Annotated in this window: 59 protein-coding genes (2 of these 59 cut by a window edge); 37 read left to right on the top strand and 22 right to left on the bottom strand. The window is 33.7% G+C overall.

The genetic code is table 11. The features are described from left to right. On the bottom strand, window positions 1–396 hold the 5' portion of the coding sequence (locus tag Q9Q97_RS02745) for an NAD(P)/FAD-dependent oxidoreductase (RefSeq protein ID WP_306154160.1). Its footprint begins 855 nt before the window's first position; only the first 396 of its 1,251 coding nucleotides appear in the window; it begins with the start codon at window positions 394–396; its stop codon lies beyond the left edge, outside the window. A gap of 101 nt (window positions 397–497) precedes the next feature. Here Q9Q97_RS02745 and hutH point away from each other — a divergent pair, with 101 nt between their 5' ends. From hutH to dusB, 36 genes are all read left to right on the top strand, one after another. After that, window positions 498–2,018: a histidine ammonia-lyase gene (gene hutH / locus Q9Q97_RS02740; protein WP_306154158.1), complete on the top strand. Its 1,521-nt coding sequence runs from the start codon at window positions 498–500 to the stop codon at window positions 2,016–2,018. Between the two features lie 82 nt (window positions 2,019–2,100). Continuing rightward, window positions 2,101–3,324 (top strand): WG repeat-containing protein, encoded by a 1,224-nt coding sequence (locus tag Q9Q97_RS02735; RefSeq protein ID WP_306154156.1) that lies wholly within the window; start codon window positions 2,101–2,103, stop codon window positions 3,322–3,324. Between the two features lie 87 nt (window positions 3,325–3,411). Further along, window positions 3,412–4,143 (top strand): 3-oxoacyl-ACP reductase FabG, encoded by a 732-nt coding sequence (gene fabG, locus Q9Q97_RS02730; protein ID WP_306154154.1) that lies wholly within the window; start codon window positions 3,412–3,414, stop codon window positions 4,141–4,143. Between the two features lie 287 nt (window positions 4,144–4,430). Continuing rightward, complete coding sequence (locus Q9Q97_RS02725) at window positions 4,431–5,666, top strand: beta-ketoacyl synthase (RefSeq protein ID WP_306154152.1); 1,236 nt, start codon at window positions 4,431–4,433, stop codon at window positions 5,664–5,666. Further along, the gene (locus Q9Q97_RS02720) at window positions 5,659–5,913 is read left to right on the top strand and encodes an acyl carrier protein (protein WP_306154150.1); all 255 of its coding nucleotides are present in this window, start codon (window positions 5,659–5,661) and stop codon (window positions 5,911–5,913) included. Before Q9Q97_RS02725 ends, Q9Q97_RS02720 begins: the two co-directional genes overlap by 8 nt. Further along, complete coding sequence (locus tag Q9Q97_RS02715; RefSeq protein ID WP_306154148.1) at window positions 5,914–6,798, top strand: lipid A biosynthesis acyltransferase; 885 nt, start codon at window positions 5,914–5,916, stop codon at window positions 6,796–6,798. 509 nt (window positions 6,799–7,307) lie between these two features. Beyond that, a complete protein-coding gene (locus Q9Q97_RS02710) occupies window positions 7,308–8,210 on the top strand; it encodes a dialkylrecorsinol condensing enzyme DarA (RefSeq protein WP_306154146.1) in 903 nt (300 codons plus the stop codon). Window positions 8,211–8,227: 17 nt separating this feature from the next. Next, window positions 8,228–9,361 (top strand): beta-ketoacyl-ACP synthase III, encoded by a 1,134-nt coding sequence (locus Q9Q97_RS02705; protein ID WP_306154144.1) that lies wholly within the window; start codon window positions 8,228–8,230, stop codon window positions 9,359–9,361. Next, window positions 9,361–9,792 (top strand): hypothetical protein, encoded by a 432-nt coding sequence (locus Q9Q97_RS02700; RefSeq protein ID WP_306154142.1) that lies wholly within the window; start codon window positions 9,361–9,363, stop codon window positions 9,790–9,792. Before Q9Q97_RS02705 ends, Q9Q97_RS02700 begins: the two co-directional genes overlap by 1 nt. An 8-nt stretch (window positions 9,793–9,800) precedes the next feature. Beyond that, the gene (locus Q9Q97_RS02695; RefSeq protein WP_306154140.1) at window positions 9,801–10,268 is read left to right on the top strand and encodes an ABC transporter permease; all 468 of its coding nucleotides are present in this window, start codon (window positions 9,801–9,803) and stop codon (window positions 10,266–10,268) included. A 29-nt stretch (window positions 10,269–10,297) separates the two neighbouring features. Further along, complete coding sequence (locus Q9Q97_RS02690) at window positions 10,298–10,702, top strand: hypothetical protein (protein WP_306154138.1); 405 nt, start codon at window positions 10,298–10,300, stop codon at window positions 10,700–10,702. Beyond that, complete coding sequence (locus Q9Q97_RS02685; protein ID WP_306154136.1) at window positions 10,702–11,700, top strand: BtrH N-terminal domain-containing protein; 999 nt, start codon at window positions 10,702–10,704, stop codon at window positions 11,698–11,700. The genes Q9Q97_RS02690 and Q9Q97_RS02685 overlap by 1 nt, the downstream gene beginning before the upstream one ends. 90 nt (window positions 11,701–11,790) lie before the next feature. Next, window positions 11,791–12,378 carry a DUF4433 domain-containing protein gene (locus Q9Q97_RS02680; RefSeq protein WP_306154134.1) on the top strand — a complete coding sequence of 196 codons (588 nt, stop codon included), beginning with the start codon at window positions 11,791–11,793 and terminating at the stop codon, window positions 12,376–12,378. 3 nt (window positions 12,379–12,381) lie between these two features. After that, the gene (locus tag Q9Q97_RS02675) at window positions 12,382–13,416 is read left to right on the top strand and encodes a macro domain-containing protein (RefSeq protein ID WP_306154133.1); all 1,035 of its coding nucleotides are present in this window, start codon (window positions 12,382–12,384) and stop codon (window positions 13,414–13,416) included. Between the two features lie 7 nt (window positions 13,417–13,423). Then, window positions 13,424–14,179 carry an ABC transporter ATP-binding protein gene (locus Q9Q97_RS02670; protein WP_306154131.1) on the top strand — a complete coding sequence of 252 codons (756 nt, stop codon included), beginning with the start codon at window positions 13,424–13,426 and terminating at the stop codon, window positions 14,177–14,179. Beyond that, window positions 14,169–15,452 carry an ABC transporter permease gene (locus tag Q9Q97_RS02665; protein WP_306154129.1) on the top strand — a complete coding sequence of 428 codons (1,284 nt, stop codon included), beginning with the start codon at window positions 14,169–14,171 and terminating at the stop codon, window positions 15,450–15,452. Before Q9Q97_RS02670 ends, Q9Q97_RS02665 begins: the two co-directional genes overlap by 11 nt. Beyond that, a complete protein-coding gene (locus tag Q9Q97_RS02660) occupies window positions 15,427–15,876 on the top strand; it encodes a thioesterase family protein (RefSeq protein WP_306154127.1) in 450 nt (149 codons plus the stop codon). The genes Q9Q97_RS02665 and Q9Q97_RS02660 overlap by 26 nt, the downstream gene beginning before the upstream one ends. Window positions 15,877–16,134: 258 nt before the next feature. Continuing rightward, window positions 16,135–17,286: a beta-ketoacyl synthase N-terminal-like domain-containing protein gene (locus tag Q9Q97_RS02655; RefSeq protein WP_306154125.1), complete on the top strand. Its 1,152-nt coding sequence runs from the start codon at window positions 16,135–16,137 to the stop codon at window positions 17,284–17,286. A gap of 205 nt (window positions 17,287–17,491) precedes the next feature. Then, window positions 17,492–18,037, top strand: coding sequence for a hypothetical protein (locus tag Q9Q97_RS02650; RefSeq protein ID WP_306154124.1), 546 nt, complete (start codon window positions 17,492–17,494; stop codon window positions 18,035–18,037). A gap of 104 nt (window positions 18,038–18,141) precedes the next feature. Continuing rightward, on the top strand, window positions 18,142–18,756 hold the full coding sequence (locus Q9Q97_RS02645) for a 3-oxoacyl-ACP synthase (protein ID WP_306154123.1): 615 nt from the start codon (window positions 18,142–18,144) through the stop codon (window positions 18,754–18,756). Between the two features lie 2 nt (window positions 18,757–18,758). Further along, complete coding sequence (locus tag Q9Q97_RS02640; protein WP_306154122.1) at window positions 18,759–19,016, top strand: phosphopantetheine-binding protein; 258 nt, start codon at window positions 18,759–18,761, stop codon at window positions 19,014–19,016. A 140-nt stretch (window positions 19,017–19,156) separates the two neighbouring features. Further along, on the top strand, window positions 19,157–20,356 hold the full coding sequence (locus tag Q9Q97_RS02635) for a beta-ketoacyl-[acyl-carrier-protein] synthase family protein (protein ID WP_306154120.1): 1,200 nt from the start codon (window positions 19,157–19,159) through the stop codon (window positions 20,354–20,356). Further along, window positions 20,356–21,420, top strand: coding sequence for a beta-ketoacyl synthase N-terminal-like domain-containing protein (locus tag Q9Q97_RS02630; RefSeq protein ID WP_306154117.1), 1,065 nt, complete (start codon window positions 20,356–20,358; stop codon window positions 21,418–21,420). Before Q9Q97_RS02635 ends, Q9Q97_RS02630 begins: the two co-directional genes overlap by 1 nt. After that, complete coding sequence (locus Q9Q97_RS02625; protein WP_306154116.1) at window positions 21,417–22,193, top strand: polysaccharide deacetylase family protein; 777 nt, start codon at window positions 21,417–21,419, stop codon at window positions 22,191–22,193. Before Q9Q97_RS02630 ends, Q9Q97_RS02625 begins: the two co-directional genes overlap by 4 nt. A gap of 291 nt (window positions 22,194–22,484) precedes the next feature. Then, on the top strand, window positions 22,485–23,111 hold the full coding sequence (locus Q9Q97_RS02620) for an outer membrane lipoprotein carrier protein LolA (RefSeq protein WP_306154114.1): 627 nt from the start codon (window positions 22,485–22,487) through the stop codon (window positions 23,109–23,111). Continuing rightward, window positions 23,077–23,712 carry a hypothetical protein gene (locus tag Q9Q97_RS02615; RefSeq protein ID WP_306154112.1) on the top strand — a complete coding sequence of 212 codons (636 nt, stop codon included), beginning with the start codon at window positions 23,077–23,079 and terminating at the stop codon, window positions 23,710–23,712. Before Q9Q97_RS02620 ends, Q9Q97_RS02615 begins: the two co-directional genes overlap by 35 nt. A 37-nt stretch (window positions 23,713–23,749) precedes the next feature. Then, window positions 23,750–24,337: a porin family protein gene (locus Q9Q97_RS02610; protein ID WP_306154111.1), complete on the top strand. Its 588-nt coding sequence runs from the start codon at window positions 23,750–23,752 to the stop codon at window positions 24,335–24,337. 1 nt (window position 24,338) lies between these two features. Next, window positions 24,339–24,950 carry an outer membrane beta-barrel protein gene (locus Q9Q97_RS02605; protein ID WP_306154109.1) on the top strand — a complete coding sequence of 204 codons (612 nt, stop codon included), beginning with the start codon at window positions 24,339–24,341 and terminating at the stop codon, window positions 24,948–24,950. 5 nt (window positions 24,951–24,955) lie between these two features. Continuing rightward, entirely contained in the window at window positions 24,956–25,327 is a 372-nt protein-coding gene (locus Q9Q97_RS02600; protein ID WP_306154107.1) for a 3-hydroxyacyl-ACP dehydratase, read from the top strand. A 2-nt stretch (window positions 25,328–25,329) separates the two neighbouring features. Then, the gene (locus tag Q9Q97_RS02595) at window positions 25,330–25,815 is read left to right on the top strand and encodes a hypothetical protein (RefSeq protein ID WP_306154105.1); all 486 of its coding nucleotides are present in this window, start codon (window positions 25,330–25,332) and stop codon (window positions 25,813–25,815) included. Between the two features lie 16 nt (window positions 25,816–25,831). Beyond that, window positions 25,832–26,995 (top strand): DUF2062 domain-containing protein, encoded by a 1,164-nt coding sequence (locus Q9Q97_RS02590; RefSeq protein ID WP_306154103.1) that lies wholly within the window; start codon window positions 25,832–25,834, stop codon window positions 26,993–26,995. 99 nt (window positions 26,996–27,094) lie between these two features. Continuing rightward, entirely contained in the window at window positions 27,095–30,769 is a 3,675-nt protein-coding gene (locus Q9Q97_RS02585; RefSeq protein WP_306154101.1) for a 1-acyl-sn-glycerol-3-phosphate acyltransferase, read from the top strand. Continuing rightward, window positions 30,769–32,286, top strand: a complete 1,518-nt coding sequence (locus tag Q9Q97_RS02580; protein ID WP_306154099.1) for an NAD(P)/FAD-dependent oxidoreductase — start codon at window positions 30,769–30,771, stop codon at window positions 32,284–32,286. The genes Q9Q97_RS02585 and Q9Q97_RS02580 overlap by 1 nt, the downstream gene beginning before the upstream one ends. Window positions 32,287–32,342: 56 nt before the next feature. Then, window positions 32,343–34,007: a C45 family peptidase gene (locus Q9Q97_RS02575; protein ID WP_306154097.1), complete on the top strand. Its 1,665-nt coding sequence runs from the start codon at window positions 32,343–32,345 to the stop codon at window positions 34,005–34,007. Then, a complete protein-coding gene (locus tag Q9Q97_RS02570; protein ID WP_306154095.1) occupies window positions 34,004–35,290 on the top strand; it encodes a phenylacetate--CoA ligase family protein in 1,287 nt (428 codons plus the stop codon). Before Q9Q97_RS02575 ends, Q9Q97_RS02570 begins: the two co-directional genes overlap by 4 nt. A gap of 221 nt (window positions 35,291–35,511) precedes the next feature. Further along, on the top strand, window positions 35,512–36,504 hold the full coding sequence (dusB, locus tag Q9Q97_RS02565; protein WP_306154850.1) for a tRNA dihydrouridine synthase DusB: 993 nt from the start codon (window positions 35,512–35,514) through the stop codon (window positions 36,502–36,504). Between the two features lie 98 nt (window positions 36,505–36,602). On the opposite strand, the gene Q9Q97_RS02560 is transcribed toward dusB, so the two are convergent. The 3 genes from Q9Q97_RS02560 to rbfA all read right to left on the bottom strand — a co-directional run bounded on the left by Q9Q97_RS02560 (window position 36,603) and on the right by rbfA (window position 39,796). Further along, the gene (locus tag Q9Q97_RS02560; protein ID WP_306154093.1) at window positions 36,603–38,030 is read right to left on the bottom strand and encodes an MATE family efflux transporter; all 1,428 of its coding nucleotides are present in this window, start codon (window positions 38,028–38,030) and stop codon (window positions 36,603–36,605) included. 172 nt (window positions 38,031–38,202) lie between these two features. Further along, entirely contained in the window at window positions 38,203–39,402 is a 1,200-nt protein-coding gene (locus tag Q9Q97_RS02555) for an FtsX-like permease family protein (protein WP_306154091.1), read from the bottom strand. A gap of 1 nt (window position 39,403) precedes the next feature. Then, complete coding sequence (gene rbfA / locus Q9Q97_RS02550) at window positions 39,404–39,796, bottom strand: 30S ribosome-binding factor RbfA (RefSeq protein WP_095930618.1); 393 nt, start codon at window positions 39,794–39,796, stop codon at window positions 39,404–39,406. A gap of 228 nt (window positions 39,797–40,024) precedes the next feature. Here rbfA and Q9Q97_RS02545 point away from each other — a divergent pair, with 228 nt between their 5' ends. Next, window positions 40,025–40,444, top strand: a complete 420-nt coding sequence (locus tag Q9Q97_RS02545; protein ID WP_306154089.1) for a CBS domain-containing protein — start codon at window positions 40,025–40,027, stop codon at window positions 40,442–40,444. Window positions 40,445–40,479: 35 nt separating this feature from the next. Here Q9Q97_RS02545 and Q9Q97_RS02540 read toward each other — a convergent pair whose 3' ends face one another. From Q9Q97_RS02540 to Q9Q97_RS02455, 18 genes are all read right to left on the bottom strand, one after another. After that, a complete protein-coding gene (locus tag Q9Q97_RS02540; protein WP_306154087.1) occupies window positions 40,480–41,730 on the bottom strand; it encodes a murein hydrolase activator EnvC in 1,251 nt (416 codons plus the stop codon). Window positions 41,731–41,753: 23 nt separating this feature from the next. Next, window positions 41,754–42,533, bottom strand: a complete 780-nt coding sequence (locus Q9Q97_RS02535; RefSeq protein ID WP_306154085.1) for a DUF4292 domain-containing protein — start codon at window positions 42,531–42,533, stop codon at window positions 41,754–41,756. A 14-nt stretch (window positions 42,534–42,547) separates the two neighbouring features. After that, window positions 42,548–43,897, bottom strand: coding sequence for a lipopolysaccharide assembly protein LapB (locus Q9Q97_RS02530; RefSeq protein WP_306154083.1), 1,350 nt, complete (start codon window positions 43,895–43,897; stop codon window positions 42,548–42,550). A gap of 49 nt (window positions 43,898–43,946) precedes the next feature. Continuing rightward, complete coding sequence (locus Q9Q97_RS02525) at window positions 43,947–44,963, bottom strand: sugar phosphate nucleotidyltransferase (protein ID WP_306154081.1); 1,017 nt, start codon at window positions 44,961–44,963, stop codon at window positions 43,947–43,949. A gap of 60 nt (window positions 44,964–45,023) precedes the next feature. Then, the gene (gene dut / locus Q9Q97_RS02520; protein WP_008465845.1) at window positions 45,024–45,458 is read right to left on the bottom strand and encodes a dUTP diphosphatase; all 435 of its coding nucleotides are present in this window, start codon (window positions 45,456–45,458) and stop codon (window positions 45,024–45,026) included. A 27-nt stretch (window positions 45,459–45,485) separates the two neighbouring features. Further along, complete coding sequence (locus tag Q9Q97_RS02515) at window positions 45,486–46,946, bottom strand: lipopolysaccharide biosynthesis protein (RefSeq protein WP_306154079.1); 1,461 nt, start codon at window positions 46,944–46,946, stop codon at window positions 45,486–45,488. A gap of 95 nt (window positions 46,947–47,041) precedes the next feature. Then, a complete protein-coding gene (locus Q9Q97_RS02510) occupies window positions 47,042–47,482 on the bottom strand; it encodes a GNAT family N-acetyltransferase (protein ID WP_306154077.1) in 441 nt (146 codons plus the stop codon). Between the two features lie 729 nt (window positions 47,483–48,211). Next, window positions 48,212–49,072, bottom strand: coding sequence for an ATP synthase F1 subunit gamma (gene atpG / locus Q9Q97_RS02505; protein ID WP_306154075.1), 861 nt, complete (start codon window positions 49,070–49,072; stop codon window positions 48,212–48,214). Window positions 49,073–49,162: 90 nt separating this feature from the next. After that, a complete protein-coding gene (atpA, locus tag Q9Q97_RS02500) occupies window positions 49,163–50,740 on the bottom strand; it encodes a F0F1 ATP synthase subunit alpha (protein ID WP_306154073.1) in 1,578 nt (525 codons plus the stop codon). A 37-nt stretch (window positions 50,741–50,777) separates the two neighbouring features. After that, the gene (atpH, locus tag Q9Q97_RS02495; RefSeq protein ID WP_306154071.1) at window positions 50,778–51,311 is read right to left on the bottom strand and encodes an ATP synthase F1 subunit delta; all 534 of its coding nucleotides are present in this window, start codon (window positions 51,309–51,311) and stop codon (window positions 50,778–50,780) included. Window positions 51,312–51,315: 4 nt separating this feature from the next. Beyond that, window positions 51,316–51,816: a F0F1 ATP synthase subunit B gene (locus tag Q9Q97_RS02490; RefSeq protein WP_012023142.1), complete on the bottom strand. Its 501-nt coding sequence runs from the start codon at window positions 51,814–51,816 to the stop codon at window positions 51,316–51,318. A 91-nt stretch (window positions 51,817–51,907) separates the two neighbouring features. Further along, window positions 51,908–52,105 carry an ATP synthase F0 subunit C gene (gene atpE, locus Q9Q97_RS02485; RefSeq protein WP_008465835.1) on the bottom strand — a complete coding sequence of 66 codons (198 nt, stop codon included), beginning with the start codon at window positions 52,103–52,105 and terminating at the stop codon, window positions 51,908–51,910. A gap of 32 nt (window positions 52,106–52,137) precedes the next feature. Continuing rightward, window positions 52,138–53,322: a F0F1 ATP synthase subunit A gene (atpB, locus tag Q9Q97_RS02480; RefSeq protein WP_306154065.1), complete on the bottom strand. Its 1,185-nt coding sequence runs from the start codon at window positions 53,320–53,322 to the stop codon at window positions 52,138–52,140. A gap of 118 nt (window positions 53,323–53,440) precedes the next feature. Next, window positions 53,441–53,833, bottom strand: coding sequence for a hypothetical protein (locus Q9Q97_RS02475; protein WP_306154063.1), 393 nt, complete (start codon window positions 53,831–53,833; stop codon window positions 53,441–53,443). Window positions 53,834–53,890: 57 nt separating this feature from the next. Next, window positions 53,891–54,118: an AtpZ/AtpI family protein gene (locus Q9Q97_RS02470; RefSeq protein ID WP_095930601.1), complete on the bottom strand. Its 228-nt coding sequence runs from the start codon at window positions 54,116–54,118 to the stop codon at window positions 53,891–53,893. Further along, the gene (locus Q9Q97_RS02465; protein WP_198855036.1) at window positions 54,096–54,497 is read right to left on the bottom strand and encodes a polymer-forming cytoskeletal protein; all 402 of its coding nucleotides are present in this window, start codon (window positions 54,495–54,497) and stop codon (window positions 54,096–54,098) included. Before Q9Q97_RS02465 ends, Q9Q97_RS02470 begins: the two co-directional genes overlap by 23 nt. A 13-nt stretch (window positions 54,498–54,510) precedes the next feature. Next, window positions 54,511–57,123 carry a tetratricopeptide repeat protein gene (locus Q9Q97_RS02460; RefSeq protein ID WP_306154058.1) on the bottom strand — a complete coding sequence of 871 codons (2,613 nt, stop codon included), beginning with the start codon at window positions 57,121–57,123 and terminating at the stop codon, window positions 54,511–54,513. Between the two features lie 90 nt (window positions 57,124–57,213). Continuing rightward, window positions 57,214–57,671, bottom strand: the 3' portion of a protein-coding gene (locus Q9Q97_RS02455) for an ABC transporter ATP-binding protein (protein WP_306154056.1). The gene runs 238 nt beyond the window's last position; the window shows 458 of its 696 coding nt (coding positions 239–696); its start codon lies beyond the right edge, outside the window — the gene reads right to left on this strand; its stop codon occupies window positions 57,214–57,216.

The raw sequence follows: 57,671 nt of genomic DNA, 5'->3' as shown, positions 1-57,671 counted from the left end.
AACTTCCAAAACTTCAGTTTCAAATTCTAGATCAATTCCTTTTCTAACAATTTCCTGCGCCATCGTATTGTCAAAATCAGCTCTTGGAACCTGCCAAGTCCAATCCCAGCCTTCGCCAAATTTTTTGCTAAAATCAAAATTGCAAATTTCTTCGCCTCTAATAAAACGAGCTCCTAATTTCTTTTCGAAATTCATTGCATCAAGCGCATCAAACAATTCTGCCTCAGCAAAATGGTCCATTACACGCGGAATAAGGCTTTCACCAACAACAAGTCTCGGAAACTTTGTTTTCTCAACAACTTTAACCTTAACATTGTTCTTAAAAAGATAAGATGCCGAAACACATCCTGATGGTCCTGCACCAATCACTAAAACATCAACAAACTCCTTTGTCATATTAGAATTATTATCATTAATTAACCTACATTTGCCATCATCAAAATAACTACATTTATTTTGATAAATAAAATTAAATTAGCACAACCAAAATCGATTTGATGAATACAATAAATGAATATTTAAGTTTAGCTGAATTTGAAGCCATAATCTTTGGAAAAAACAAAGTTGCGATAAGTGATGTGGTTCTAAATCGAGTAAACGAAAGTTTTAATTTCTTAAAAGAATTCTCAGGAAATAAAGTAATCTACGGCGTAAATACTGGCTTTGGTCCAATGGCTCAATATAGAATTAAAGAGTCAGATCAAATTCAGCTGCAATATAATTTAATTAGAAGCCACTCTTCTGGAACTGGAAAACCATTGAACGCGGAATGTGCAAAAGCAGCTATTTTGGCTCGTATGAATACGCTTTCTTTAGGAAATTCTGGTGTTCATCCTTCTGTTATTCATTTAATGGCAGAATTAATCAATAGAGATATCACGCCTTTAATTTTCGAACATGGCGGTGTAGGTGCAAGTGGAGATTTAGTTCAGCTTTCTCATTTAGCGTTAGTTTTAATTGGCGAAGGCGAAGTTTTTTATAAAGGTGAAAGACGTCCAACCGCAGAAGTTTTTGAAATTGAAGGTTTAAAACCAATTCAAGTAGAAATTAGAGAAGGTCTTGCGTTGATCAACGGAACTTCTGTAATGACAGGAATTGGAGTTGTAAATGTGCATTATGCGAATAAATTATTAGACTGGTCGTTAAAAGCTTCTTGTGCAATTAACGAATTAGTTCAGGCGTATGACGATCACTTTTCGGCAGAATTAAACCAAACCAAACGTCATAAAGGACAGCAGGAAGTGGCAGAAAGAATGCGAAAAAATCTTTCTGACAGTACTTTGATCCGTAAAAGAGAAGATCATTTATATTCTGGCGAAAACACCGAAGAAATCTTCAAAGAAAAAGTTCAGGAATATTATTCATTAAGATGTGTTCCTCAAATTTTGGGGCCTGTTTTAGAAACCATCAATAATGTGGCTTCTATTTTAGAAGACGAATTCAATTCGGCAAACGACAACCCAATTATAGACGTAAAAAACAAACACGTTTACCACGGCGGAAATTTCCACGGAGATTATATTTCGCTTGAAATGGATAAACTGAAAATCGTTATTACCAAATTAACGATGTTGGCAGAACGTCAATTGAATTATTTATTGAATTCTAAAATCAACGAAATCCTTCCTCCATTCGTAAACTTAGGAACTTTAGGTTTCAATTTCGGAATGCAGGGCGTTCAGTTCGTAGCGACTTCAACAACGGCAGAAAGTCAGATGCTTTCAAACCCGATGTACGTACACAGTATCCCGAATAACAATGACAATCAAGACATTGTGAGTATGGGAACCAATTCGGCTGTTATTACCTCTAAAGTGATCGAAAATTCATTTGAAGTTTTAGCTATTGAATTGATTACAATCGTTCAGGCTATCGATTATTTAGATCAGAAAAATAAAATTTCATCGGTTACTAAAAAATGGTACGATGACATTAGAACTATAATTCCAACATTTAAGGAAGATCAGGTAATGTATCCTTTTGTACAGAAAGTAAAAGATTATTTGATCAACAGTTAATCTAAACCGATTTGTGTTTTAAAAAATAATGCCCCAAAAAGAGTTTTAACTTTTTAATCATTAAAATTGAATTTTAAAAATCATGAAAAAGACATTTATTTTTTTACTGCTAGTATGTATTCAAGTTGTTAATAGTCAAGAACTGGCATTAGTTAAGAAAAATTCGAAAATTGGATATATTACCAAAGACGGATCTTTTAAAATAGAACCTCAATACAAATCTGCTAAAAGCTTTTCTGAAGGTTTAGCCGCTGTAGAAAATGGCGGAAAATGGGGATTTATTGATTCAAAAGGAACCTTTGTAATTCCCGCAGATTTTAAAGATGCCAAAGAGTTTAACAGCGGAATTGCTGTTGTACAAAAAGATAAAGACTGGGTTTATATTAATACAAAAGGAGAAATTCAAAAAGCTCCTGCAACAGAAAAAGTATTTGATTTTAATGACGGCGTTGCTTTTATCAGACAAAACAATAAAGTTGGACTGATCAATAACAAAATGACGGTTGTTCTAGAACCAAAATACGATCAGATCAAACCTTTTGAAAATGGTTACGCAAGAGTGGAACTAAACAAAAACTGGGGAATTATTGATACTAATGGAAAAGAATTAGTTGAACCTGTTTATAGCGAAATCGGAAATTATTTTAAAGGCACAACTTGGGCAAGAAAAGATAAAACGTTTGGTTTGGTAAGCGGCGGAAAATTTATTCCAGTTGATGGCGCAGAAAAAATATGGGACTTTGAAACTCAAGATTTGACTTTCGCCAAAAAGAATGGAAAAATCGGGTACATCGATTTAAAAGGAAATTGGGCCATTCTTCCTATTTATGATAAAGGAAAAGCATTCTCAAAAAATTTAGCTCCTGTTTTGGTTGGAAAAAAATGGGGATTCATTAATCCTGAAGGAAAATTTGTTATTGAACCAACTTATAATGATGCAGAAGTTTTCAGCACAAATGGTTTGGCTCCAGTAAAAGAAAGCAACTGGGGATTTATTAATGAAGCTGGAAAATTGGTAATTCCAACTCAATATGGCATCACTACAAATGCTATTATCGCGATGTTTACACAGCAAGATAAAGGATTTATTGGCGGTGTTGCGAGAGTAAAAAATGAAGGGAAATGGGGATTTCTAAAACCAGACGGAACTGTTCTTGCCAACCAATGGTTTGAAAATGCTGAATTGTTTTCTAAAAGTGCAGAAAAACCTCAACCAGCTGCAGCTCCTGCCGAAAAACCAAAAGAGGAAACTAAACCTACTGCAAAAAAACCTGCTGCAAAACCAGCACCGAAAAAGAAGAAATAGTATTTATCTCCAATAAATTATAAAATTTGCATCATGAAATCGCTCTTATTACAAAAGCGATTTCATGATAAATAAAACCTACATTAAATGAAATGTGTATTAGTAACAGGCGGTTCGAGAGGAATTGGAAGTGCGATTTGCAAAAAACTTGCCGTAGAATCCAATTATCATATTCTGATTAATTATCATTCGAATAAAACAGCTGCCGAAGAAACATTACAAGAAGTGCAAAAATTAGGCGCGACGGGAGAAATCTTAGGTTTTGATGTTTCTAATTTTGAAGAAGTTCAAAACGTTTTAAACAAATGGCAGGAAGAAAATCCTGAAAAATTGGTTGAAGCAATTGTAAACAATGCCGGAATTACAAAAGATGGTCTTTTTATGTGGATGACTCCCGAAGACTGGAATGGTGTTTTGAATACTAGTGTAAACGGTTTCTTTAATGTAACTCAGTTTTTCATTCAAAAAATGTTACGCAACAAATACGGACGTATTGTAAATATGGTTTCAGTTTCTGGCGTTAAAGGAACTGCAGGACAAGCCAATTATTCGGCCGCAAAAGGTGCTATTGTAGCAGCGACCAAAGCCTTGGCTCAAGAAGTTGCCAAAAGAAACATTACGGTTAATGCTGTCGCTCCAGGTTTTATTAGAACCGACATGACAAGCCAGCTGGACGAAAAAGAATTATTGAAGCTAATTCCTGTAAATCGTTTTGGCGAAGCTGAAGAAGTGGCAGATTTGGTAAGCTTTTTGATTTCTAAAAAAGCCAGCTATATCACAGGAGAAATTATTAATATTAACGGCGGAATATATTCTTAGGATTTAAATCCTAAAATTGCCACAAAGACACAAAGTCGCAAAGTTCTATTAAAAAGCAATTTAAAAGAAAAAACTTTGCACCTTCGCGACTTTGCGAGATTAAAAAAGCAACAAGCTAAAAACTTTGTTACTTTGTCACTTTTTTACTCTTTTAAAAAAAATCTTGGCGACTTTACGCGATTAAAAAAACTAACAGTCTAAAAAACTTTGTTACTTTGCCACTATATTACTTTGTCACTATGCAAAAAAATTACACTTTATAGATTAAAAAATTACTTTGAAAGACGATGAATAGAAGAGTTGTAATTACTGGAATGGGAATTTATTCTTGTATCGGAACTTCTTTAGACGAAGTAAAAGATTCTTTGTACGAAGGAAAATCTGGTATTCAGTTTGATTCTGAACGAAAAGAATTTGGTTTTCAATCGGCCTTGACAGGGATGGTTCCGAAAACCGATTTAAAAAATCTTTTGACACGCAGACAACGCATGAGCATCGGCGAAGAAACCGAGTATGCATATATGGCCACTATAGAAGCTTTGAAAAATGCAGGAATAGATGATGCTTTTTTTGATGATCATGAAGTTGGAATTATGTACGGAAACGACAGTGTTTCTAAAGCCATCATTGACGCTACAGATATTGTTCGCGAGAAAAAAGACACTGCTCTTATTGGCTCTGGTGCGATTTTTAAATCAATGAATTCTACCGTTACCATGAATCTTTCAACGATTTTTAAACTTCGCGGCATCAATCTTACCGTAAGTGCAGCCTGTGCGAGTGGTTCGCATTCTATTGGTTTGGCTTATTTTTTAATTAAAAGCGGATTCCAAGACATTGTGATCACTGGCGGAGCTCAGGAAATTAATAAATATGCTATGAGCAGTTTTGACGGATTAGGAGTTTTTTCTAACCGAGAAGGCGATCCGACAAAAGCCTCAAGACCTTTTGATTCTGACCGTGACGGATTAATTCCGAGTGGCGGCGGGGCGACTTTAATTCTTGAAAGTTACGAATCTGCTATTGCTCGAGGTGCCAATATTATAGCAGAAATTGGCGGTTATGGATTCTCATCAAACGGCGGACATATTTCAACTCCAAACGTGGATGGTCCTGCAACAGCAATGAAACGCGCACTTGAAGAAGCAAAATTACAAGCATCTGATATTGACTATATAAATGCTCATGCAACCTCAACACCTGTTGGAGATGCCAATGAAGCAAAAGCTATTTTTGAAGTTTTTGGCGAAAAAAATCCGCCTGTTAGTTCTACAAAGTCAATGACTGGACATGAATGCTGGATGGCTGGAGCAAGCGAAATCATTTATTCTATCCTTATGATGCAGCACGATTTTATCGCGCCAAACATCAATTTGGAAAATCCAGATGAAGATGCGTCAAAATTAAATTTAGTTAAAACTACGTTAAACAAAAAATTTGACATATTTTTGTCCAATTCTTTCGGGTTCGGAGGAACCAACTCTGCGTTGGTGGTTAAAAAGTTTAAATTGGACAATGAATAAAGAAGAGATTATAGCAAGAATTAACGGTTTTTTAGTTGATGAATTTGAAGTAGACAATGACGACATTGAACCAAATGCTAATTTAAAAGATACACTTGGGTTAGACAGTCTGGATTATGTTGACTTGGTCGTTTCAATAGAGGCAAACTTTGGTGTAAAACTAGTTGAAGCAGATTTTGTTGGAATCTCTGATTTTCAAAGTTTTTACGATTTAATCGAAAATAAAATCAAGGCCAAATCTGCTTAAATGAGTCAATGGGATGGCAAATCCAAAGGAACTGTTTTAGGGTATAGAATATTCGTTTTTTTAATTCAGAAAGCGGGTGTCAAAGCTGCTTATGCCCTACTTTATTTTGTTGCTTCTTATTATTTTTTATTTCTAAGAAAAAGCAACAAAGCCATTTTCTACTATTTTAAAGAAAGGCTTCAGTATTCCTATTTCAAATCTAAAAAAATGGTTTTCAAGAGTTATTACACTTTTGGACAGACTATTATTGATAAAGTTTCTATTTCCGCAGGAATGCGAAACAAATTTACCTACGAATTTGACGGAATAGAAACCCTGAAAAAATTACTCGCCGAGAAAAAAGGTGGTGTGCTTATTAGCGCTCATGTCGGCAATTTTGAAATCGCAGAACATTTTTTAGGAGATATTGACATCAATTTCCAAATCAATCTGGTTACTACAGATTTAGAGCATTCAGCCATTAAGAATTATCTAGAAAGCGTTTCTCAAAAACCTACCGTAAAATTTATTATCATTAAAGAAGATCTCTCTCATATTTTTGAGATCAACGCCGCTTTGGCTAATAATGAATTAATCTGCTTTACAGGTGACCGATATTTTGAAGGAACCAAATCACTTTCAGCAGAGTTTCTGGGTAAAGAAGCCCATTTTCCTGCAGGTCCATTTTTAATTGCTTCAAGATTAAAAGTTCCAGTCGTTTTTGTATATGTAATGAAAGAACCAAATCTTCATTATCACCTATACGCCAGAGAAGCCGAAGTAAAACACCGCGACGAAAAAGCACTTTTGAAAGAATATATAAAAAGCGTAGAAAGCATTTTGCAAAAATACCCTTTACAGTGGTTCAATTACTTTGATTTCTGGAGTTCTTTTAAAGGTTCATAGCCTACAAAGGCGCTAAGGCACAAAGTTTTTTTGTTTTTAGCCACAGATTAAAAAGATTAGAAAGGATTTTTTTAAGTAAATAATCTGGGCTAATCCTTTAATCTGTGGCAAAAAAATTTGTGAAAATTTGTGCAATTTGTGGCAAAAAAACTTTGCGTCTTAGCGCCTTTGCGGCAAAAAACAAAAAAAATCGTGCTCCGAGCGATAGCGAACAAAACGAAGCAATTCGTGGCAAATAAAATTTATAGCCAACGAATAAAAAACTTTGTGCCTTAGAGCCTTTGCGGCAAAAAACAAAAAAAATCGTGCTCCGAGCGATAGCGAACAAAACGAAGCAATTCGTAGCAAATAAAATTTATAGACAACGAATAAAAAACTTTGTGCCTTAGCGCCTTTGCGGCAAAAAATTTCGTGAATTCGTGGCTATCAAAACTCCACCCACCAAATAAGAAAATTCGTTTAAATAAATTTACTTATTTTTGCTCACCACCAAAGCCAAAAGACCCTAAATGAAAAACGTACTCGTAATATATTACACACAGTCTGGACAATTGGAATCGATTGCACAAAATATTGCAAAACCATTTCTAAATTCAGAAGAAATAAATCTTACTTTTCACGAAATACAACTAGAAAAACCATTTCCATTTCCGTGGAATAAAGAATCTTTTTTTGATGCCTTTCCAGAATCTTTTTTACAGATTCCGACCGCATTAAAATCAGTTCCAGAGGAAATTTTAAATACAACATACGATTTGGTATTATTTCATTATCAAGTTTGGTATTTGTCACCTTCAATTCCAATTAATTCATTTTTGAAAAGCGACGACGCCAAGAAAATTTTGAACAATACTCCCGTAATAACCATCAGCGGATCCCGAAATATGTGGATCATGGCTCAGGAAAAAATCAAAGTTTTGTTGCGAAAAGCCAATGCGAATTTGGTTGGAAACGTAGCTTTGGTAGACCGCGTTGGAAATTTAATCAGCGTAATTACTATTGTAGAATGGATGTTTTCTGGAGTGAAGAAAAAATATTTAGGTATTTTTCCGCTTCCCGGTGTTTCAGAAAAAGACATTCAAGAGTCAAGCAAATTTGGAGAAATCATGCTTGATACTTTACAAAAAAATAATTTAGCGCAATTACAGCCAAAATTAGTAAATGCTGGCGCTGTAAAAATAAGTTCATATTTAGTGACTGTTGACAAAACGGCCAATAAAATTTTCAATAAATGGTCAAATATCATTTATAAAAATCAAAAAAACCGAAAACAGCTGCTTAAAGTATTTAATGTTTATTTATTCCTTGCGATATGGTTAATTTCACCAATAGTGTATATATTGCACCTTATTACCTATCCGCTAAAATTAAAGAAAATTAAAAAGGAAACTCAATATTATCAAGGAGTTTAGAAGAGGAAATTTATATTATGTTTGAAGTATATATTACAAAAGCTGCAAAATATTTGCCAAACGAAGCCGTTTCAAATGACGAAATGGAAGCCTACTTAGGCCTTATCAACGATACTGCTTCTAAAGCAAGACGAATTATTTTGCGCAACAATAAAATTACAAGCCGATATTATGCTGTTGACAAAGAAGGAAAAAGTACGCACAGCAATGCCGAATTAACAAAAAATGCCATTTTACCGTTATTCGACGAAAATTTTACGCCGCAGGATTTAGAAGTCCTTTCATGCGGAACTTCAACGCCAGATATTTTTCTGCCTTCGCACGCTGCGATGGTTCATGGTCTGCTTAAAAACAAATCGGTAGAATTAAACTCTTCAACCGGAGTTTGCTGCGCTGGAATGAATTCTCTAAAATTCGGTTTTCTTTCTATTAAATCTGGAAATTCAAAAAATGCAATCTGCACAGGATCAGAAAAAGTTTCTACTTGGCTGAATGCTCAAAAATACAATCACGAGGCTGACAATTTAAAAACTCTCGAAGAACAGCCAATAATTGCTTTCAAAAAAGATTTCCTTCGCTGGATGTTATCAGACGGTGCTGGAGCTTTTTTATTAGAAAATAAACCAAGAGGACCAATTTCTCTAAAAATAGAATGGATGGAAGCTTTTTCGTATGCTTACGAATTAGAAACCTGCATGTATGCTGGAGGTGACAAATTAGAAAATGGCGAAATTAAATCTTGGAGCGATTACGCGCCAGAACAATGGCTGAACGAATCTGTTTTTTCTATCAAACAAGACGTTAAATTATTAGACGAATTTATCCTATCAAAAGGTGCAGAAAGCATGAAAAATGCGATGGATAAAAACAATATTAAATCAGACGATATTACGTATTTTATTCCTCACGTTTCTTCTAACTTTTTTGTTGAAGGCTTGAAAAAAGGCTTAAATGAAAGAGGTATCGGAATGACGGATGACAAATGGTTCATGAATCTTTCTAGAGTTGGAAATGTGGGCTCTGCCTCTATTTACTTGGCTCTTGAAGAATTGCTGAATTCAGGAAACTTGAAAAAAGGAGATAAAATTTTATTATCTGTTCCAGAAAGCGGAAGGTTTTCTTTCGCGTATGCGTATTTAACTGTTTGCTAATGGAAACAATGGCACTTCTAGAAAAAGAAATGGTAGAAAATTTATTGCCGCAAAAATTTCCTTTTGTGATGGTAGATGCTATGCATTCTTATACCGAAACTTCTTTGGTTTCTGGTTTAGAAATTCAGAGCAGTAATATTTTTGCTTCCGATGGTATTTTTCTCGAAGCAGGTTTAATAGAACACATGGCACAATCTGTGGCATTGCATACGGGATATCAATATTTTTTGAAAAACGAAATTGCTCCTACAGGCTACATAGGTTCTATCAAAGAAATTGAGATTAAAAAGCTTCCGAATGTAAACGACAATATTCAATCTGAAATAACGATTCTGCAGGAATTTGCAGGAATCACTTTGGTGGATATTGTGACGACTTTAAATAATGAGGAAATTGCCAGAGGACAAATGAAAACCGTTCTGGCAAAATAAAATCAAAAATGAAAACTAGTTCTGCTGTTGACATACAAAATTATTTACCACACCGAGCACCAATGCTTATGGTGGATTTGATTTTGAATATCGATTCGAATTCGGTAGAAACTGTTTTTCTTATTAAAGGCGACAATATTTTTGTTCAAAACAATGTTTTTATTGAAGCAGGTTTAATCGAAAATACAGCACAGACTTGTTCGGCAATTGTTGGAAAAAAATACTTTTTTGACGACAACGGACTAGAAAATGAGAACGTAAATGTAATTGGATTTATCAGTGCTTTAAAAAATGTAAAAATTCACGCACTGCCAAAAGTTGGCGGTACTGTTATGACTAAAGCCGACTTGGTTTCTAAATTTACAGGCGACGATTATACTTTATGCACGATGAGCTGTAAAAGCTTAGTCGAGGATCAGATTCTATTAGAATGCGAAATTAATTTGTTTATTCAAAAGACAATTTCAGTTTCGTAACAATTCCACTTGAAAATAATAACTAGGTAATGGAAAAAGACAAAGTACCTCAGGATCAAAGCAATTTAACGAAAAACAACGTTAAGGAACTTTTGTATGCAACAGACGAAAATGGAGAATATACCACGACATTAAGTACGGGTTGGGAACCAAAAGCCATTGCCCTTTCTAATTCTATTGACGAAATAAACGAACGAATTGCCGACGCCAGACAGCAAGTTTTAGACGGTGAAGCAAGTCCGATTCTATATTTTATGGAATTAAATAAAATGGATTTGACTATTCTTTCCAGTTATGTTGGTTTGTGGAAATGGCGCGTAAAAAGGCATTTTAAACCAAGTGTTTTTGCCAAACTAAATGATAATACTTTAAAAAAATACGCTGATACTTTTGAGATTTCTGTCGAAGAATTAAAAAACAGCATTACCAAATAATGGAGTTAACTTTTACACATCATCAGTCTGCTCATTGCGAGAATGGAGTAGCGTCAAATCTGTTAAAAAACAACGGACTAAATATTAGCGAACCGATGGTTTTTGGTATTGGTTCGGGTTTGTTTTTTGTCTATTTGCCTTTTATAAAGGTCAATCACGCACCGGCAATTAGTTACAGAACTTTGCCAGGACAGATTTTCAATAAAGTAGCAACCCGTTTAAATTTAAAAATAAAAAGACAAAAATTTTCTTCTGTTTCGAATGCCAATAAGGCTTTAGACGAAAATTTAAAAAACAATATTCCAACTGGATTACAAGTTGGCGTGTATCATTTGAGTTATTTTCCAGATGAATACCGTTTTCACTTTAACGCGCATAATTTAGTCGTTTACGGAAAAACCGAAACCGATTATTTGGTCAGCGATCCAGTTATGGAAACCGTGACAACTTTGACGCACGACGAATTAGATAAAGTTCGTTTTGCCAAAGGCGCTTTCGCTCCACGCGGACAAATGTATTATCCGATTCAGATTCCACCAAATGTCGATTTAAAAAGCGCCATTATAAAAGGAATCAAAAATACCTGTCGTGATATGCTGGCGCCAATGCCAATTGTGGGTGTTCGCGGAATCAAATTTGTTTCTAAAAGAATTAGAAAATGGCCAGCTAAACATGGCGTTAGAAAAGCCAATCATTACTTGGCACAAATGGTTCGCATGCAGGAAGAAATTGGAACTGGCGGCGGCGGATTCCGTTTTATTTATGCGGCATTTTTGCAAGAAGCTTCGGTTATTTTAGAAAATGAAGAATTAAAAGAACTTTCTAAAGAAATGACAAAAATTGGCGATTCTTGGCGTGATTTTGCTGTTGAAGCTTCGCGTATTTACAAAAACAGAAGTGCCAAAGAAGATGCTTACAACACTATTGCCGATGAACTTTTGGACATTGCCAACAGAGAAGAAATCTTTTTCAAAAAACTAAAAAAAGCAATCAGCTAAAGTTTAATATATTTAGTTTCATTTTAAAATTTAGGTAACAAAAACTATATTTGTATAATGTCCGATTTGAGTAAAATTTATTTATATAGAATGACTCATATTGAGAATATCTCACATATTCTTAAATATGGAATTACTCATATTCATTCTCCAAATGCAAATTCAAATTATATTTCAATTGGCGATGACAGTCTAATACATACCCGTAATGAGTTTTTATTAAATAATGGTAAAAAATTAGGGACTTATATTCCTTTTTACTTTTGCATTTTTACTCCAATGCTTTATGTAATTCAAAAAGGTTATAATGTTAGTAAAATTGATCCTGAAAATATTATATATTGTGTTTCTTCTGCCCAAAAAATTATAGATCATGATTTAGATTATATTTTTACAGATGGCCATGCAATTGAATCAATAACTTCTCAATATGATTCTCAATTCATTCAAGACATTGAAACGTTAGTGGATTTGAAAATAGTTAAAGACCCTATTTTTAAAGATCTAAATGATCTGGATAAAAAAAGAAGAAAACAAGCTGAATTTTTAGTTGAGCCTGATGTTCCGGTTGAAGCAATTTTAGGATTTGTAGTTTATAGTGAAAATGCTAAGAATAAATTACTCCCTTTAGGCATAGAAGAAAGAAGTATTCAAGTACGTAAACATTATTATTTCTAAAAAATGATACAATACAAAAATGATAATTTATTAGAAAGCAAAGCGGAAGCTTTAGTAAATACTGTTAATACTGTAGGTGTCATGGGTAAAGGAATTGCGTTGCAGTTTAAAAATCAATATCCTAACAATTACAAATTATATAGAAATGCTTGTAAATTAAAAGAGGTACAAGTAGGTGAAATGTTTGTAACAGAAGAAACTTCATTATTAGGAGGAAAAAAAATAATCATAAATTTTCCCACTAAAACAGATTGGAGAAAACCTTCTGAGTATGAATATATTGAATCTGGCTTGAAAAATCTTGTCAAAATTATTAAAGAAAAAAAAATTAAATCAATTGCTATTCCTCCGCTAGGTGCAGGTAATGGCGGACTAGATTGGAATAAAGTCAAAGCATTAATTGAAAAATATTTAAAAGATATTGATTCAGAAATTTTTATCTATCAACCCAATTCTACGATTTCTGAAGTATTAAAAAAAGAAAGAGTAAAACTAACCCCTGCAAGAGCCATGCTTTTGTCTGTTTTATTTGATCTAGTAAAAAATGGTGAATTTGTATCAGAATTTACCGCTGAAAAAATTGCGTATTTTTTGCAACGATTTGGAGCAAAAGAAGAATTTCAATTAGAATTTCTGCCAAATTTTTATGGTCCTTATTCAGGAAAAGTAAAACATGTGTTATATTATCTTAATGGTAGTTATATTTCTGGCTATAGTTCAAAAGATAAAAAACCGTTTGATGAATTAGGGATAATGCTAGATGCAGAAAAAGACGTAAATGAATATCTTGAAAAAAGTGAAAACAGCAAATATTACACTATAGTAAAAAAAACAAAAACTTTTTTATCTGGATTTTATGCTGATTTTGGCTTAGAATTATTATCTACAATCGATTTTATTATGGTGGACAAAAACACAAAATCGATAGATGAAATTAAACATAATTTAGAAAGATGGAGTGACAGAAAAAAAACGCTGTTTACGAACCCTAAATTTATTACTATAGCCATGCAAAATATTGAAAAACATCTTGCTTAAGTAATAAATGAATATTCCCATTATAAAAATAGAATCCCTTTCGAAACAGTACAAAAATGCAGAAATGTATTCTTTGAACAACGTTTATCTAAACATAAATGAAGGCCAGATTTTTGGTTTATTAGGACCAAACGGCGCTGGAAAAACCACTTTAATTTCGATGCTCTGCGGATTGGTAAAGCCAACTTCAGGACATTTTACTATTGATGGTTTAGACTATCAGCATCATGCTTCAAAAATTAAAAAAATTATAGGCGTTGTACCACAAGAATATGCTTTATATCCGACTTTAACAGCTAGAGAAAATCTGCTTTATTTTGGAAGCATGTACGGTTTGAAAGGTTCGGATTTAAAAGATAAAGTGATCGAAGCCTTGGATCTTTTAGGTTTATTGAAATTTGCCGACAAACAAGTTCAGACTTTCTCTGGCGGAATGAAACGCCGTGTAAATCTGATCGCAGGAATTCTCCATAATCCAAAGGTTTTGTTTTTGGATGAACCGACAGTTGGTGTCGATGTGCATTCTAAAACTGCCATTATTGATTATCTAAAAGTTTTAAACCAAAACGGAACGACTATTATTTATACCTCACATCATTTGGCTGAAGCCGAAGATTTTTGTTCTGATATTGCGATTTTAGATCAAGGACAAATTTACGCGCAAGCAACTCCGTCGGCATTAATTGAATCTACAACAGATGCCCGAAATCTCGAAGATGTTTTTATTTCATTAACTGGTAAAGCGTTGAGAGATGGCATATAAAATTTGGATGTCGGTAGTAAAAGAATTCCTTTTGCTAAAAAGAGATTTAGGCGGATTGATTATTTTATTTATCATGCCGTTGGTTTTGGTAATTGCCGTAACCTTAATTCAGGACAGCACTTTTAAAGCCGTAACCGATTCTAAAATTCAGATTCTTTTGGTCGACAAAGACAAAGGCTCTGTTTCGAAAACGGTTTTCGAAAATTTAGAAAAAAGCAGCTATTTTACCGTTGTAACACAAATTGACAATCAACCAATTACCGAAGAAGTTGCCAAAGAAAATGTGTACAAAGGAAAATTTCAACTGGCAATCGTAATTCCAGAAAATCTAAGTTCTGATTTACAGACTAAAGTCGAGCAGAATGTAGAAAAAATTGTCAGCAATTTAGGTTTGACTGACAGCACTGCAACTGTAGAACCTCAGCGTGTCATTAAAGAAAAAGAAGTAAAACTATATTTTGATCCAGCGGTCCAAATGAGTTTTAAAAATGCCGTAATGAGTTCGATCGACAAAATGATTTCGCAGATTGAAACCAAATCGATTTATTCGACTTTTCAAAAACAATTAGGAGAAGAAACGATCGATTTTGAGCAAAAAAACTTCATTACTTTCAAAGAAATAATTCCGCGAATCAACAACAAAGAAGTTCGTCCGAATTCCGTTCAGCATAATGTTCCGGCTTGGACACTTTTTGCCATCTTTTTTATTGTCATTCCGTTATCTATTAATATTGTAAAAGAAAAAACACAGGGAACTTTTGTTCGTTTAAGGACCAATCCCGTTTCCAATTTAATTGTGATAATCGGCAAAACCATTACCTACTCGATCATTTGTATGATTCAGTTTTATATGATGGTTGCCGTTGCCGTATTTTTATTTCCATCAATCGGATTGCCTTCTTTAAATATCGAAGGCCATTTCTTTTTGACAAGCGTTGTTGCATTATTTTCAGGTTTTGCAGCAATCGGCTTCGGAATTTTATTAGGAACCGTTGCCAGCACGCAAGAACAATCTGCTCCTTTTGGTGCCACAAGTGTGATTATTTTGGCGGCAATTGGAGGCGTTTGGGTTCCCGTTTTTGCCATGCCAACAATCATGCAGTATATTGCAAAATCTTCTCCAATGAATTGGGGCTTAGAAGCTTTTTACGATGTATTGCTTCGAAACGTTTCTTTCGTCGAAATCATTCCGAGAATAACTTTGTTATTTTTGTTTTTCATTATTACAACTTCCATCGCATTATTTTATGACAAAAAGAAAAGAGCAGTTTAAAGAAGCTACAGATCTAACCGTTACGCACGAAATCAGGATTCGTTTTAACGAAACCGATCCGCTTGGAATCGTGTGGCACGGCAATTATATCACCTATTTCGAAGATGGACGAGAAGCATTTGGACGTGAGCATGGATTGACTTATTTGGATATTGCCAAAACGGGTTATACAACGCCAATTGTAAAATCGACTTGCGAACATAAATTGTCTCTTCGTTATGGTGATGTGGTTACGATTGAAACAACAGTTGTAGACACGCCTGCAGCCAAAATGATTTACCGTTTTAAAATTATTGATGATAAAGGAGAAGTGGCGTGTACAGGAGAAACTGTTCAGGTTTTTTTAGATAACGAAGGAAATTTAATGCTGACGAATCCTCCTTTTTATGAGGAATGGAAAAGGAAAGTTGGGTTGTTGAAATAAAGTTTTTTAGCCACTAATTTCACTAATTGACGCGAATTCTAAATGCAAAAGTTAACCGCAAATTTCACGAATTTTCACAAATTCAAATTATAAAAATCTTTGCGAATCTGCTTAAATCTGTAAAATCTGCGTGAAACATTTTTAGATAAAAACAAATCCACTTAATCTGTAAAATCTGCGAGAGATTAAATATACACAACATAAAAATAAATACCGAAAAGGTTTTGTCCCGAAGCTTCGGGAGCAGGAAGACATAAAATGAGAAAAGAAATATACATTACAGAAACAAATTGTATCACACCTTTAGGTTTTGATGTTGAATCGAACGTCGAAGCAATTCTTCGTGGCGATTCTGGAATTCAGCTTCATAATGATATTTCTTTGATGCCCAATTCCTTTTATGCTTCGATTATTAGCGATGAAAATATAAATAATGCTTTCGCGGAAGTGAGTTCTGAAACTAAATATTCGCGTTTAGAAAAATTGATGATTTTGGCTTTAGAACCAATTATTAAAAATTCGGGAGTTGAATTAAATTCAAAAACTGGATTTATACTTTCTACAACAAAAGGAAATGTAACGGCTTTAAAAGACAATTCTGCCGAAAGTTTTAACAACGCGCACTTAGATGTTTTAGCCAAAAACGTTGCCAATTTCTTCGGATTTCAAACACAACCAATCGTAGTTTCGAATGCTTGCGTTTCGGGAATTTTAGCGATTTCTATTGCCAAAAGAATGATTCAGTCGGGGCTTTATGACAATATTTTTGTCGTAGCCGGCGACGAAGTTTCAGAATTTGTTTTGTCTGGTTTTAATGCTTTTCAAGCGATGAGCGATTTGCCATGTAAACCCTATTCTAAAAATAGAACTGGCGTGAGTTTGGGCGAAGCAACAGCTGCCGTTTTAGTTTCGGCGAATCCGGCAACTGCTAAAATAAAAGTCATTGGCGACAGTTCGATAAACGATGCGAATCATATCTCGGGTCCGTCAAGAACTGGCGAAGGTTTGTTCAGAAGTATTCAGAATGCTTTGAAAGAAGCGCAAATTGAAGCCAATAAATTAGATTATATTTCAGCACATGGAACTGCAACACCTTATAATGACGAAATGGAAGCCATTGCTCTAACTCGTTTAAATTTACAAAACGTTCCCATTAATAGTTTGAAAGGATTTTACGGCCATACACTCGGCGCTTCGGGATTATTGGAAACGGTAATTGCGATAGAATCTGCCAATCAAAATACACTTTTTGAATCAAAGGGTTTTGATGAAATCGGCGTAAGCGAAAATATTAATGTAATTGAGAAAAACAAAGAAGCCAGTATTGATTTCTTTTTGAAAACAGCTTCTGGTTTTGGAGGTTGTAATACGGCTGTGGTTTTTGAAAAGGTAAAACACGAATTACACTAATTTTCACGAACTAAAAATTTGAACTGTTCGGAATTTCCGAACAGTTGAATATAAAATCGAACTTGTAAGGAAATTTTACAAGTTCAAAAAATCCAACTCTCAAGTAAATCTTGAAAGTTCAATTGATTTAATTTAAATGAAACTATCAAAATTCATATTTATAACTCTAATTCTTCTTTCATCTTTTGGATGTAAAAAGAAAGAAATGTCTGAATCTGAATTTGAAAAAGAAGTTTTAAATAGTGTTTTTGTCGAAATTGTAGATTCTATTCACAAGGACAGAAGAATTATGCTGCCTCCTCCTAGTCCAAAATATAGTGATTTTAAAACTGGCAAGCGTGATACTGTTGGTTATGGAAAAATATTAAAAAAGTATTGGCATGATCATGATAGCATTAAAAAAGACAAAAGAAGAAAACTAATTGCTGTATATGGTTTTTTGAAAAATAATGGTATCAATGATAATAAATTTGATTTAGCACCTTTCAAAAACAATAAAAAATATGATTTTCAATATATGTCCAAATTTCCAGACGAAATATCTTGGGATTTAAATGATATCAAAAGTTCATTGCCAGTAGGGACAATTAGTATTTCCGGAATTCGTTTTAATAAAACTAAAACATCCGGAATTTTAGAAGCTAGCTCATCTGCAGGTGGAGGAAAAAGCGGAAGCGGTTTTGAAATTACAATTGAAAAAAAATCTGGAGAATGGCATATTAGTAAAATTATTGATACTTGGGTTTCATAAAAGATAAAACACGAATTGCACTAATTTTCACGAATTAATTAGTGTAATTTTTAAGCTTGGAATAATCTGTGTTAATTTGTGAAATTCGTGTTTAAATTATAATAATGACTCAAAAAACATACATACAATCCTATATCCAAATCGAAAACAACGAAATTGTTCTCAACGGGAAATCTGTATTCAAAATTGAACCAACAAATTTCGGAGATTTTTCTAAACAAGCTTTACGTCATTTCGAAATCCAGTATCCAAAGTTTTTCAAAATGGATGCGTTGAGCAAACTGGCTTTTTTAGGATCAGAGCTGCTTTTGAGTCCGATTACCTCAACGGAGCAGGAACACAATATCGCTTTGGTTTTGGCGAATAAGTCGTCGAGTTTGGATACCGATGTAAAATATCAGGAGTCTATTTCAGACAAAGAAAACTATTTTCCGAGTCCGGCGGTTTTTGTTTATACGCTGCCAAATATTTGTTTGGGCGAAATAAGTATCCGCCATCAGCTGAAAAGTGAAAATTCTTTCTTTATATTTGACACGTTTAACACCGAATTTATGTCGAATTATTCGAATATTTTGCTGAATACGAATAAGGCTGATACCGTTTTATGCGGATGGGTAGAATTTTTTAATGACAGTTATAAAGCTTTTCTTTGCGTAATCGGAACGGAAGAAAACACAGAATATAAAAACGAAACTATCAATACATTATACAATAAATAATCATGGAAGCATTAAAAGAAGAATTAAAAAATAAAATCATAACGACTTTAAACCTTGAAGATATCGCAGTTGAAGATATTGCTGATAACGATGCATTGTTTGGAGACGGTTTAGGTTTAGACTCGATTGATGCACTTGAATTGATCGTAATTTTAGATAAAGACTACGGAATCAAATTAGTAGATCCGAAAGAAGGAAAAGCTATTTTCCAGTCTATCGAAACTATGGCAGCGTATATCAGTGCTAACAGAACTAAATAAATTTTAGATTTCAGACTTTAGATTTTAGATTTCTTAAACAGAAATATTAAAATCTAATTCAGATACTACGACAACTTTGTCAAAGTTTAAAACTTTGACAAAGTTCGAGCAAATCTAAAATCATAAATCTAAAATCTAAAATGACAAGAGGTGTTGCAATAACGGGAATGGGAATTATCTCTGCGATTGGTAATTCGGTTGAGGAAAATTACATTTCGCTGACCGAAAATAAAATTGGTATTTCTCGTATTCAAAATATAGCTACAGTTCACGCAGATGTAATCAAAGTTGGTGAAATCAAAAAAACCAACGAAGAACTCATCGATGAATTGCAGCTCGACGAGAATAACAATTTCTCCAGAACCGCTATGATTGGCACTTTGGCAGCAAAACAAGCTGTTGAAAATGCTGGCATTACCGATATAAATGAATTTAGAACCGGACTTATCTCTGCTACAAGCGTGGGCGGAATGGATATGACGGAAAGACATTATTACGATTATTTCGAAAAACCAGAATTGGTTAAATACATTACTTGCCACGATGGCGGCGATGTTGCCGAAAAAATTGCCGAAGAATTAGGTTTAAAAGGAATGGTCACAACGATTAGTACCGCTTGTTCATCTGCTGCCAATTCGATTATGCTGGGTGCAAGATTAATCAAAACGGGAAAGTTAGATCGTGTAATTGTGGGCGGTGCCGATGCTTTAGCAAAATTTACCATCAACGGATTTAAGACTTTAATGATTTTATCCGACGATTACAACAAACCTTTTGACAATACTAGAAAAGGATTAAATCTTGGTGAAGCGGCGGCTTTTTTAGTTTTAGAATCGGATGAAATTGTGGCCAAGCAAAATAAAAAAGTACTGGCAAGAGTTTCTGGTTACGGAAATGCAAACGATGCTTTTCACCAAACGGCTTCTTCAGAAAATGGAGATGGTGCATTTTTAGCAATGAAAAAAGCGTTTGAAGTTTCGGGTTTAAAGCCTTCTGAAATTGATTACATCAACGTACACGGAACGGCAACGCCAAATAACGATTTGTCTGAAGGACGCGCTTTGAAGCGAATTTACGAAGACTCCAACGTTCCCGATTTTAGTTCTACAAAACCTTTTACGGGTCACACTTTAGCGGCCGCAGCGGCAATTGAAGCCGTTTACAGCGTTTTGGCCATTCAAAATAATGTGGTTTATCCGAATTTGAATTTTGATGTTCCGATGGAAGAATTCGATTTGAAACCACAGACTACTTTAAAAAATAAAACTATCGAACATGTTCTCTCTAACTCTTTCGGATTTGGAGGAAATTGTTCCACTCTTATATTTTCAAAAAGCTAATGACAAAAAAAACATATATAAATGGAGTAGGCTGTATTTCGACTCAAAAAACATTTGATACTGTTTTTTTAGAAGAAGCTGTTGTCAATCATGACGAAAATGTACTGGCAATTGTTCCGCCAGCATACAAAGAATATATTTCGCCAGCTGCCAGCCGACGCATGGCAAAAGGTGTAAAAAACGGAATCGTTGCTTCGGCTTTGGCGATGAAAGATGCGAATGTAGAAAACGTTGACGCGATTATTACCGGAACTGGTTTGGGCTGTATTGAAGATTCTGAAAAATTCCTGAAAAGTATTTTAGACAATAACGAAGAGTTTCTAACTCCAACTTCTTTCATTCAGTCGACTCACAATACGGTTGGCGCACAGATTGCTCTTTTACAGCAATGTAAAGGTTATAATTTCACTTATGTAAATGGCGCAGTTTCGTTTGAATCGGCTTTGATTGATGCTAAAATGCAAATTGAAGAAGAGGAAGCCAATTCTATTTTAGTCGGTGGAGTTGATGAAAACGGCGATTATACTACTGCCCTTTTCAAACTAAACGGTCGAATTAAAAAAGACAATTCGGGTCCGTACGATGTTCTGACTTCTAATACAAGTGGAGCAGTTTACGGAGAAGGCGCGAGTTTTTTTGTTTTAGAAAACGAAAGAAAAGAAAATACGTATGCTGAACTTTTGGACATTTCTATTGTAAATACTCTGGAAGAAAATGAAGTTGAAACCGCAATCCGATCTTTTCTAAAATCAAATAATTTGGAAATTTCAGATGTTGATGCTTTGATTCTAGGTTTTGACGGAAATGCTAATTTCGAAAATTATTATAAAAATATTGCTGAAAATACATTTGCTCAAACTCCTGTTTTGTATTACAAACATTTGTGCGGCGAATATGATACGGCTTCGGCTTTTGCTTTTTGGATGGCGACTAAAATTTTAAAAACGCAGGAAATTCCAGAAATTATAAAAGTAAATTCAGTTGCAAAACCAGTTTACAAAACGATTTTATTATACAATCAATTAAACGGAAAAAACCATAGTTTTACGCTGCTGTCAAAATGATAACGCACAAAAACATATCACTGTTTTTTATCTTTTTATTGCTTTTATTGTTTCTTCTGAATCTTTATAATGCAATTCATTTTCTGTGGTTTGTTCTTATAATTCTAGTTTGGATCGGAATCAATGCTTTTGGTTCTGCCCGAATTTCTTCCAATTATCATGTAAAAGCGTTTTGTAATAATCCTTTAGAAAAAGAAAAAAAAATTGCTTTGACTTTTGATGATGGCCCGAGCGTTTATACTTCGCAAATTTTAGAACTTTTAAAAAAATACAGTGCCAAAGCGACTTTTTTCTGCATTGGAAAAAATATCGAAACGCATCCTGAAATTCTTCAAAAAGTGATTAGCGACGGACATTTAGTTGGAAATCATTCGTACTCGCATTCTAAATTTTTTGATTTTTATAATGCTAAAAAAATAACGCAAGAACTTCAGAAAACAGATGAAATTCTGGAGAAATTCACTTCCAAAAAAATCAACTTTTTTCGTCCGCCTTACGGAGTTACGACGCCTTCGATTCGAAGAGCTTTAAAGGTAACTGGACATAAAGTTGTTGGTTGGAATATTCGTTCGCTTGACGGCGGGACAACAAATGTGGAATTAATTTTGAATCGAATTAAAAAACACGTTTCTCCCGGCGGAATCGTACTTTTGCACGATACGGGATCTCACTCTGTTTTGGTCTTGGAACAGTTTTTGCAATTTTTACAGCAAAATAATTATCAAGTCGTTTCGATTGAAGAACTTTTGAATCTTAAGGCTTATGCAGATTGAACGCGGATGACACGGATTCGCTTTCGCGAAGACGCTGATTAAAACGGATTTTAATTCTAGTAATTTTACTGGAATGCATAAAAAAAATTAAACACATAGAAACATAGATTTAATGCATTTGAAAAAGTAAATCAAAAGAAACTCGTTTCTCACACATAGCTATGTGTGTTAATGCAAGTGAAACGCCTTTTTTGAGATCACTAATTCTATGTTTCTATGTGTTAAAATAGGTATTCTTCATTGTAGACCTACAAGGTTTCGAAAACCTTGCAGGAAATTAAATAACAAAATATGAAAACTAAAATAGCACTTCTTATTCTTTTTATTTCAGGCAATTTGTTTGCTCAGGAACAAAAAATGTCTGCTGCAGAAATTGCACAATTTAAAGAAGATGTAAATGTGGTGGCCAAAAAAATCAAGACTTTAACTACCGATTTTGTTCAATACAAACATTTGGATTTTTTGTCTAAGGATATTGAAACTTCAGGAAAAATGGTTTTTAAAGAACCTGCGCTTTTGCAATGGCAATATAAAAAACCATACAATTACAGCATTACTTTTAAAAACGGAAAAATCCTGATTAACGACGAAGGAAAGAAAAGCGCTGTCGATATTGGAAACAGCAAAATCTTTGCCCGAATCAATAAATTAATTGTGGGAAGTGTGAGCGGGAATATGTTTGACGATAAAGAATTTACGATTTCGTATTTTAAACTAAAAGGTCAGAATCTGGCGAAATTTATTCCGAAAGATGCGACGCTGAAAAAATACATTAAACAAATCGAACTGACTTTTGATAAAGAAGAAGCAACTGTAGTTCAGGTAAAATTGTTGGAATCTTCTGAAGATTATACTCGAATTGTACTTAAAAATAAAGTGATCAATGCAAAAATCGACGATTCAGTTTTTACTAATTAATTGCTTTCTGGCAGTTGTTTTAATTTCTTGTGGTTCGGTCACGAAAAATTATACGCCGAAAAAATTAGACAAAACGTCTTACACGGTTCCCTATTTTTCAGATTCAAAAACCGATTATGTTTACAAAACTAATATCAGTGTTTACGGAAATGAATTGTCGGGAATTTTTATTGCCAAAAAAATAAACGACACTACGCACCGAGTTGTTTTTACAACCGAATTCGGAAATAAACTAATGGATTTCGAAATTTCAGAAACCGATTTTAAAGTCAATTCGATTGTGTCTGAACTGGATCGAAAAATATTGATCAATACTTTAAAAGAAGATTTCAGATTGCTTTTAAAAAAGGAATATCAGATTCAGGAACAATTTGAAACGGAATCGGCAGACATTTATAAATCGGCAGACGGCAAACGTGACAATTATATTTTTATCTCCAAAAAAGATCAAAAACTAGAAAAGATTGTTCATTCGTCTAAAACAAAAGAAAAATTTACGCTGTTTTTCAATTCAGAAAACAATATTTTTGCTGAGAAAATTCAAATAATTCATCAGAATATAAAGCTGAAAATCGAGTTAAATTATTTTAAATCAGAATAGAAAATTAAACTAACCATAAACTTTAAATCAATTCAAAATGAGAAAATTTGCTGTACTTGCAATTATGTTATTAATCGGAATCCAGACAGAAGCGCAGGTAAGAGTTAGTCCTGGACTTAGAGGAGGTTTGAATGTATCGACATTAACGAATATTGACGACAATAGTTCGAAAACAGATTTTTATATTGGCGGATTAGTGGACATCAAATTCAATAAATATTTCTCGGTTCAGCCAGAGATTACCTATTCTAGACAAGGTGATGAAGGAAGATACTTTGAAAATGGCCGTTATTATTCTGAAAAATATGAGTTGAATTATATAACACTTGGAGCTGTTGCAAAATTTAACTTTAAAGGTGGCGGTTTTCACGTTTTGGCAGGACCGTCTTTAGATCTAAAAGTGGATGATAATTATATTAATTCGAATCCTGAAGATTTCGATCTTGCAATTGTTGGAGGTGTTGGCTACACATTGCCAAACGGACTGACTTTTGAAGCGAGAATCAAACAGGGTCTAGTTGATATTTACGGTTATGACAATTATGACAATGACTATTATTATGATGATGTAATTTTGAACCAAGTTTTCCAAATTGGAGTTCGTTATACCTTTAAAACAAAATAAAATGAATAAAAGAATATTCTTCTTTGTTGCTGTTTTTTTTGCCGTTTTAAATATACAAGCCCAAGTAACGGCGAAGCCAGGTTTAAGAGCCGGATTTAGTTTTTCGACCATTTCTGAAATGCATGCCAATTACAGAACCGATTTTTATGCCGGTGGTTTAGTAGATATTCATTTAACGAAGCATTATTCGCTTCAGCCAGAAATCAACTATACTAGACAAGGTTCTAATGATGTGGCTCGAAATTATTATGACGAAAATACGCAGACCAATAGAGTAGAATATTTAGATCTGGAAATAAATTATCTGTCGCTTTCGGCAATAAATAAGTTTACTTTTGGACAAGGAATTCAATTGCAAGCTGGTCCAACTTTAGATATTTTATTGAATGATAATCTTGCCGTAAGAAAAGCGCAAAATGATCTTGGTCTGGTTTTAGGAGTTGCTTATGCGCTTCCTTCAGGTTTGACATTTGAAGCACGATTTAAAAAAGGATTGCTTGATGTTTTGAGCAGTGATTATTATCAGAACGACTCTAATAATTATTATTTATTTGGAGATTATAACACAAACGTTAATTTTCAGCTAGGAGTTTCCTATTCATTTGGAAAATAAAAAATATGATTTTACAAGATTTTTATAAAATACTATCGGAGGAAAAAGTATCCGATTCAAAATATAATATTACAATTTTAGTCAACGAAAAACATGAGGTTTTTAAAGGTCATTTTCCTGGAAATCCTATTATGCCAGGTGTTTGCATGATTCAGATTATTAAGGAACTTACAGAATCGATTGTAAAAAATCCGTTGATGATTCAGTCTTTGGCAAATGTAAAATTCATGGCCCTGATTAATCCAGAGGCTACACCAGAATTACGATTGGAACTGGATGTTACAACTACTGAAGACGGTTTGGTAAAAGTGAAAAACACGACTTACTTTAACGACACCACTGCTCTTAAACTGAGCACCGTGTACAAAAAAATATAATTATGAAACTGTTACTGACATTACTTTTATGGGTTAGTTTTGCTGGAACGCCAGATTTGGCTTCGATCCGCAAAATGTATTCTGATGTAGCAAAATCAGAAAATAATGCCAAAGATTTTGTTGCAAAACTTTCGGGCGTTTCAAATAATGATGATAAAATTTTAGTTGCTTATAAAGCCGCTTCTATTTTGGTTGATTCTAAGTTTGAAAAAAAATTAGGCGAAAAAATTGAACGTTTTAAAGAAGGCGCTAAACTTCTTGAAGCAACGATAAAAAGCGATCCGAGCAATATCGAAATGCGAATGATCAGATTGAGCGTTCAAGAAGATGTTCCTGGAATTACGGGCTACAAGAAAAATATTAAAGAAGATAAAAAATTCATTACGACGTATTATGCATCGCAAAGTGCGGCTTTGAAAGAGTATCTTAAAGACTTTGTTTTACAATCTAAAAGTTTCTCTGAAAAGGAGAGACAATTCGTGAAGTAAGCCCAAAAAACACCTCATGAAATCACAGCACGAATTACTTAGTTCGACTAACTTTTGCGTTATTGTGCCTACGTACAACAACCAGAAAACACTAAAAAAAGTACTGGATTCTATTTTAGATTTCACGACAAATGTCATCATTGTCAATGATGGATCAACTGATTCTACGAGCGAAATTTTAAAATCGTATTCTCATTTAACGCAAATTCACCATCCTCAAAACATAGGAAAAGGACGCGCGTTAAGAAACGGATTTAGAAAAGCGCTGGAATTGGATTTTGAATACGCCATTACAATCGATTCTGACGGACAGCATTTTGCAGCAGATATTCCAGTTTTCTTAGAAGCCATCCAAAGTGAGCCAAACACTCTTTTAATTGGAAGCCGTAATATGACGCAGGAAAATGTTCCCAAGAAAAGCAGTTTTGGAAACAAATTTTCTAATTTTTGGTTCAAGTTTGAAACTGGAATAAAACTAGACGACACTCAATCTGGATTTAGATTATATCCGCTTCGATTACTGCCAAAACGTTTTTATACCAATAAATTTGAGTTTGAAATCGAGGTTATTGTGCGCGCAGCATGGAAAGGAATTCCAGTTAAAAACATTCCGATTCAAGTTTTGTACGATCCAGCTGAAAGAGTTTCGCATTTCCGTCCGTTTCAAGATTTTACCCGAATCAGTATTTTAAATACGGTTTTGGTAACCAATGCTTTGCTGTATATAAAACCTCGCGATTTCTTTAGGCGGGCAAAAAAAAAAGGTTTTAAAAAATTCTTTCTAGAAGATATTTTAGAAAGCAACGATTCTAATTTTAAAAAATCTGCGGCAATTGCTTTAGGTATTTTTATCGGACTTTCTCCTTTTTGGGGATTTCAAACCGTGTTGCTTTTTACCTTTGCGGCCTTGTTCAGACTCAACAAAGTCATTGCTTATCTTACGTCAAACGTAAGTTTTCCGCCTTTTATTCCGTTTATTATTTATGCTTCACTTCAAGTTGGGAGTGTTTTTGTTTCTAGCGATGCGCCATTGGTTTTAGACAGCTCTATTACGCTCGATGATATTCAAAAAAATGCTACGCAATATATCGTAGGAAGTCTTATTTTAGCGTCCGTTTCGGCGCTGACTGTTGGTTTAGTAAGTTATTTGCTTTTAACCGCTTTCAGTTCCAAAAAATAAAATAGTTTTGCCACAGATTTAAATCTGCCACGAATTCACGAATTTATTCAAATCCATTTTTAATTAATTCGTGAATTCGTGGCTAACAAAATTTTAAATATGCATCAATATTTCTACGCCATTCATCTGTTTGTAAATCGAAGAAAATCTCTTTCGGTGCTGCTGGCTTTATTGATGCTTTTGGTTTTCGGCTTCTTCGCTTCAAGATTAAAATTTGAAGAAGACATCACCAAACTTATTCCCACAAATGACAAAACCGACGTTACCGCCAAAGTTTTAAAACAATTAAACTTTGCCGATAAAACGACCGTAATTTTCAGCTTGGATAAAAATGGTTCTGCCGAAGACCTGAAAGAAATGGCGACTGTATTTTCAGACAGCGTTTCAAAATCTTGCAAACCTTACATCACAGGAATTCAGGGAAAAATTGACGAGGAAAATATTCAGGAAACTATTGATTTTGTTTACAACAATCTGCCTCTTTTTCTAGACGATAAAGATTATGCTGCTATCGAAAATAAACTGCAAAAAGACAGTATTGCAGCAACCGTTCAAGGAAATTACAAATCGATTATTTCTCCGTCGGGATTTATTACCAAAGATTTTATTCTGCAAGATCCGTTTGGAATTTCTTTTATCGCTTTAAAAAAATTACAGCAATTAAATATTGGCGACGATTTTACGCTAGAAAATGGATTTGTAATGACGAAGGATAAAAAGAAATTGTTGCTTTTTATCACTTCAAATATTCCGTCAAGCGAAACAGAGAAAAACACCATTTTTGCCGAAAAACTAAAATCGATTCAAGAAAATCTAAATCAGAAATTTAAAGGCAAAACTTCCATCAGTTATTTTGGTTCTGCGCTTATTGCTGTTGCAAACGCCACCCAAATTAAGAGCGACATTATTTTGACAACGTCAATCGCGATGTTTACTTTGATGCTGATTCTGATTTTATTTTATCGAAAAATCCTAATTCCGTTTATTATTTTCGTTCCGACCGTTTTTGGAGGTTTGTTTGCCGTTGCATTTTTATATTTTGTGAGAGAACAGATTTCGGCAATTTCATTAGGAATTGGTTCTATTCTTTTAGGAATCACGATCGATTATTCCATTCACATTCTCACGCATTACAAACACAACAGCGATGTAAAAACATTATACAAAGACATTACAATGCCAGTAATTATGAGCAGTTCTACAACGGCTGTGGCGTTTTTATGTCTGCTTTTTGTAAAATCGGATGCGCTGAATGATCTAGGAATTTTTGCCGCCGTAATTGTTATGGCTTCGGCAATTTTCTCGCTTTTGATTATTCCTCATTTATACAAACCAAAAAATAATCCGGCAGAACACAAGAAAAATGTGATCGATAAAATGGCGCATTTCTCTTTTCACAATAATAAATTTTTAATCGGTTTTTGTGTCATTATTACCATTATCTGCTGTTTTACTTATAATGACGTTGGTTTTAATAATGATTTATCACAGCTCAATTTTATTCCAAAAGAAATAAAAGCTGCCGAAAAACAACTGGAAGAAAGTACGAGCCTCACCTCTAAAACTATTTATGTGGCTTCTTACGGAAAAACGATGGAAGAAGCTTTGCAGCATAATAGCCGTCTTTTCGAAAATTTAAATCAAGAAAAAGAACAACATAAAATTTTAAATTTCAGTTCTGTTGGAGGAATTGTGCTTTCGCAAAAAGAGCAGCTTCAGAAAATCGAAAAGTGGAATGCATTCTGGAATTCGCAGAAAAAGCAATTTGTACAATCAGAATTAATTGCCGAAGGCTATAAATTGGGTTTTAAATCGACAACTTATAATTTGTTTTTTGATCATTTAGATTTTGATTTCAAACCTATTTCTGCAAACGAGTATTTAAAAATTCAGGCTTTACAATTGCAGGAATTTGTTACAGAGAAAAATGGATTTTACACCATTTCGACCTTAGTAAAAGTGGCGCCAGAACAGCGTGATGCTTTTGTAAAATCGGCTTCGACAAAACAAAATATCATTGCAATCGACCGCCAGCAAATGAATGAAACGTTTTTCAGCACTTTAAAAACCGATTTCAATTCGCTTGTCAATTATTCCTTTGTTGCCGTAATTTTAATTTTGTTTTTCTTTTTCCGCAGAATCGAATTGGTTATTGTCAGTTTAATTCCAATTGCTTTAACGGGAATTGTAACCGCGGGAATTATGGGGCTTTTTGGCATTCAGATGAATATTTTCAGTATGATTGTCTGCACTTTAATTTTTGGGCACGGAGTCGATTTTAGCATTTTCATGACCAGCGCACTTCAAAAAGAATACAGCAACGGCGTTAACGAAATTGCGATTTACAGAACCTCAATTATTTTGGCCGTAATCACGACAATTTTAGGAATCGGCGCCATGATTTTTGCCAAACATCCTGCATTGACTTCAATTTCATTGGTTTCTCTAATCGGGGTTTTTGCCGCACTTATTATTACTTTCATTTTCTATCCGATTCTATTTAAAGTTTTTATATCAAATCGATCAAAAAAAGGAAATCCGCCTTTTCAATTGCGAACTTTTATTCACGGTGTCATTTCATTTGCCTATTATGGTTTGGGCGGAATTGTGATGTCAATTTTCAGTTTTACCATTATGCCGATTTTGCCTTTTAGCAAAAAAGCAAAAATGAAAGCTTTCCGATATGTGATTTCAAAATTCATGAAGTCGGTATTATATTCCAATCCATTTATCCGCAAAAAAGTCGTTAATCATTTCCATGAAACTTTCGAAAAGCCAGCCGTTATAATTGCCAATCATTCTTCATTCCTTGACATTTTAGCCATCGGAATGCTGAGTCCGAAAATCATTTTCTTGGTAAGCGATTGGGTTTACAACTCACCCATTTTTGGCGGCGTTGTGAGAAAAGCGGGATTTTATCCCGTTTCTGAAGGTCTTGAAGGCGGTGTCGAACATTTGCGCAAAAAAGTAAATGAAGGCTATTCTTTAATGGTTTTTCCAGAAGGAACACGATCTGAAAATAATGTCGTAAAACGATTCCACAAAGGTGCTTTTTTCCTTGCCGAAGAATTTAAAATCGACATTGTTCCGGTAGTTATTCACGGCGCTTCAGAATTAATTCCGAAAGGAGATTTTGTCATTCATCATGGAAAACTGACCGTTACTATTTTAGAAAGAATCACGCCTGAAAACCTTTCTTTCGGAACAAATTATACAGAAAGAACCAAGCAGATCAGTAGTTTCTTTAAAGGAGAATATCGAAAAATCCGTCAAGAATTGGAAGGTCCAGATTATTTCAAAACAATGCTTATTAACAGTTACGATTATAAGGAAATCGAAATTGGAAATAGCGTAAAAAAAGATGTAAAGCAAAATCTTGAAACCTATTATAATTTAAATAAACACATTCAGCCAAAAGCAAAAATTTTGCATTTAGGAAACGATTACGGACAATTGGATGTTTTATTGGCGCTACAGGAACCACAGAGAAAAATAGTTTCTTTTATAAATGATGAAGAAAAATTGCTAGTTGCCAAAACCAATTATTTAGTTAAAAAGAGAAAAATAACCTATCTCGAAAAATTTGAATTGGCACTTGAAAATCAGTACGATATCCTTTTAATTTCTGACGAAAATTACTCAGAAGAAATCGAAAAAATAATTGCTGCCGTTTCTTCAATAATTTTAGTCAATTGTCCTCGTTTAAAAAATCAATTGGAGAATTTCGAAATTGTTTCTGAAGAAAATGCTTTAATCGTTTTAAAGAAAAAATAATGAAAAAACAGTACGATGTAGTCATAATTGGCAGCGGTTTGGGCGGATTGGTTTCTGCCGTTATTCTGGCAAAAGAAGGCTACAGCGTTTGTGTACTCGAAAAGAACAATCAATACGGTGGAAATCTCCAGACTTTCGTAAGAGATAAAACTATTTTTGATACTGGAATTCATTATATCGGAGGTTTAGGCGAAGGCCAGAATTTGCATCAATACTTTAAATATATTGGCATAATGGACCATTTAAATCTAAAAAAATTAGATGAAAATGGTTTTGATATAATTTCCTTCGAAGACGATAAAACCGAATATCCGCATGCACAGGGTTTCGAAAATTTCATTAAACAATTAACCCATTTCTTTCCTGAAGAAAAAGAAAATCTTGAACAGTATTGCGAGAAAATAAAAGCCGTTTGCAAAACTTTTCCGCTTTACAATCTAGAATCTCAAGGAAAATATGATGACGAAATTCTAACGCTTAACGCAAAAGAAACCATCGATTCTTTTATTCAAAATGAAAAACTGAAAGCCGTTTTGGCTGGATCCAATTTTCTTTATGCGGGCATAGCCGAAAAATCGCCTTTTTATGTGCATGCGCTTGTCGTCAATTCTTATATTGAAAGTTCGTGGCGCTGCATTAATGGCGGAAGTCAGATTACGAAACAGCTTTTGAAACAGCTAAAAAAATACGGTGGCGAATTCTTTAAACACAAAGAAGTAACAAAGTTTGAAGTCGAAAATCAAAAAGTGAATTCGGTCAAAATGAAAGACGGAACCGAGGTTTCGGGAAATATTTTTATTTCGAATATCGAACCTAAAACGACTTTGAAAATGGCGGGTCAGGAAAACTTCAGAAAACCGTTTTTCAATAGAATTCAAGATCTGGAAAGCGTACTTTCTGCCTTCAGTCTTTATATTGTTTTTAAACCCAAAACTTTCAAATACATCAATCATAATTATTATCATTTTAAAAGTGCCAATGATGTTTGGACGGCGCATGAATACGACGAAAACTCATGGCCAAAAACTTTTATGGCTTCTATGAATCCGTCTAAAAAAGACGAGGAATGGGCAGATGGAATGACGTTTTTGACGTACATGAAATATGATGATGTTAAAGCTTGGGAAAATACATTTAATACGACTTTTGAAGAAAATGAAAGAGGTGAAAGTTACGACGAATTCAAAGCTAAAAAAGCTGCACAGTTTTTAGAAGAAATCGAAAAAAAATTTCCTGGCATAAAAGATTGCATCAAATCGGTGCATGCTTCTACCCCGCTTTCGTACCGCGATTATATCGGCGGAGACGGCGGAAATATGTACGGATATGTTAAAGATTCTAATAATCCGATGAAAACTTTAATTCCGACCAAAACTAAGCTAGAAAATCTTTATCTTACTGGCCAAAGTATTAACATGCACGGAGTCTTAGGCGTTACAGTTGGAGCAGTCATAACTTGCTCAGAAATTGTAGGAAAAGAATATCTGCTGGAAAAAATCAAAAAAGCTTCTGAATAAAATGTAGGGAAAATTCCAAATAGAAAATTCCAAATCCCAACTCAGCTACTAGCGTTATGAAAAACTCAAGTTTACTTTTATCTTCTTTATTTTTTATGTTGATAATTGTTTCCTGCGGTACTTCAAAATCTAAAAAACATACACCTGATATTTCGGCATTCAATGCTACAAAACCAACGGTACAAAAAATATCTGACAGTGTTTTTATTTCTGGACCAAATTCGCTTTTAAAAAACAAACAAGGTCTTTGGGAATTGTATGTTGAAGGCGATCCGCTAGAAATCGGATTGACGACTGGCGCTCTAACCGATTCGCTTCTCGAGAAACAACAGCATATTTTTTTCTCTAAAATAACCGATTTTGTTCCTTCAAAATTTCAGCAGAAACTGCTTCGCCAGTTTTTAAAGTGGTACAATCGAAAGTTATATTTAAATGTTCCTAATGAATATCAGACTGAGATTTATGGTGTCTCTCAATACACATCAAGCGAATTTGATAATATCGCACCACAATTTCAACGCAGTTTATACCTGCATGCTGCTCACGATATTGGTCATGCTTTACAAGATTTGGCTTTGGTCGGTTGTTCTTCCTTTGCAGTTTGGAACGAAAGATCAGAAGATGGAAGTTTGATTCTTGGACGAAATTTTGATTTTTATGTGAATGACGCTTTCGCGGAAAATAAAATCATTGCCTTTATAAAACCCGAACAAGGATTTCCGTTTATGATGGTGACTTGGCCTGGCATGATCGGTGCTGTTTCTGGAATGAACTTCGAAGGATTGACCGTAACGATTAATGCTTCAAAATCTAAAATTCCGCTTAGCGCGAAAACTCCGATTTCTATTCTGACACGAGAAATTTTGCAGCATGCCAAAACTATTGACGAAGCCGTTGCCATTGCAAAAAAGAGAAAAGTATTTGTTTCTGAATCGATTATGGTGGGAAGCGCCAACGACAACAAAGCCGTTTTAATTGAAGTTTCGCCAGATAAAATGGATGTTTACGATGTTCCGAACAGCGATCAATTAATTTGTTCGAATCATTTTCAAGGTGAAGCTTTCAAAAATGACAAACGAAATCTGGAACAAATTGCCAACAGCCATTCTGAATATCGATATGAAAGAATGCAGGAATTACTGTCCGAAAATCCAAAAGTGAATCCTCAAATTGCTTCTGAAATTCTGCGAAATAAAGAAGGTTTGCAAAATATGGCTTTGGGTTACGGAAACGAAAAAGCTTTGAATCAGCTTTTGGCGCATCATGGAATTATCTTTAAACCAAAAGAAAAATTAGTTTGGGTTTCGGCAAATCCGTTTCAGTTGGGCGAATTTGTCTGTTATGATTTAAATTCTGTTTTTGGAGAAAATCGAAATGAAACAAAATCCTTTCAGAAAGAAAATTTGAATATTGCCAAAGATCCATTTTTGGAAACGGCTGCGTTTCAGAATTTTAAAAAATTTAAAATTGAAGATCATAAATTAGATGCAATTCTAGAAAAGAAAGAAAACGTTTTTCCAGAGTTTCTTCAAAATTATCAGGCATTAAACCCCAATTATTGGGTTGTATATTATAAGACAGGATTGTACTTTTACCAAAAAAAGGAATTTCTTCAGGCAAAGCAAAATTTTGAAAAGGCTTTAACTCACGAAATCACCACAGTTCCTCAAAAAGAAGAAATTGAAAAATATTTAAAAAAAGTCAAAAGAAAATTAAAATGATTCCAGCAATAGAAAAAGATTCTTTAGAAGAAATTAAAATTTTTCAAGAAAAAAAATTAGCCGAACTTTTAGCTTATATCAGCGAGAACTCTCCTTTTTACAAAAGGCTTTTTGCAGGACAGAATATTGATATTTCAAAAATAAAAACGCTCGAAGATTTACAGCATCTTCCTGTTACGACGAAAGAAGATTTACAGCAATATAATGATGATTTTTTATGTGTTTCACAGCATAAAATTATAGATTATGCCACAACCTCCGGAACTTTAGGAGATCCCGTAACTTTTGGTTTAACCGATTCTGATTTGGATAGACTGGCTTATAATGAAGCCATTTCGTTTGCCTGCGCTGGAATTGCAGAGGGCGACGTTGTACAATTAATGACAACAATCGACCGAAAATTTATGGCGGGTTTAGCTTATTTTCTAGGTTTGCGAAAACTGAAAGTCGGCGTTATAAGAGTGGGTGCGGGAATTCCAGAAATGCAATGGGATTCTATTTTAAAATACAATCCGAGTTATTTGATTACGGTTCCTTCTTTCCTTTTAAAATTGATTGAATACGCTGAAATTCACGGAATTGATTATAATAATTCCAGCATAAAAGGCGCAATCTGTATCGGAGAATCTTTACGAGAACAAGATTTTTCGATGAATATTCTATCGAAAAAAATCACCGATAAGTGGAATATTAAGCTGTTCTCGACTTATGCTTCGACTGAAATGAGTACGGCTTTTACCGAATGCGAACATGGAAAAGGCGGCCATCATCACCCAGAATTAATCATAGTTGAAGTTTTAGATGAAAATAATATGCCTGTAAAAAATGGCGAAACAGGCGAACTGACTTTTACTACTTTAGGAATTGAAGCAATGCCATTATTGCGTTTTAAAACCGGAGATATGGTTCAGTTTCATGACGAACCTTGCGCTTGTGGACGAAATACGTTACGCGTTGGTCCAGTTGTTGGACGTAAAAAACAAATGATTAAATATAAAGGAACAACATTGTATCCGCCAGCAATGAACGATGTTTTGAGCAGTTTCGATAATATTGAAAATCACTTAATTGAGATTTCAACCAATGATTTAGGCACCGATGAAATCCTGATCAAAATTGCGGTAAAAAACCAATCTCCGGAATTTCTACAGGAAATAAAAGATCATTTTAGAGCCAAATTGAGAGTGACCCCAAAAATAGAATTTGTTCCAAAAGAAATTCTAAATCCCATCGTTTTTAATCCAATGAGCAGGAAACCTATTCGCTTTTTTGATTATCGTTAATTTTAATTTAACCGCAAAGAGCGCAAAGATTTACGCAAAGTTCGCAAAGCTTTTATTGATTCAGCTTTGCGAACTTTGCGTTTATAAGCATAACTTAAAGATAAAATCTTTGCGCTCTTTGCGGTTAGATAATTTCACGAATCTATTCTTTGTTCCTCTGTCCCTCTGAACCTTTGTATCTTATAAAGAAAAATGTTGTAATTTTGCAAAAAATATAGATGATGGTTAAGATTGGCAATATAGAACTACCCGAATTTCCTTTATTACTTGCTCCGATGGAAGATGTGAGTGATCCGCCGTTTCGCAGATTGTGCAAAACGCATGGAGCTGACATGATGTACTCTGAGTTTATTTCGTCTGAAGGATTAATTCGTGATGCAATAAAAAGCCGCATGAAGCTGGATATTTTTGATTACGAACGTCCGGTCGGAATTCAGATTTTTGGTGGTGATGAAGAAGCAATGGAAATGTCTTCTAAAATCGTTTCTACAGTAAAACCAGATTTAGTAGATATCAATTTTGGATGTCCGGTAAAAAAAGTAGTTTGCAGAGGTGCTGGTGCAGGAGTTTTAAAAGATGTCGATTTAATGGTTCGTTTGACAAAAGCGGTTATTAAAGGTACAGATTTACCTGTTACTGTAAAAACACGTTTAGGTTGGGACGATAACTCAATTAATATTGATGAAGTTGCTGAAAGGCTTCAAGATATTGGCGTTCAAGCTTTAACTATTCACGCTAGAACACGTGCACAAATGTATAAAGGCCATTCTGATTGGTCGCACATTGCTCGCGTAAAAAACAACCCAAGAATTACAATGCCAATTTTCGGAAACGGCGATATCGACAGTCCAGAAAAAGCATTAAAATATAAAAACGAATACGGAATTGACGGAATCATGATCGGCCGCGCTGCGATTGGTTATCCGTGGATTTTTAATGAAATCAAACATTTCTTTAAAACGGGTGAACACTTGCCTGCTCCAACGGTTATCGATCGTGTTGAAGCTGCCCGAAATCATTTGCAATGGTCAATGGATTGGAAAGGCGAACGTTTAGGAATTGTAGAAATGCGTCGTCATTACACGAATTATTTCAAAGGAATTCATTCGTTTAAAGAATTCAAACAAAAATTGGTTACTACTGATGAACCTGAAAATCTTTTTGCGATTATGAAAGAGATTGAACAGGTTTATGCGGGGTATGAGTTTGTTTAAAAATATATAAACTTTGTCAAAGTTTTTAACTTTGACAAAGATGAATAACTTATAAAAAAGAAAGACCTTCAAATATTTGAAGGTCTTCCTTTTTAAACTTATACCTGAACTCTCTTCCACTTTCCTCTTTTATAGAAAAAGATTCCTGCTAAAGTAATAGCCGTTTCAGCAACTGGAATAGCAATAAAAACTCCAGTTGGTCCCATATTAAAATGTTTCGCTAATACAAAAGCCAGCGGAATTTGGAATAACCAGAAACCAAAGAAATTAATCCCTGTTGGTGTCCACGTATCTCCTGCTCCGTTGAAAGTATTAATGAGAACCATTCCGATACCGTAGAAAATAAAACCGATGCTCATGATCTGTAAGGCTTCAATTGCTATGGTTTTGACTTGTTCATCATTCGTGAAAAACGAAATAATATATTGTCCAAAAGCCAAAGTAATAATCATAATCGATGCCATGAAAATCACATTATATCTGGCAGTAGTATAAACCGATTTTTCGGCACGTTCGATTTGTTTCGCTCCTAAATTTTGTCCGACCAAAGTCGCTGCGGCGTTACTTAATCCCCAAGCTGGAAGAATGAAAAACATCATAATTCGCAACGCCGTCTGATAACCCGCCGAACCATGGTCTCCGCCAGTTGTAGCCACTAATTGAGCTAAGAAAATCCAACTGCAAGATGCAATTACAAATTGTAAAATTCCAGGCGCTGCAATTTTTACCAAAGCTTTTATTTGTGCAAAGTCTGGAGCAAAATATGGAATTTTTATTTTTAAAATTCCGTTTCCAAAAAACAGATGATAAACTTGGTACAAAACCCCGATACTTCTTCCGAAAGTGGTTGCCAAAGCGGCTCCAACTAATCCGAAAGCAGGAATTGGTCCAAAACCATTAATTAAAATCGGACATAAAATGATGTTACAAATATTAGCAATCCAAAGGCTTTTCATCGCGATTGCTGCGTTTCCAGCGCCGCGGAAAATTCCATTTATAAGGAACAAAAGCATAATACATAAACTCGATCCAATCATAATCTGAGTAAATCGGTAACCGTGTTCAGCTGATTCTATTGATGAACCCATTAAAACCAAAATATCTTTTGCATAGATAATTCCGAAAATGCTTAAAACACTATTAACAGCAAAAGCTATAATTATGGCTTGCATTCCAGCTTTTGCAGCAGCGACTGGATCTTTCTCTCCAATTCGTCTCGCCACGACTGCCGTTGCTGCCATACTCATTCCGATTGCGAGAGAATAAATTACAGTCAATACCGATTCGGTTAAACCAACGGTTTGAATAGCAAAACTGCTGTGCTCTAAATGTCCGACGAAATATAAATCGACTAGAGCAAAAACCGATTCCATCATCATTTCTAAAACCATCGGAATGGCCAATAGAATTACGGCTTTCTTTATACTTCCCGAAGTATAGTCAAAAGATTCGTCGCCTTTTAAGGCTTGTTTTAAAGTAGTGAAAAATTTAGAAAAGAAGCTTTTCTTTATAGTTGTTTCTGTCATGATATTTTAGGATAAATGATAAAATTGGTCCAGAATTATTTTTAAAATCTGAACTAAAAAAAGTAAACGTAAGTATCCTAATTATTCTAAAAATAAAATAGGATTAGGCAGAAACAATCATATGCTGTAGATTTATAAGGCGGTAAATATAAGTAATATTTTTTAAGAAATATTAATCAAGCAGTTTTTTACTCACTCGGCTGCTGGCAATTAATGAAGCAACAAAACCTAGTGAAATAATTGTTGTCATTACAATTAAAACATTTTCTATTGTAAAAACAACGGGATATGCCAAAGTCGGCGTGATCATGATAAGTTCAAATTTCTGCTGTAATATCACGAGGATTATTCCCAAAGCAAGTCCGATTAAGCCACCGAAGACACTTAATAAAGTTCCTTGAAGCAGAAATATTTTTCGAAGATCAGTGATGTCTGTACCTAAATTAAAAAGCGTTTTTAGATTTCCTTTTTTTTCTAAAATCATCATAATCAAGGCGCCAATCAAATTAAAAAGCGCCACAATAATCACTAATGTAAAAATAAGGTAAACGGCAATATTTTCGGTATTGAGCATTTTGTATAAAGACTCATTCAGCTGTGCTCTGTTTTTTAAAGTAATTTTATTCTTAAAAATAGAATTAAGCTGTGCCTTTATTGCTCCTTCATCTGCATTTTCTTTTAATTTAAATTCAATTCCCGAGATTTGATTGGGTTTGTACATTAGCAATTCTTGCACTAATCCTAAATCTGCAAATACATATTTTGAATCTAAATCTTCGCTGATAGAATAAATTCCAACTGGCAATACATCGGTTTTATTGAAGGCTTCTTCAGGATTTTCAATTGCTCCTTTTCCAGATTTGGGCGCAAAAACCTGCAGAGGATTTTCAAAATCAAGAATTCCCATTGAGAAGTTTTGAGCTAAACCGTAACCAATTACAACCTGAAAACTATCTGGTTTAAGCCATTGGCCATTAAAAAGCTTTTTCTTAATATCGTTAACAACTGGATAAAGGCTGTCAACACCTTTCAAATAAGTAACTTGCTGTTTGTCTTTAAATAAAAACAAAACACGTTCTTCTATTATTTTGGTGTAAGAAGCAACGCCATCTATTTTTTTTATTTGAGCTTGCTGCTCTGGAGTGATTACAAATGATTTTCCGTATGTACTGGTCAATTTTAAATCTGGGTCAATTTCATTTGTAAACGAAAGACTGAAAACTTTCAGTCCGCTGAAAACAGACAAAACTACAAACAAAGCCATCGTGCCAACAATGATTCCCATGCTGGCAATGCGGTTGATAATATTGATAGCATTGTTTTTACTGCTGCTAAAAATATATCGCTTGGCTATGTATAAAGGAAAATTCAAATTACGACTTTCTTCTTTTTTCTAAAAGATCACGATTTTCTATTGGATTTTCTTTTCCTGCAAGCGCATTGTCGATTTTCTCAATATAATCTAATGAGTCATCAATAAAGAATACCAGATTTGGAACACGGCGTAATTGCAAACGCACACGCTGTGATAAATCATGTTTGATTAAAGTTGTATTTGTTTTAATTGCTTCTAATGTTTCTTTGGCTTTTTCTTGCGGAAAAATGCTTAAATATACTGTTGCCACAGATAAATCTGTAGTTACACTAACTTTGGACACTGAAATTACCAAATTTGTAATTCCGTTTTTTCTCACTTCACCTTGCAGAATATCAACCAAGTCTTTCTGGATGACACCACCTATTTTTTTCTGTCTATTTGTTTCCATACTGCAAAAATACTACTTTTTAAATTCAATAAAATGCAATTTCAAATCAACTTCAAGATCAATTTACATTTTACTGCTTAAAAATTGAAATTAATACCTCGTATTTATTTTCATTTAAAAAAATAACTATCTAAAATACGTTTTCTTTCTCAGTTTTCTCGTGACAAAAATCATCTTTTAACTATCAAATAATCTTCAAATTTGATGTAAATCTAACACCATCAAATTATGAAAAAGAGAGAACCAATCAGCCACATTATGACCAAAACCGTCATAACTATCAATCAAAATGATGATTTAAAAAGTGTAGTGCAAAAATTGAAATCCAATGCTATACGACATCTTCCTGTTGTAAATGGGAAAGAAGTTGTGGGAATTATAAGCCGTACCGATATTAACCGACTGACTTTTGGTGCATTGTTTGACGGACAAGATGGTGCAGACGAAGCTGTTTTAGAAATGCTTACTATTCCGCAGGTTATGACTTCAAAACCTAAAACGGTTTCTCCAGATCTTATTATTAGAGATTTGGCAGAGATTTTTGTGACAGAAGAATTTCACGCTGTTCCAGTTGTGGATCAAGGAGAATTGAAAGGAATTGTTACGACAACAGATGTTTTAAAATATTTCTTAGAAGAAAGTTATTAATATAAAAAAGGGAGCTTAATTGCTCCCTTTCTATTTTATCTGCTTTGCAGCCATCCTTCCGGATTATTGTTTGATGTATTTTGAAGAATCAAGAATTTGATGATTGTTTTTCCTGTATCACCGCTTGTTCTCACTCTTCCTATACTTTGTTTGATCGATACTTTATCGCCCTGACTTACAGAAACCGAACTCAAGTTTTGGTAAACCGTAAAGTAATCTCCATGCTGAATTACCACTGCTTTATTTACTGGAGACAAAACGATTACTTTAGAAACTTCTCCTGCAAATACCGCTCTTGCACTTGCGCCGTCTTCGGTAGTAATCTCTACACCAGAATTATGTACTGTAATTGAAGGATGCAGCGGGTGTGGCTGATCTCCATATCCAAGAGAAATAAATCCTTTTTCTACTGGCCAAGGCAGTCTTCCGCGGTTGGCTTTAAAATCGGCTGCTAAAACTTTATCTTCAGGAGTTAAAGCAATTTTAGACGAAGAAACTGGTGCTTTCATTTCGCTTCCTGGATTTGCTTTTGCTCGCTCTGCTGCTGCTTTTCTGTTTGCTTCAGCAATTGCTTCACGAATTAAACGATCAATTTGTCTGTCAATTCTTTTAGATTCGCTTTGTTTAGATCGAATATCGGCAGCAATTTTGTTTTTGTCTTTTTTAAGAGCATTTACCAACTTCTGCTGTTCTTTTTTCTCCGCTTCAAGAGTAACTTTTTCCTTTTGATTCTCAACTATAATTTTCTTTTTTACTTGGCGCTGACCATCTAGTTTAGCATTAAAATCTACTAACTGCGCTGTTTTTGACTGAATTTCTAAACCTTGATTTTTTCTAAAAGCGGTATACTGTTTTAAGTATTGTGCTCTTTTATAAGCCTGCAAAAAGCTTTCAGAAGATAAGATAAACATGGCACGGCTTTGCTCAGAACGGCTTTTGTATGATTTCAAAATCATTTCAGCATAATCTTCTTTTAGAACTTTTAATTCTTTTTTAAGTTTATTTACCTGAACCTGATTAATATACATGTCATTACTAAGGAGTCTTTCTTGTTTTGCCGTAGTATTAATTAATTTCTCTTTTAATTTGATTTTATTGGCCTGAATCAAATATTCGTTTACCGCTGATTTTTCTTTTTTACGAACAGATTGAAGCATTTTTTCATTGTCTCTGATTTCCTGCTGAATCTGTGCTTTACGCTGCTCCAGTTTTTCTTGCTGCGAATCCTGCGCCCACACAAAAGTAGTGGCACATATTAAAATTAGGCTTAGGAGAAATTTTGGCATGTTTATGTTTTCTTTTTGCAAAATTACTTAATTAAAACTTGTTTGTATCCGCTTGGGACACTGTAAGGAAAAGAAAGTTCTTCGTTGAATGAGATATTATTATAATTCAGATTAATGCTTGTTTTTCCTTTTGGCTGAACCGCATTGATTTCAATACTTGTCGGCAATGTTCCCTGATCAAAATTTTTAGTATCTGAATAAGCTATTTGTAAAGTTCTATTTTCTGATGGCTGCGAAATCTCTTCTTTTTGAATTAAATATTTCTCAGCATCTAAGAAAAAGGTTTTCTTCAAATTAGCCTCTTTTTCTTCGTCCAATCTAAATAGGTTATCGACAATAGTCTGCGTATATTTTCCTTTTCGTAAATCATCAAAGGCTTCTCCAACCAATAGATTTTGAACTTTTGTATAATCTAAATCTGTTCCCAGCCATTTGCTTAAACTTGTAAAATCTCCATCGTAATAAGTGCTGTTTATTTTTTCGTAATAACTAACTTTTGATGGTGTTATTAAAGCTTTTGCCATTGTAATTCCTAAGAAACGTACGCTTATTAAAATCTGTTTGTCTTTTTCGATTCTAATTTCGGCAGTAACATTTTGGCTTTGTTTTTCATCAGCATATTTTGCACTTGCTTTTATGTAAAGTGTCGAAAAATCTAACTTATTGTCGTAATGTTTTTCGATAACTTTTTTATCCTCTTTTGGTGCAACGGTCTGGCTTGTATTTCCTTGCACCGCTACTGCTTTTGATTTACATGAAATCACGGCAATAGACAATACTAGTATTGATATATATTTTTTCATCTGAATTCTTCTTTTTATTTTTTCTTCTTTAATAATTCATTTGCCTTCAAAAAGTATTCCTCTTTTTTCTTTGCATCTCCCAATCCATTATAAGCTTCTCCTAACTGAATATTAAAATTTGATTCTAATTTTACGTCATCAACTACATAATCAAGACCCATTTCTAAAACCGTTTTTGCATTTTTAAACTGTTTCAGCTGATTGCTTCCTAAACCTGCATAATAATAAAACTGAGCCTGACTCGGATAAACTTCAATCAGCATCATGGCTCTTTTGGTCATTGGGTCATATTGTTTTGCTTGCGAATACGCTTCTAACAATAACATATTAGTCTCCAAATCAGTATCTGAATTTGCTTTTAAATCTTTTTCATAATATTTAATAGCGTTTTCAAATTGTCCTTTACTATGATAAAATTTTCCAATCTCTTTGGCAACGTCTACATTTGGATCATTATCAAAATAAGAAATGGCTTTTTCCAAATCGGCTGAATACTGTGGATTTTTATTTACATAAATCAAAAATTCATTCAAAGTTCTGTGTTTGATTTTTGAATCGATTTTTGAACTTGCTAAAATCACATTCATCGATTTGATGGCTTTATCGGCTTGATTGGCATCCAAATAGGTTTTAAATAAACTCACTTGAGCCCATTCTGAATTTGGAATTTCTTTTGCCAATTGTTTGGCCACTTCCAGCGATTTTTCATTTTCATTATTCTTCGAATATAAAAGAATAAGATTGAGATAATTAGATTCTTCTTTCGGATCTTTTTTAATCTGCTGAACCAAATTGTCTATTTCTGAGTTCTGGTATTTCCCTTGAGATAAAATCTGCTGTTTGTAAATTTCGCGATCGGCCGACTTTCCGAATTTATCGTTCATTTCGTTAATGGCTGTCAATGCCTTGTCATACTGATTGGTAATCATGTACAACGAAATGAGATCGTCTTTGTATTCTTCGTCAAAAACAATTATTTTTTGAATCGTTTCTATCGCAAGCGGATAGTTTTTGGTTTCGAAACTTACATCGTAAATTCCGAGCCAAAACCATTTATTTTTAGGTTCTAATTGCGTAGCTTTTTCAAAAGCATCCTGTGCATTTTGATATTGTTTAAGCGAAAGGTAATTTTTCCCTAATTCAAAATAAGCAACTGCATCATTGGGTTTCAGCTTGATGCATTTTTCCAATGATACAATAGCTTTATCATAATTTTCAATTCCTTTTTGTTTTAATGATTCATAAAAAGAATCCTGATATTCATCTGTTGCCATAGCAATATCTTCGGGTTCTGTCTGAGCAAAAACCGAAAACGTGCTTCCGAAGAAGGCAAAAAATAAAACAGTTAAGATTCTCTTTTTCATTATTTTAAAATTACATTTTAAACAAAACGAAATTTTGATATTTTTTATTTTATTCTAAAACAGCGTAATCACCAATACTGATACTTGTAAATTTACCATCGTAACTTACATGATTTCCGATCATGGCGTTGTCTAGATCAGCATTTTTAATTTGAGAGTTGGTCTGGATCAAACTGTTTTTAATAGTACTGTTTGTTACCTGACATCCTTTTCCTAAAGAAACATTTGGACCAACAGTGGTGTTTTTCAAGACAACATTTTCGCCAATATAACAAGGAGGAATAATAGTTGAATTTTCTAATGTTACTCCATAATCTACTAAATGTTCTCCATCATTATGAAGAAAACCTAGCATTCTTGTATTGGTTTCAACCGTAACATCTTTGTTACCGCAATCCATCCATTCGTCTACGCTTCCAGTTTTAAAAACTTTTCCGTTTGCCATCATGGCTTTAATTCCGTCGTTGATTTGGTATTCACCTCCGTTTTGAATATTATTATCCAAAACATTCTGAAGCTCGTTTCTTAAAACACCAACTTCTTTAAAATAGTAAATTCCGATAACGGCTAAATCACTTACAAACTCTTTTGGTTTTTCAACCAATTCGATAATTTCATTATTTTGATTTAGTTTTACTACACCAAAAGCTTCTGGCTGGTCTACTTGTTTTACCCAAATAACAGCATCTGCAGATGGATCTAGTTCAAAATCTGCTCTAATTAAAGTATCCGCATAAGCAATTACCGCTGGTCCAGAAAGAGAATCTTTTGCACACATAATCGCGTGTCCAGTTCCTAAAGGCTGATCTTGACGATAGATCGAAGCTTTTGCTCCTAATCCTTTAGCCAAATCTTCTAAACTTGTTACAACATCATCTCCAAAGAAAGCTTCGTCTCCTAAAATAAACGCAACTTCTTCAATTGGTTCTTTTAATATTTTGGCAATATCTTCAACTAAACGGTGCACGATAGATTTTCCCGCAACTGGAATTAACGGTTTTGGAACGGTTAAAGTATGAGGCCTCAATCTTGATCCGCGGCCCGCCATTGGCACAATTATTTTCATTCTTTATTTGATTTTATGGGAAGATTTAAAATCTTCATTGGGTTTGGTCTTTCTCTTCTATTATTTCACGCCAGTGCTTCCAAAGCCTCCTTCACCTCTTGATGTTTCAGAAAGTGTTTCAACTTCAATCCATTCTGCTCTTTCGTGTTTTGCAATAATCAACTGCGCAATTCGTTCTCCATTTTCGATTACAAAATCGTCATTAGATAAATTTACTAAAATTACTCCGATTTCTCCTCTATAATCTGCGTCAACAGTTCCTGGCGAATTTAAAACAGTTACTCCTTTTTTTGCCGCTAGGCCGCTTCTCGGTCTTACCTGCGCTTCATAACCAATTGGCAATTCTATAAAAAGTCCTGTTTTTACAATCGTTCTTTCTAAAGGTTTTAACGTAATTGGTTCTATAATATTGGCACGTAAATCCATTCCTGCAGAAGCAATTGTTTCATAATTTGGTAAATCGTGCTGTGATTTATTGATAATTTGAATTTTCATTTTTAAATATAATTTTCTTAAAACGTCTTATTTTCTTTTCATTATTCCTTTTATAGTATCTTTTTCGAAATGGTAAACGAGATACATAAAAGCTAAAAGCAACGGAATTCCAACATAATATTTTTCTCTAAATCCGTAAAATGAAATTATTGAAAATAATATTGAAACGCCTAAATAAGCACCAATCTTGTTCATATCGTAAGGAATCGGATAGTATTTATTTCCTAAAATATAAGAAATAAGCATCATGCTTCCGTAAGCAGAAATAGTTGCAATTGCAGAACCGTAATAACTATATTTCGGGATTAATAAATAATTCAAAATCAAGGTTATAATTGCACCTACTATAGAAATGTACGCTCCGATTTTTGTTTTATCTGTCAGTTTATACCAAACCGATAAGTTGTTATAAATTCCTAAAAAGAAATTTGCCAAAATAATTAGCGGCACCACTTTCATGGCTTCCCAGTACGATTTATTGTCTAATAACAAATATTTTAAAACGTCTGCAAAAACAATTACTCCTAATAAAATCAAGGATCCTAAAATCACAAAATATTTAGTAATAACGGCATAAGTCTGAGGTGCATTTTCATTTTTAGCATGACTAAAAAAGAAAGGCTCAATTCCTAATCTAAAAGCTGTTGCAAAAAGAACCATAAACAATCCTAATTTGTAACAAGCAGAATAAGCTCCAACTTCAGATTTTGCTAAATTTTCTGGAAGTAAGTAGCCTAATAAAATTTTATCGAAATGTTCGTTTACAGCAAAAGCCAGTCCGGCCACCAAAATTGGAAGTCCGTATTTCATCATTTTTTTCCAAAGTACTGGATCAAATTTTCGCCCAAGCGAAAGATAATTTGGAGAAAGGACAACAAATGTTGCTAAACTTGCCAAAAGATTTGCGATGAAAATATAAGCAATCTGGAAGTTTTCAATATATAAATTATCCCAAACAGAATTTGGGTTTGAAGCCGCCAGTTTTGGCAAATACATTAAGAAAAATATATTTAGTAGTAAGTTTATAACAACATTTCCAATCTTAATTGCGGCATAAACCATTGGTCTTTGGTTGGCTCTAAGTTTAGAAAACGGTATTAAAACCAAGGCATCCAAAACTAAAATCCATACCGAATAGGTAATATACTGAACGTCGACTTCGGCTAAATTAGCAAGTGTGTTTCTGAAAATGAGGGCTACAAAAAGGAAAATTATTGAAGTCCAAAATATAGAAATGGTCGAAGTAGCAATGACATTTTTCTTATCCTCTTCTGCACTGTAAAATCTAAAAAATGCCGTTTCCATACCGTAAGAAAGAACTACGTTAAAGAAAACCATCCAAGACAATACGATCGAAACTTCACCATACTCTGCTGTAGGCAATATTCCTGTATATAATCTCACTAATAAGAAACTCAGCATTCGCGGTAAAACTGTTGCCAGTCCGTAAATTGCTGTTTGTTTAAATAGATTTTTATATAATCCCAAAATATAATTCTAATAATGTTTGTAAGACAAAAATAACCATTTCTTTTGTTTAATGGTGTTTTTGTTAATGCAATAAAGAAAAGTTATGTGTGTTTTTAAACAGTCATTTTCTTTTCATCTAAAATTTTTACAAAATGAAACCCTCTCGGAGCATAACCTTGATTATAATAAAATCGATGAGCAGCAAAGTTTCCTGTAAATGCATCCAAAACTATACTGCTGCAATTCAATTCTATTGCTTTTTTCTCTACATAATCGGTAAGCATTTTTCCAATTCCTTTAGATCGATATTCAGGATGTACCACAAAATTGTCAATTTCGAGATATTTGCCCGTCCATAATTTTGTTGCAGACCAGCATCCCGTAATTCCGATACAATTTTCTTCTTCAAAAACTGCAATTTGAGTATAATTATGCGGAACCATTTCTGAAAGAAACGATTCGTATTTGTCTTCACTTAAATTAGGATACAGAAAACGTATAGTATCAATCTGAGAGAGCATCTCTTTTATGGTTGTTAGTTCTCGTAGTTTCATTTCACTAAAAAATTATACTTCAAAAATACTTATTTTCGACCGAAATACTTCTCAATTTAAAGCAAACGATATTTCATGTTTTTTAGAAATTTGTAAGAATCAAAAAAATAGTTTTTATTTGTGTTAATATAATAATAAGAAATCTTCAACGTTATATCATTAAAAACCACTTCTTTAGAACTTTTTTCTTAAAAAAGTTCATTTCTCATTACAGATTTTTTTCAAAACATGTGAATCATATAAATATCACATGGAAATTATGTAAGATTTTTTCGTTAAACCTTTCTTAAATTTGTTTCACAGGGATTGAGAAAGCTAAATACAACCCTTATAAAAAAGGAAGCACTGGGACTAATAAAGCTTGTTTGTTCCCATAAAAGACAAAGCATAAAGGGATTGAAGTTAGCTAAAATGTAACCCTTATAAAAAAACTAAGCATTGGGATTGATAAAGCTTGTTTGTTCCCATAAAAGACAAAGCACAGGGATTGATTCTGCTGAAATGTAACCCTTAAAAAAACAGAGCAATGGGACTAATAAAGCTAGTTTGTTCCCACGAAAGACAAAGCACACAGAGTTATCTGTCTATTTTTATAAAATGGTAGTGATTCTCAACTTACTTTAATTTGAGAATCACCATTTTATAAAATTATTTTTAAAAAAGAATAAAACTTCCAATAAAAAGAAAAGCCAGCTTTATGCTGGCTTTCTTTTTTTATTATGGAATAGATTATCCGTTTAAAGCTTCTGCTCCACCAACAATTTCCAAAATTTCACTTGTAATCGCAGCCTGACGAGCTTTGTTATAAGTTAATTTTAATTGGTTTCTTAAAGCTGTAGCGTTATCTGTTGCTTTGTGCATTGCAGTCATACGCGCTCCATGCTCAGAAGCAAATGAATCACGAATACCTTTGTACAATTGTGTTTTTAAAGACTTAGGAATTAAAGCCAATACAATTTCTTCTTTTCCTGGCTCAAAAATATAATCTCCAGAAGGAGCAGCTGCATCTGTAGCGATAGGTGCTAACGGTAAAAACTGTTCTACTTGAACAATTTGAGTCGCAGCATTTTTAAACTGATTGTAAACTAATTCAATTCTATCGTATTCTCCAGATAAAAATTTCTCAGTCAAATTATCTGCAATTCCAGCAACATTTTCAAAAGTTAAATGATCAAAAATTGCATTGTGATGACCGTGAACTTTATGCGTTTTGCTTAAAGCATCGTTTCCTTTTTTACCAATAGCAAAAATATCAACTTGTTTTCCAGCGTAAAACTCTGTACGGTTTTTAATCTCTTTAATAATATTCGAATTGAAAGCACCGCATAAACCTCTATTTGAAGTTACTGCTACTAACAATACTTTTTTTACTTCACGTTGTGTAGTGTAATCTCCTCCTACTTCACCTTCTAGTGTAGCTGAAAGATCTTGCAATAACTCCGTTAATTTCTCGGCATAAGGACGCATTGCAGTGATTGCATCTTGTGCTTTCTTCAGCTTTGCAGCAGAAACCATTTTCATAGCCGATGTAATTTGCATCGTCGATGAAACGGAAGTAATTCTATTACGGATTTCCTTTAAATTTGCCATCTATTGATTAGAAAATGTGACAATTTGAAAATTAGATAATTAGAATAATGAGTAAACATTTTCTAATTATCTAATTTACCAATTATCTAATTAGTTATATTTTGCTGAGATTTCTTTTGCTGCTTTTTCGATAACGTCTGTAATAGTGTCATCTAATTTTCCAGCTTTCAAAGCATTAAGTGTATCTTTATGTTTGCTGTTTAAGTAAGCTAAGAAGTCTGCTTCGAATTCTTTTACTTTATTTACAGGAACATTTCTTAACAAGTTTTTAGAACCAGCGTAGATAATAGCTACTTGGTTTTCAACTGGATAAGGATCATTTAAACCTTGTTTCAAGATCTCAACGTTTCTTTTTCCTTTTTCAATTACGTTTAATGTAACAGAATCTAAGTCAGAACCGAATTTAGCGAAAGCTTCTAATTCACGGAATTGAGCTTGGTCTAATTTTAAAGTTCCAGAAACTTTTTTCATTGATTTAATCTGTGCATTACCTCCAACACGAGATACAGAGATACCTACGTTAATTGCAGGACGAACCCCAGAGTTGAACAAATCTCCATCAAGGAAAATCTGACCATCTGTAATAGAGATTACGTTTGTTGGGATATATGCAGAAACGTCACCAGCTTGAGTTTCGATAATTGGTAGAGCAGTTAATGAACCACCACCTTTTACGATTGACTTAATAGAATCTGGCAAATCGTTCATGTTTTTAGCGATACCATCATCAGCGATTACTTTACAAGCACGCTCTAATAAACGAGAGTGTAAGTAGAAAACGTCTCCAGGGTAAGCCTCACGTCCCGGTGGTCTTCTTAATAAAAGAGAAACCTCACGGTAAGCAACAGCTTGTTTAGATAAATCATCATAAACGATAAGAGCTGGACGACCAGAATCTCTGAAGTACTCTCCAATTGCAGCACCAGCGAATGGAGCGTAAACTTGCATTGGAGCTGGATCAGAAGCATTAGCAGCAACGATAACTGTATAAGCCATTGCTCCTTTTTCTTCTAACATTTTTGCGATTCCTGCTACAGTCGAAGCTTTTTGTCCGATTGCAACATATATACAGAATACAGGTTTTCCTGCATCGTAAAATTCTTTTTGATTTAAGATTGTATCGATACAAACAGTTGATTTACCTGTTTGACGGTCACCGATTACAAGCTCACGCTGTCCACGACCAACTGGGATCATAGCATCAACTGCTTTTACTCCTGTTTGTAATGGCTCAGTAACTGGCTGACGGAAGATAACTCCAGGAGCTTTTCTTTCTAATGGCATTTCGTATAAGTCACCACCGATTGGCCCTTTTCCATCAATTGGAAAACCAAGAGTGTTAACAACACGTCCTACCATTTGCTCACCTACTTTAAGAGAAGCAATACGTTGAGTTCTTTTTGCAGTAGATCCTTCTTTAAGTCCAGTTGATGGTCCTAATAATACAACCCCAACATTATCCTCTTCAAGATTCAATACGATACCTTCCATACCGTTATCAAATTCTACTAACTCACCATATTGTACATTAGATAGCCCGTAAACACGAGCAATACCGTCTCCAACTTGAAGTACTGTTCCTACTTCCTCTAGCGTAGCACCAGATTCAAAACCTTCTACTTGCTTTCTTAATATTGCTGAAATTTCAGCAGGTTTGATTTCCGCCATCTTAATTTATAATTTAGACACTTTTTGTGTTATAAAACTAATTACTTAACTCTCTTTTTAATACTTGTAATCTGTTTGCAACAGAAGCATTGTATTGATTATCTCCTATTCTCAAAATAAATCCACCGATAATTGAAGGATCTACTATATTTTCAATTGTAATTTTTTTATCTGATAAAGTTGCAACTTTTGCTAAAACTTTAGCTTCTAAAGCAGCATCCAATGGAATTGCTGTTGTAACTTTAGCTACTTCAACACCATTGTTTTCATCAAATAATTTACTGTATCCTAATGCAATTGCATGTAGAATTTCAAATCTTTTGTTTTCGAATAATAAACGGAACAATCCTTTTGTCACTCCATTTACGTTTGCAAAAACTTCTAAAAGAGCACCTTCTTTAACTTCAACTGTAGTCGTTGGGTTCTGAATAAATGCACTCAATTCCTCATTTGTTTCAATTGCATTAGCAATTGATTTCATATCGTTATTGACAGCTTCGGCAACACCTTTAGAGTTTGCTAAGTCTAGAATTGCTTTTGCATAACGAATTGCTGCTCTTGTACTTGCCATAATCTTAGTTTAACTTTACGTCACCTAACATTTTCTCCACCAATTTAGTTTGAGATTCTTTGTTAGATAATTCTTCTTTCAATAATTTTTCAGCAATACTCAATGATAGTGTAGAAACTTGAGATTTCAATTCTGCCATTGCAGCATTTTTTTCGCTTTCGATAGCCGCTTTAGCTTGCTCAATCATTTTTTGACCAGCTTCTTGTGCTTCGTTTTTAGAATCAGCAATCATTTTCTCTTTCATTTCGCGAGCTTCTTTCAACATCGCGTCACGTTCTGCACGAGCTTCATTCAAAATTCTTTGATTATCAGCTTGTAAGTTTTCCATTTCTCTCTTTGCGTTTTCAGCAGAAAGCAATGCATTTTTAATACCTTCTTCTCTTGCAGTAATAGATTCCATAATTGGTTTCCAAGCAAATTTTACTAAAAGCAAAATTAGTATTACTAAGATTAAAGCCTGCCAGAAGAATAATCCGAATGAAAAATCGTTAATTAACTTATCCATTTTATATAACTATATTAAATATTTAATTTCTTTTTTTAAAAGTAACAACATCTTTAACCAACCGTTAAAGATGCTGTTATTTCTTTCTTTATTATTTTCCTAAGATTAAAGCAGCAAATGCTAAACCTTCTAATAAAGCAGCGATAATAATCATCGCAGTTTGGATTTTACCAGCAGCTTCTGGCTGACGAGCAATAGCGTCCATAGCAGATCCACCGATTTTACCTAAACCTAAACCTGCACCGATTACTACTAAACCAGCACCTACTAAAGTTGGAATTGTTCCCATAAGTATTTATATATATAAAATTAAACTTCTAATTAAATGATTGCGTTTTCTTCCTCATGTGCATGTCCGTGATCATCATGATGGTGATCTTGAACAGCCATACCAATAAACAATGATGATAACATTGTGAAGATAAACGCTTGTAAAAATGCAACTAAAACTTCAATAACAGAGATGAACAAAGTTAATCCTAATGAGATTGGTAAATCTGCTGCTAAATTTTTTCCAACAAAAATCATTGCAATTAAACTCATAATTACTACGTGACCTGCAGTAATGTTTGCGTACAAACGAATTAATAATGCGAATGGTTTTGTTAATGTTCCTAAAACCTCAATTGGAGCTAAGATAATTTTCATTGGAACTGGTACTCCTGGCATCCAGAAGATGTGTCCCCAATAATCTTTGTTTGCACTAAATTGTGTAATAATGAAAGTAAATAATGCTAAACAAACTGTAATTGCAATATTTCCTGTTACGTTGATTCCTAGTGGAGTCATTCCTAATAAGTTTAACAACCAAACAAAGAAAAACACAGTTAATAGGTAACCCATATATTTACGGTATTTTGTCTCTCCAATATTAGGAACTGCGATTTCGTCTCTAATGAAAATAATAAGCGGTTCTAAAACTCTACCAAATCCAGTTGGGATTGGTCCTTTTTTATATGATTTTGCTAAACCAGTAAACATTAAAAATAATAATACTGATACGAAAAGCATTGAAACAACATTTTTAGTAATTGAAAAATCTAATGGTTTTTCATTTGATGGATGGCCGTGCTCATCAAAGTTGATTGTTCCGGCTGCATCTGTTTTGTAAATTTTACCGTGTACTAATTTATAGTAGCTACCGTCAACTTCTGCAACTTCTTCTCCGTGGTGTAATTTTGAAGAAGAGAAAACTTTTAAACCACCGTCAATAAGAATAACTGGTAATGAAAAACCATAGTGTTTATTTTCTTTTTCATCTGAAAAGAAAACGAAGTCATGAGAATCTTGTAAGTGGTGATCAATAAAAGCATCCACTTTTGCTTTTGGGTCAAGAGCAACATGCTCTCCTTCTTCGTGAGCATTATGTGAAACTACTTTCTCTTCGTGAGCAGTTTCAGTTTGAACATGCGTCGAATCATTCTCTGGATTTGCAAAACCCATAATAGGTAGAGAAGCAACAAAAGCTGCAAGAATAAAGCTGAGTGGTTTGTTTGAAATCACCATATCGTGGAAAATCTTATTTTTTTACGTTTCTAAAATTTGGTGCAAAGGTACATTTTTTATTAATATTCAAAAGGATATGAAAAATTATTTTTAAACCTTGTTTTAAAGAATTGTTATTTTAACGCTTTTCATTTAATAATCGGACAGTTAAAAGCGTCTGAAATAACAAAAACAGCACAAATGTTATAAAAAAACTAACTTTTTCAACATCGGTTTCTCCAGTTTTGTTTTTTAAGATTGGCTGCAGAGCTAAATAAGCTAATAACATTTGTGTAAAAGTTCCGAATAAAAATGCCATTCCGACGATTTCAAAATTCTTCTTTTTTACTACTAATAATATAAGGTATAATAAAGACGAAATTGCGAAGAACGATAAATACAGTATTTCAAGACTGTAATGAAAGTTCTCTGTTTTAATTTCGCTAAAGAAAAAAAGGGCTTTATGTACTATATAAGTTCCTAAAGCAAGACATAACAAATAAAATAGCGGTTTGTAATTTTTTGAAAGCATTCGAAATAATTTTAGTGCAAAGATGCAACTTTTATCTCAAGACGTTTTATATACAAACTACTTTGTTTTATTGATGTCATTTACTTGTCGGATTACATTATATAATGCAACGCCAACTCCGGCCAATACAAAAATGGTGTTATAATATACTTTTGGGCTTGGATGTTTCTCGTCGAGCCAGGTTCCGAAATAAGAGAATACAAATATGATTACTCCCATTTGAAAAGGAATATTAATAAATGCCAGCCATTTATTTCTCCTATTATTGTTCGGCTCCTTTTCCATCTTCTAACATGATTACTGTATTGGAATGTGCAAGCATCGTACAGGTTGCTGTGAAGTCAGCTCCTGGTTCTATCGAAAGTTTTCCTACTGCTACCTCTCCGTGTATTTGAGCAGTCGATTTAATATTAAGTGTTTCTAGAACTTTTATTTTTCCGTGAAATTCTCCTTCAATGTCTGCATTGTTACAGATAATTTCTCCTTTAACAACTCCTTTGGCCCCAATCACTATTTTGCCCTGCGAAGTAAAATTTCCAATCAATTCGCCGTCTAATCTAAAATCAGCTTTAGAAACTATGTCTCCTACTATTGATGTTCCTTCTACAATTCTGTTTGTTTTTCCTAATTGTTCAGTTCCGTTTTTTTTTACTTTTTCAAACATGGCGGTTAAGATTTTAAGGGGTTTTCGGGGTAAGGTATGCGTCTAAATTCTTTTTAATCTGAACAATTTTATAATTATCATTTGATATAATTATTGCCTGATCTGGAATTTTATATTTTTTATCTTCTCTAAAAACTCCTGCAATATCATTTGCATAAGCTTCAGATTTTAAACCATGAATAACTACAAAACTTTCTGTTTTATTGTATTTATCCAGAGATGTTGTCAATCTTTCGTAATTTTCTACTAATAAAAATACTCTAATCGCTTCTTCAATTCTTTTAACCGTTTTTGTATCGGTATTAGCAACGCGGTATAATATTTTCCAGTTTTTAGTGTCGGTTGTCGTAAAATTGAGTTTTTCTAAAACAGGAACTTGTTTTTCTAGAATTTCTCTAGCGTTTTTACCCTCTTCACTATTTGGATAATTATCTGCCACATTCTCAAGTCCTTTTTTATAGGCTTCTAAACCGTTTACTTTTCCTAAAGTATTGGCTTTCAATAATTCGTATTTAGAAACAATATCATCTCCAGAATATTGGTTTATCAGATTGTCAATATTGGCTAAGACTTCATCAAAATGTTCTTCTTCAAAAAGTTTATACCATTTTTGATATTCTTTGTCGGGACTAGAATTTGAATCTTCTTCCTTATTATTTATAATGTGAGCATATCTTGAATCTGGATATTTCGTAGAAATCTCCATTTTTATAGCTTCTGCTTTTGCCGGATTTGTAATTTGATAAATTTTGTACAAATTATACATTGATGGCAACACCAGTTTTTCTTCAGGATTGTTCTGAAGCAATTGTTCTAGTTTGTCGCTCGCCAAATTGTATTCTTTAAACTTCTCCTTATATATAAGTCCTAATTGATAGTACGAAAAATTACGTTCTTTACCAATGCTGTCCATCGCCACTTGCGAAGTTGGAAGCTGTTTTACATAATAAGCCACAGTATATTTTTCTGGTACAATTGTATCATTCATTGCATTGGCAACTTCTTTTGTAGCAATTGTATCATTCATGGCATTATCATTGGCTGTTTTTATTCCAGCCAATCTCCAATTTCCGCCCAAAGTTCTGTTACCCCACATTTTTTTAAACTGAAGTTTTCCATAGGCAACCGTTGTCGGATTATAAAAATAAAATGAACTTGCATTATCGTTTCCGCCTGGAGGCATTCCAATTCCTTCTGGTTCTGCAGGTCTACCCAATGATTGCGGATTTACAGCTCCATTTCCTGGAATTTCTGCTTGAGAATTTCGGTCGATATTTGCCAATCGTTCTTTTTCTTTTTCTTCTAAAAGTCTTTTGGCTTCGTCTTTCTTTTTAAGTTCAGCAATATAATTTTCGAAATAATCTTTCTTTTCGTTTGGCGGCAAATTATACACCTTAATAATACTATCGTTACGTTTTGCAATCGCTTCGTACTTAATTACGTCATCAAGATTTTTTCTATTTTTTTCTATAAAGGCAAATTCTCTGGTTTTAGGATCCATTTTTACCAAAGTACTGTCATAGTATTTTGCTGCCATACTATAATCTGTATCTTTAAAATACATATTCCCAATATTTCTATAGGCAGAAGCCATCAAATACGGATCTTTAGATTTTCTTCTTAAAGATTTATTGTAGAATACTAAAGCATTTTCCTGATCTTTCTTTTTATCATAATAAACTCCCATTTCATAAAAAAGAACATCATAGTAAGGGCGATTTTCACGATCAGTCACCAATTTATTAAATATCTTTAAGAAAATCGTATCATTATCTTTTCCATAATCAAACATTTGTGCTTTTTTCGCGTAAGCGTGCATCATATATTTGCGATCTGCTTTTCTATTTAAATCAATTACTTGATCGTAAAAATAAACCGCACTATCCTTTTTGCCTTCTGCCTGATACATTTGGCCAAGGATAAAACGATATCTTGCACGTTCTTCGTTATTTCTGGTAAATTGTTCTGCAATTCTAAGTTTAGCAACGGCGCTGTCTTTTTCCTCCAAATTTAGATATGCTTCTGCCAAAAGAGCATTGGCATCTGCATAAGTTTGTTTGTCTAAATCTGTTTTTTTAAGTAAAATTTTGATGTTTTTAAGAGCAATTGCATCGTTGCCTAAACGCATATTGGTTTTTTCGCGCCAGATTTTTGCAATATTAATATTATCGCTTTCAGGATATTTATATAAAACATAATTGAATGCTTCAATTGCCGGAATAAAACGCTGATCGTAATATCTTGCTTTTCCCAACATTAAATAAGCTTCATCAATCTGATAATTTTTTTCTCGACCGCCAATATTCATCGAGTGCTTCTGAATGGCTTTTGTCGCTTTTGTTTCTGCCAGTTCAAAATCAGGATTTTTAGCTTTTTCGCCTTCAGAAAAATTTTCGTCGAATTGCATTTTTTCAATTGGCAGCAATTTCCAGAAATTATCTTCGTTATTCGCCTGAATAGATTTTAATCCTTTATCAAGACCAATTCCGCCATTGTATAAAATGTTATATTTTGTGCTTAAGGCATGGGAATTTCTAGACAAAAAGGTATTTTTTTTGGTAGAACAAGCTATCAAAAAGAATAAAAAAACGAGAGTAAAACTATATTTAAGAGTATTCTTTTTCAATAGAAACGAGTTTAAAACAGATAACTACTAAAAATTGGTTTTAGTATATTCATTTGTAAAAATACGCTTCTTTTTTAAATATAGAAATTCTTACACAGCAAAAAACAATTCTAGTTCTTGTAAGGTCTCTTTTGAAGTCTGAATGTCCTTCACTATTTCACCTTTATTAAGAACTACAATTCTATTGCAAACCTCGACAGTATGCTGTAAATCATGACTTGAAACTAAAACGGTTACGTTTGGATCATCGGCTAATTCTTTGATAATTTTTTTTAATCGGCTTACTGTAGTTGGATCTAAATTTGCAAAAGGTTCGTCTAAAATAACTACTTCTGGATTTCCAATAAGTGTTGCAATGATTCCCACTTTTTTCTGGTTTCCTTTGGACAGATCTCGAAGGTATTTTTTGTTCTTCAAAATTTCACCATTAAAAAACTCTTCATGTTTCGCTAATAGCGCATCGACATCTGCTTTGTTCTGATTTCGCAAATCGCCAATAAAATAAAAATATTCTTCTGGAGTTAAATATCCGATAAGGAAATTTTCAT

Origin of the sequence: Flavobacterium sp. DG2-3, assembly GCF_030730925.1 — a bacterium.
Taxonomy (GTDB): Bacteria; Bacteroidota; Bacteroidia; order Flavobacteriales; family Flavobacteriaceae; genus Flavobacterium.
Note: the sequence above shows the minus strand (reverse complement) of the source record. Positions and strands in the feature narration are given on the sequence as shown.

Bases quoted from the DNA above. Each gene is read 5' to 3' on its own strand.
- hutH (WP_306154158.1), top strand. From the start codon at position 498: ATGAATACAATAAATGAATATTTAAGTTTAGCTGAATTTGAAGCCATA.
- Q9Q97_RS02735 (WP_306154156.1), top strand. From the start codon at position 2,101: ATGAAAAAGACATTTATTTTTTTACTGCTAGTATGTATTCAAGTTGTT.
- fabG (WP_306154154.1), top strand. From the start codon at position 3,412: ATGAAATGTGTATTAGTAACAGGCGGTTCGAGAGGAATTGGAAGTGCG.
- Q9Q97_RS02725 (WP_306154152.1), top strand. From the start codon at position 4,431: ATGAATAGAAGAGTTGTAATTACTGGAATGGGAATTTATTCTTGTATC.
- Q9Q97_RS02720 (WP_306154150.1), top strand. From the start codon at position 5,659: ATGAATAAAGAAGAGATTATAGCAAGAATTAACGGTTTTTTAGTTGAT.
- Q9Q97_RS02715 (WP_306154148.1), top strand. From the start codon at position 5,914: ATGAGTCAATGGGATGGCAAATCCAAAGGAACTGTTTTAGGGTATAGA.
- Q9Q97_RS02710 (WP_306154146.1), top strand. From the start codon at position 7,308: ATGAAAAACGTACTCGTAATATATTACACACAGTCTGGACAATTGGAA.
- Q9Q97_RS02705 (WP_306154144.1), top strand. From the start codon at position 8,228: ATGTTTGAAGTATATATTACAAAAGCTGCAAAATATTTGCCAAACGAA.
- Q9Q97_RS02700 (WP_306154142.1), top strand. From the start codon at position 9,361: ATGGAAACAATGGCACTTCTAGAAAAAGAAATGGTAGAAAATTTATTG.
- Q9Q97_RS02695 (WP_306154140.1), top strand. From the start codon at position 9,801: ATGAAAACTAGTTCTGCTGTTGACATACAAAATTATTTACCACACCGA.
- Q9Q97_RS02690 (WP_306154138.1), top strand. From the start codon at position 10,298: ATGGAAAAAGACAAAGTACCTCAGGATCAAAGCAATTTAACGAAAAAC.
- Q9Q97_RS02685 (WP_306154136.1), top strand. From the start codon at position 10,702: ATGGAGTTAACTTTTACACATCATCAGTCTGCTCATTGCGAGAATGGA.
- Q9Q97_RS02680 (WP_306154134.1), top strand. From the start codon at position 11,791: ATGACTCATATTGAGAATATCTCACATATTCTTAAATATGGAATTACT.
- Q9Q97_RS02675 (WP_306154133.1), top strand. From the start codon at position 12,382: ATGATACAATACAAAAATGATAATTTATTAGAAAGCAAAGCGGAAGCT.
- Q9Q97_RS02670 (WP_306154131.1), top strand. From the start codon at position 13,424: ATGAATATTCCCATTATAAAAATAGAATCCCTTTCGAAACAGTACAAA.
- Q9Q97_RS02665 (WP_306154129.1), top strand. From the start codon at position 14,169: ATGGCATATAAAATTTGGATGTCGGTAGTAAAAGAATTCCTTTTGCTA.
- Q9Q97_RS02660 (WP_306154127.1), top strand. From the start codon at position 15,427: ATGACAAAAAGAAAAGAGCAGTTTAAAGAAGCTACAGATCTAACCGTT.
- Q9Q97_RS02655 (WP_306154125.1), top strand. From the start codon at position 16,135: ATGAGAAAAGAAATATACATTACAGAAACAAATTGTATCACACCTTTA.
- Q9Q97_RS02650 (WP_306154124.1), top strand. From the start codon at position 17,492: ATGTCTGAATCTGAATTTGAAAAAGAAGTTTTAAATAGTGTTTTTGTC.
- Q9Q97_RS02645 (WP_306154123.1), top strand. From the start codon at position 18,142: ATGACTCAAAAAACATACATACAATCCTATATCCAAATCGAAAACAAC.
- Q9Q97_RS02640 (WP_306154122.1), top strand. From the start codon at position 18,759: ATGGAAGCATTAAAAGAAGAATTAAAAAATAAAATCATAACGACTTTA.
- Q9Q97_RS02635 (WP_306154120.1), top strand. From the start codon at position 19,157: ATGACAAGAGGTGTTGCAATAACGGGAATGGGAATTATCTCTGCGATT.
- Q9Q97_RS02630 (WP_306154117.1), top strand. From the start codon at position 20,356: ATGACAAAAAAAACATATATAAATGGAGTAGGCTGTATTTCGACTCAA.
- Q9Q97_RS02625 (WP_306154116.1), top strand. From the start codon at position 21,417: ATGATAACGCACAAAAACATATCACTGTTTTTTATCTTTTTATTGCTT.
- Q9Q97_RS02620 (WP_306154114.1), top strand. From the start codon at position 22,485: ATGAAAACTAAAATAGCACTTCTTATTCTTTTTATTTCAGGCAATTTG.
- Q9Q97_RS02615 (WP_306154112.1), top strand. From the start codon at position 23,077: ATGCAAAAATCGACGATTCAGTTTTTACTAATTAATTGCTTTCTGGCA.
- Q9Q97_RS02610 (WP_306154111.1), top strand. From the start codon at position 23,750: ATGAGAAAATTTGCTGTACTTGCAATTATGTTATTAATCGGAATCCAG.
- Q9Q97_RS02605 (WP_306154109.1), top strand. From the start codon at position 24,339: ATGAATAAAAGAATATTCTTCTTTGTTGCTGTTTTTTTTGCCGTTTTA.
- Q9Q97_RS02600 (WP_306154107.1), top strand. From the start codon at position 24,956: ATGATTTTACAAGATTTTTATAAAATACTATCGGAGGAAAAAGTATCC.
- Q9Q97_RS02595 (WP_306154105.1), top strand. From the start codon at position 25,330: ATGAAACTGTTACTGACATTACTTTTATGGGTTAGTTTTGCTGGAACG.
- Q9Q97_RS02590 (WP_306154103.1), top strand. From the start codon at position 25,832: ATGAAATCACAGCACGAATTACTTAGTTCGACTAACTTTTGCGTTATT.
- Q9Q97_RS02585 (WP_306154101.1), top strand. From the start codon at position 27,095: ATGCATCAATATTTCTACGCCATTCATCTGTTTGTAAATCGAAGAAAA.
- Q9Q97_RS02580 (WP_306154099.1), top strand. From the start codon at position 30,769: ATGAAAAAACAGTACGATGTAGTCATAATTGGCAGCGGTTTGGGCGGA.
- Q9Q97_RS02575 (WP_306154097.1), top strand. From the start codon at position 32,343: ATGAAAAACTCAAGTTTACTTTTATCTTCTTTATTTTTTATGTTGATA.
- Q9Q97_RS02570 (WP_306154095.1), top strand. From the start codon at position 34,004: ATGATTCCAGCAATAGAAAAAGATTCTTTAGAAGAAATTAAAATTTTT.
- dusB (WP_306154850.1), top strand. From the start codon at position 35,512: ATGGTTAAGATTGGCAATATAGAACTACCCGAATTTCCTTTATTACTT.
- Q9Q97_RS02560 (WP_306154093.1), bottom strand. From the start codon at position 38,030: ATGACAGAAACAACTATAAAGAAAAGCTTCTTTTCTAAATTTTTCACT.
- rbfA (WP_095930618.1), bottom strand. From the start codon at position 39,796: ATGGAAACAAATAGACAGAAAAAAATAGGTGGTGTCATCCAGAAAGAC.
- Q9Q97_RS02545 (WP_306154089.1), top strand. From the start codon at position 40,025: ATGAAAAAGAGAGAACCAATCAGCCACATTATGACCAAAACCGTCATA.
- Q9Q97_RS02540 (WP_306154087.1), bottom strand. From the start codon at position 41,730: ATGCCAAAATTTCTCCTAAGCCTAATTTTAATATGTGCCACTACTTTT.
- Q9Q97_RS02535 (WP_306154085.1), bottom strand. From the start codon at position 42,533: ATGAAAAAATATATATCAATACTAGTATTGTCTATTGCCGTGATTTCA.
- Q9Q97_RS02530 (WP_306154083.1), bottom strand. From the start codon at position 43,897: ATGAAAAAGAGAATCTTAACTGTTTTATTTTTTGCCTTCTTCGGAAGC.
- Q9Q97_RS02525 (WP_306154081.1), bottom strand. From the start codon at position 44,963: ATGAAAATAATTGTGCCAATGGCGGGCCGCGGATCAAGATTGAGGCCT.
- dut (WP_008465845.1), bottom strand. From the start codon at position 45,458: ATGAAAATTCAAATTATCAATAAATCACAGCACGATTTACCAAATTAT.
- Q9Q97_RS02510 (WP_306154077.1), bottom strand. From the start codon at position 47,482: ATGAAACTACGAGAACTAACAACCATAAAAGAGATGCTCTCTCAGATT.
- atpG (WP_306154075.1), bottom strand. From the start codon at position 49,072: ATGGCAAATTTAAAGGAAATCCGTAATAGAATTACTTCCGTTTCATCG.
- atpA (WP_306154073.1), bottom strand. From the start codon at position 50,740: ATGGCGGAAATCAAACCTGCTGAAATTTCAGCAATATTAAGAAAGCAA.
- atpH (WP_306154071.1), bottom strand. From the start codon at position 51,311: ATGGCAAGTACAAGAGCAGCAATTCGTTATGCAAAAGCAATTCTAGAC.
- Q9Q97_RS02490 (WP_012023142.1), bottom strand. From the start codon at position 51,816: ATGGATAAGTTAATTAACGATTTTTCATTCGGATTATTCTTCTGGCAG.
- atpE (WP_008465835.1), bottom strand. From the start codon at position 52,105: ATGGGAACAATTCCAACTTTAGTAGGTGCTGGTTTAGTAGTAATCGGT.
- atpB (WP_306154065.1), bottom strand. From the start codon at position 53,322: ATGGTGATTTCAAACAAACCACTCAGCTTTATTCTTGCAGCTTTTGTT.
- Q9Q97_RS02475 (WP_306154063.1), bottom strand. From the start codon at position 53,833: ATGCTTTCAAAAAATTACAAACCGCTATTTTATTTGTTATGTCTTGCT.
- Q9Q97_RS02470 (WP_095930601.1), bottom strand. From the start codon at position 54,118: ATGGAAAAGGAGCCGAACAATAATAGGAGAAATAAATGGCTGGCATTT.
- Q9Q97_RS02465 (WP_198855036.1), bottom strand. From the start codon at position 54,497: ATGTTTGAAAAAGTAAAAAAAAACGGAACTGAACAATTAGGAAAAACA.